Origin of the sequence: Streptomyces poriticola, from assembly GCF_036689765.1 — a bacterium.
Classification (GTDB): domain Bacteria; phylum Actinomycetota; class Actinomycetes; order Streptomycetales; family Streptomycetaceae; genus Streptomyces; species Streptomyces poriticola.
The window spans coordinates 114,064-171,734 of the sequence record NZ_JBAGKH010000009.1 but is presented as its reverse complement, the minus strand read 5'-3'; the positions used below and the strand labels follow the sequence as shown (position 1 = coordinate 171,734).

Annotated in this window: 49 protein-coding genes and 1 riboswitch (2 of these 50 only partly in view); of the genes, 40 read left to right on the top strand and 9 right to left on the bottom strand. The window is 72.2% G+C overall.

All coding sequences use genetic code 11. The features are described 5' to 3' along the window. Positions 1-37, bottom strand: a riboswitch (glycine riboswitch) (it extends 59 nt beyond the left edge of the window). 180 nt (positions 38-217) lie between these two features. The 10 genes from V5O46_RS16025 (at position 218) to V5O46_RS15980 (ending at position 10,568) form a co-directional block, all read left to right on the top strand. Next, positions 218-886 carry an AAA family ATPase gene (locus tag V5O46_RS16025; RefSeq protein WP_332885271.1) on the top strand — a complete coding sequence of 223 codons (669 nt, stop codon included), beginning with the start codon at positions 218-220 and terminating at the stop codon, positions 884-886. Between the two features lie 78 nt (positions 887-964). Continuing rightward, positions 965-1,768 carry an enhanced serine sensitivity protein SseB gene (locus V5O46_RS16020; RefSeq protein WP_332885270.1) on the top strand — a complete coding sequence of 268 codons (804 nt, stop codon included), beginning with the start codon at positions 965-967 and terminating at the stop codon, positions 1,766-1,768. A gap of 132 nt (positions 1,769-1,900) precedes the next feature. Then, a complete protein-coding gene (locus V5O46_RS16015; RefSeq protein WP_332885269.1) occupies positions 1,901-2,716 on the top strand; it encodes an enhanced serine sensitivity protein SseB C-terminal domain-containing protein in 816 nt (271 codons plus the stop codon). A 224-nt stretch (positions 2,717-2,940) separates the two neighbouring features. Continuing rightward, on the top strand, positions 2,941-4,608 hold the full coding sequence (locus V5O46_RS16010) for an ABC transporter substrate-binding protein (protein WP_332885268.1): 1,668 nt from the start codon (positions 2,941-2,943) through the stop codon (positions 4,606-4,608). Between the two features lie 142 nt (positions 4,609-4,750). After that, a complete protein-coding gene (locus V5O46_RS16005) occupies positions 4,751-5,755 on the top strand; it encodes an ABC transporter permease (protein ID WP_332885267.1) in 1,005 nt (334 codons plus the stop codon). A gap of 1 nt (position 5,756) precedes the next feature. Continuing rightward, positions 5,757-6,713: an ABC transporter permease gene (locus V5O46_RS16000; RefSeq protein ID WP_332885266.1), complete on the top strand. Its 957-nt coding sequence runs from the start codon at positions 5,757-5,759 to the stop codon at positions 6,711-6,713. A gap of 3 nt (positions 6,714-6,716) precedes the next feature. Next, positions 6,717-7,718 (top strand): ABC transporter ATP-binding protein, encoded by a 1,002-nt coding sequence (locus tag V5O46_RS15995; RefSeq protein WP_332885265.1) that lies wholly within the window; start codon positions 6,717-6,719, stop codon positions 7,716-7,718. Further along, on the top strand, positions 7,715-8,902 hold the full coding sequence (locus tag V5O46_RS15990; protein WP_332885264.1) for an ABC transporter ATP-binding protein: 1,188 nt from the start codon (positions 7,715-7,717) through the stop codon (positions 8,900-8,902). Before V5O46_RS15995 ends, V5O46_RS15990 begins: the two co-directional genes overlap by 4 nt. 76 nt (positions 8,903-8,978) lie before the next feature. Then, the gene (locus tag V5O46_RS15985) at positions 8,979-9,638 is read left to right on the top strand and encodes a trimeric intracellular cation channel family protein (protein WP_332885263.1); all 660 of its coding nucleotides are present in this window, start codon (positions 8,979-8,981) and stop codon (positions 9,636-9,638) included. Between the two features lie 69 nt (positions 9,639-9,707). Next, the gene (locus V5O46_RS15980) at positions 9,708-10,568 is read left to right on the top strand and encodes a thioesterase family protein (RefSeq protein ID WP_332885262.1); all 861 of its coding nucleotides are present in this window, start codon (positions 9,708-9,710) and stop codon (positions 10,566-10,568) included. A gap of 320 nt (positions 10,569-10,888) precedes the next feature. Here the strand turns inward: V5O46_RS15980 and V5O46_RS15975 are convergent, their stop codons facing one another. Then, positions 10,889-11,515: a TetR family transcriptional regulator gene (locus V5O46_RS15975; protein ID WP_332885261.1), complete on the bottom strand. Its 627-nt coding sequence runs from the start codon at positions 11,513-11,515 to the stop codon at positions 10,889-10,891. A 115-nt stretch (positions 11,516-11,630) separates the two neighbouring features. On the opposite strand from V5O46_RS15975, the gene V5O46_RS15970 reads away from it, so the two are divergent. The 3 genes from V5O46_RS15970 to V5O46_RS15960 all read left to right on the top strand — a co-directional run bounded on the left by V5O46_RS15970 (position 11,631) and on the right by V5O46_RS15960 (position 13,414). Next, positions 11,631-11,798, top strand: coding sequence for a hypothetical protein (locus V5O46_RS15970; RefSeq protein ID WP_332885260.1), 168 nt, complete (start codon positions 11,631-11,633; stop codon positions 11,796-11,798). Positions 11,799-11,843: 45 nt separating this feature from the next. After that, positions 11,844-12,110: a DUF4190 domain-containing protein gene (locus V5O46_RS15965; RefSeq protein WP_332885259.1), complete on the top strand. Its 267-nt coding sequence runs from the start codon at positions 11,844-11,846 to the stop codon at positions 12,108-12,110. A gap of 134 nt (positions 12,111-12,244) precedes the next feature. Continuing rightward, positions 12,245-13,414, top strand: a complete 1,170-nt coding sequence (locus V5O46_RS15960; RefSeq protein ID WP_332885258.1) for a cysteine desulfurase family protein — start codon at positions 12,245-12,247, stop codon at positions 13,412-13,414. A gap of 43 nt (positions 13,415-13,457) precedes the next feature. Here the strand turns inward: V5O46_RS15960 and V5O46_RS15955 are convergent, their stop codons facing one another. Beyond that, positions 13,458-14,165, bottom strand: coding sequence for an N-acetylmuramoyl-L-alanine amidase (locus tag V5O46_RS15955; RefSeq protein WP_332885257.1), 708 nt, complete (start codon positions 14,163-14,165; stop codon positions 13,458-13,460). Positions 14,166-14,224: 59 nt separating this feature from the next. Between V5O46_RS15955 and mnmA the strand changes: the two genes are divergently transcribed. After that, entirely contained in the window at positions 14,225-15,355 is a 1,131-nt protein-coding gene (gene mnmA, locus V5O46_RS15950; RefSeq protein WP_332885256.1) for a tRNA 2-thiouridine(34) synthase MnmA, read from the top strand. A 55-nt stretch (positions 15,356-15,410) separates the two neighbouring features. Here mnmA and V5O46_RS15945 read toward each other — a convergent pair whose 3' ends face one another. Together V5O46_RS15945 and V5O46_RS15940 are read right to left on the bottom strand one after the other, a co-directional pair. Next, the gene (locus V5O46_RS15945; protein ID WP_332885255.1) at positions 15,411-16,190 is read right to left on the bottom strand and encodes an alpha/beta fold hydrolase; all 780 of its coding nucleotides are present in this window, start codon (positions 16,188-16,190) and stop codon (positions 15,411-15,413) included. A 37-nt stretch (positions 16,191-16,227) separates the two neighbouring features. Then, positions 16,228-16,551, bottom strand: coding sequence for a DUF427 domain-containing protein (locus tag V5O46_RS15940; RefSeq protein ID WP_332885254.1), 324 nt, complete (start codon positions 16,549-16,551; stop codon positions 16,228-16,230). 110 nt (positions 16,552-16,661) lie between these two features. Between V5O46_RS15940 and V5O46_RS15935 the strand changes: the two genes are divergently transcribed. From V5O46_RS15935 to V5O46_RS15865, 15 genes are all read left to right on the top strand, one after another. After that, complete coding sequence (locus tag V5O46_RS15935; protein WP_332885253.1) at positions 16,662-17,468, top strand: class I SAM-dependent methyltransferase; 807 nt, start codon at positions 16,662-16,664, stop codon at positions 17,466-17,468. Next, complete coding sequence (locus V5O46_RS15930; RefSeq protein ID WP_332885252.1) at positions 17,465-18,004, top strand: LOG family protein; 540 nt, start codon at positions 17,465-17,467, stop codon at positions 18,002-18,004. The genes V5O46_RS15935 and V5O46_RS15930 overlap by 4 nt, the downstream gene beginning before the upstream one ends. Before the next feature lie 27 nt (positions 18,005-18,031). Then, positions 18,032-18,721 (top strand): SDR family oxidoreductase, encoded by a 690-nt coding sequence (locus V5O46_RS15925; RefSeq protein WP_332885251.1) that lies wholly within the window; start codon positions 18,032-18,034, stop codon positions 18,719-18,721. Between the two features lie 347 nt (positions 18,722-19,068). Next, positions 19,069-20,070 (top strand): methionine synthase, encoded by a 1,002-nt coding sequence (locus tag V5O46_RS15920; protein WP_332885250.1) that lies wholly within the window; start codon positions 19,069-19,071, stop codon positions 20,068-20,070. A 15-nt stretch (positions 20,071-20,085) separates the two neighbouring features. Further along, complete coding sequence (ligA, locus tag V5O46_RS15915; protein ID WP_332885249.1) at positions 20,086-22,281, top strand: NAD-dependent DNA ligase LigA; 2,196 nt, start codon at positions 20,086-20,088, stop codon at positions 22,279-22,281. A 263-nt stretch (positions 22,282-22,544) separates the two neighbouring features. After that, a complete protein-coding gene (locus tag V5O46_RS15910; protein ID WP_332885248.1) occupies positions 22,545-24,869 on the top strand; it encodes a putative bifunctional diguanylate cyclase/phosphodiesterase in 2,325 nt (774 codons plus the stop codon). Positions 24,870-25,096: 227 nt separating this feature from the next. Then, complete coding sequence (gene gatC / locus V5O46_RS15905) at positions 25,097-25,393, top strand: Asp-tRNA(Asn)/Glu-tRNA(Gln) amidotransferase subunit GatC (protein WP_004925108.1); 297 nt, start codon at positions 25,097-25,099, stop codon at positions 25,391-25,393. 5 nt (positions 25,394-25,398) lie between these two features. Further along, on the top strand, positions 25,399-26,895 hold the full coding sequence (gatA, locus tag V5O46_RS15900; protein ID WP_332885247.1) for an Asp-tRNA(Asn)/Glu-tRNA(Gln) amidotransferase subunit GatA: 1,497 nt from the start codon (positions 25,399-25,401) through the stop codon (positions 26,893-26,895). Further along, on the top strand, positions 26,892-27,131 hold the full coding sequence (locus V5O46_RS15895; RefSeq protein WP_332885246.1) for a hypothetical protein: 240 nt from the start codon (positions 26,892-26,894) through the stop codon (positions 27,129-27,131). Before gatA ends, V5O46_RS15895 begins: the two co-directional genes overlap by 4 nt. A gap of 14 nt (positions 27,132-27,145) precedes the next feature. Further along, complete coding sequence (gatB, locus tag V5O46_RS15890) at positions 27,146-28,660, top strand: Asp-tRNA(Asn)/Glu-tRNA(Gln) amidotransferase subunit GatB (RefSeq protein WP_332885245.1); 1,515 nt, start codon at positions 27,146-27,148, stop codon at positions 28,658-28,660. Positions 28,661-28,975: 315 nt separating this feature from the next. Continuing rightward, on the top strand, positions 28,976-31,225 hold the full coding sequence (locus V5O46_RS15885; protein ID WP_332885244.1) for an MMPL family transporter: 2,250 nt from the start codon (positions 28,976-28,978) through the stop codon (positions 31,223-31,225). Beyond that, the gene (locus V5O46_RS15880; RefSeq protein WP_332885243.1) at positions 31,203-31,778 is read left to right on the top strand and encodes a GNAT family N-acetyltransferase; all 576 of its coding nucleotides are present in this window, start codon (positions 31,203-31,205) and stop codon (positions 31,776-31,778) included. The genes V5O46_RS15885 and V5O46_RS15880 overlap by 23 nt, the downstream gene beginning before the upstream one ends. 35 nt (positions 31,779-31,813) lie before the next feature. After that, on the top strand, positions 31,814-32,470 hold the full coding sequence (locus tag V5O46_RS15875) for a hypothetical protein (protein WP_332885242.1): 657 nt from the start codon (positions 31,814-31,816) through the stop codon (positions 32,468-32,470). Positions 32,471-32,702: 232 nt separating this feature from the next. After that, entirely contained in the window at positions 32,703-32,897 is a 195-nt protein-coding gene (locus tag V5O46_RS15870; protein WP_332885241.1) for a hypothetical protein, read from the top strand. A gap of 74 nt (positions 32,898-32,971) precedes the next feature. After that, positions 32,972-36,010, top strand: coding sequence for a helix-turn-helix transcriptional regulator (locus V5O46_RS15865; protein WP_332885279.1), 3,039 nt, complete (start codon positions 32,972-32,974; stop codon positions 36,008-36,010). Between the two features lie 142 nt (positions 36,011-36,152). Here the strand turns inward: V5O46_RS15865 and rox are convergent, their stop codons facing one another. Further along, the gene (gene rox, locus V5O46_RS15860; protein ID WP_332885240.1) at positions 36,153-37,580 is read right to left on the bottom strand and encodes a rifampin monooxygenase; all 1,428 of its coding nucleotides are present in this window, start codon (positions 37,578-37,580) and stop codon (positions 36,153-36,155) included. 176 nt (positions 37,581-37,756) lie between these two features. Between rox and V5O46_RS15855 the strand changes: the two genes are divergently transcribed. After that, positions 37,757-37,948, top strand: a complete 192-nt coding sequence (locus V5O46_RS15855; protein WP_332885239.1) for a DUF6191 domain-containing protein — start codon at positions 37,757-37,759, stop codon at positions 37,946-37,948. 58 nt (positions 37,949-38,006) lie between these two features. Here the strand turns inward: V5O46_RS15855 and V5O46_RS15850 are convergent, their stop codons facing one another. Next, the gene (locus V5O46_RS15850) at positions 38,007-39,179 is read right to left on the bottom strand and encodes a PQQ-dependent sugar dehydrogenase (RefSeq protein WP_332885238.1); all 1,173 of its coding nucleotides are present in this window, start codon (positions 39,177-39,179) and stop codon (positions 38,007-38,009) included. A 115-nt stretch (positions 39,180-39,294) separates the two neighbouring features. Next, positions 39,295-40,293, bottom strand: a complete 999-nt coding sequence (locus tag V5O46_RS15845) for an aldo/keto reductase (protein ID WP_332885237.1) — start codon at positions 40,291-40,293, stop codon at positions 39,295-39,297. 95 nt (positions 40,294-40,388) lie between these two features. On the opposite strand from V5O46_RS15845, the gene V5O46_RS15840 reads away from it, so the two are divergent. The 6 genes from V5O46_RS15840 to serA all read left to right on the top strand — a co-directional run bounded on the left by V5O46_RS15840 (position 40,389) and on the right by serA (position 50,544). Further along, a complete protein-coding gene (locus tag V5O46_RS15840; RefSeq protein WP_332885236.1) occupies positions 40,389-41,351 on the top strand; it encodes a 2-hydroxyacid dehydrogenase in 963 nt (320 codons plus the stop codon). 496 nt (positions 41,352-41,847) lie between these two features. Further along, positions 41,848-44,931, top strand: a complete 3,084-nt coding sequence (locus V5O46_RS15835; RefSeq protein WP_332885235.1) for a putative bifunctional diguanylate cyclase/phosphodiesterase — start codon at positions 41,848-41,850, stop codon at positions 44,929-44,931. Positions 44,932-45,176: 245 nt separating this feature from the next. Further along, positions 45,177-47,027: an acetolactate synthase large subunit gene (locus V5O46_RS15830; protein WP_332885234.1), complete on the top strand. Its 1,851-nt coding sequence runs from the start codon at positions 45,177-45,179 to the stop codon at positions 47,025-47,027. Between the two features lie 25 nt (positions 47,028-47,052). Further along, a complete protein-coding gene (gene ilvN, locus V5O46_RS15825) occupies positions 47,053-47,577 on the top strand; it encodes an acetolactate synthase small subunit (protein WP_332885233.1) in 525 nt (174 codons plus the stop codon). Positions 47,578-47,688: 111 nt separating this feature from the next. Then, on the top strand, positions 47,689-48,687 hold the full coding sequence (gene ilvC / locus V5O46_RS15820; protein WP_332885232.1) for a ketol-acid reductoisomerase: 999 nt from the start codon (positions 47,689-47,691) through the stop codon (positions 48,685-48,687). A gap of 267 nt (positions 48,688-48,954) precedes the next feature. Beyond that, on the top strand, positions 48,955-50,544 hold the full coding sequence (serA, locus tag V5O46_RS15815) for a phosphoglycerate dehydrogenase (protein ID WP_332885231.1): 1,590 nt from the start codon (positions 48,955-48,957) through the stop codon (positions 50,542-50,544). A gap of 171 nt (positions 50,545-50,715) precedes the next feature. On the opposite strand, the gene V5O46_RS15810 is transcribed toward serA, so the two are convergent. Together V5O46_RS15810 and V5O46_RS15805 are read right to left on the bottom strand one after the other, a co-directional pair. After that, positions 50,716-52,263: an RICIN domain-containing protein gene (locus V5O46_RS15810; protein ID WP_332885230.1), complete on the bottom strand. Its 1,548-nt coding sequence runs from the start codon at positions 52,261-52,263 to the stop codon at positions 50,716-50,718. A 387-nt stretch (positions 52,264-52,650) separates the two neighbouring features. Further along, positions 52,651-53,895 carry a PucR family transcriptional regulator gene (locus V5O46_RS15805; protein ID WP_332885229.1) on the bottom strand — a complete coding sequence of 415 codons (1,245 nt, stop codon included), beginning with the start codon at positions 53,893-53,895 and terminating at the stop codon, positions 52,651-52,653. Between the two features lie 164 nt (positions 53,896-54,059). Here V5O46_RS15805 and V5O46_RS15800 point away from each other — a divergent pair, with 164 nt between their 5' ends. The 4 genes from V5O46_RS15800 to V5O46_RS15785 form a co-directional block, all read left to right on the top strand. Further along, complete coding sequence (locus V5O46_RS15800; protein ID WP_332885228.1) at positions 54,060-54,986, top strand: proline dehydrogenase family protein; 927 nt, start codon at positions 54,060-54,062, stop codon at positions 54,984-54,986. Positions 54,987-55,037: 51 nt separating this feature from the next. Next, positions 55,038-56,678, top strand: coding sequence for an L-glutamate gamma-semialdehyde dehydrogenase (pruA, locus tag V5O46_RS15795; RefSeq protein WP_332885227.1), 1,641 nt, complete (start codon positions 55,038-55,040; stop codon positions 56,676-56,678). Between the two features lie 309 nt (positions 56,679-56,987). Next, complete coding sequence (locus tag V5O46_RS15790) at positions 56,988-57,119, top strand: hypothetical protein (RefSeq protein WP_332885226.1); 132 nt, start codon at positions 56,988-56,990, stop codon at positions 57,117-57,119. Positions 57,120-57,212: 93 nt separating this feature from the next. After that, a protein-coding gene (locus tag V5O46_RS15785; protein ID WP_332885225.1) for a 3-isopropylmalate dehydrogenase crosses the window boundary here: on the top strand, positions 57,213-57,671 show its beginning. 585 nt of this gene lie beyond the right edge of the window; only the first 459 of its 1,044 coding nucleotides appear in the window; the start codon lies at positions 57,213-57,215; the stop codon falls past the right edge of the window.

Below are 57,671 nucleotides of genomic sequence, written 5' to 3'. Positions count from 1 at the left end.
CCCAGCCGAGGGCTGGGAACTCTCCCGCGCGGGTTCGAACGGCCGGTATGCAGTTGGCGCGCACATCATTGCACGCATCGCCGCGTCATGGCAGGGCGCAATCTGTAACCGGGCTGTGGCAGTACGCACACGAAATCACAAGGCACCGCCTATTGCCTTCTCTTTAGACTCGACGGGGACGGGAACTCGTGAACCGCCCCAGGGGAGGACGATCACGGTGAACAGGACCACGGCGTACGCCACCACCTCGGGCCTCGCGCTGCCCGAGCAGCCCGCCGCCCCGGCCCGGGAGGCGTGTGCCGCACAGCCCGCACCCGTCGTCCGCGATCTGCGGGACCGGGCCGGCCGCAGCCCCCGCGCGCTGCTCTTCGGGCCGCGCGACCTCGTCGTCGTCACCGGTCTGCCCGGCAGCGGCAAGTCGACGCTGATGGAGCGCACGGTGCCCGGGGTGCGCATCGACTCCCAGGACACCCGCGACCGGTGGGACCGCCGCATGCCGCGCTTCCTGCCCTACGCGGTCTACCGGCCCCTGGTCCGGCTCGCCCACTACGCCGGGCTGTACCGCGCGCTGCGCTCTGAGGCCGGCGTCGTGGTGCACGACTGCGGCACCCAGGCCTGGGTGCGGGCCTGGCTGGCCCGCGAGGCCCGGCGCCGCGGCACCGCGCTGCACCTGCTGCTGCTCGACGTCAGCGCCGACGCCGCCCTCGCCGGGCAGCGCCGGCGCGGCCGGGGAGTCTCCCGCTACGCGTTCCGCCGCCACCGCGCGGCCACCGCCCGGCTGCTGCGCGCCGCCGCCGGGGGCACCCTGCCGGCCGGCTGCGCCTCGGCCGTCCTCCTCGACCGGTCGGCCGCGGACACCCTGCGCCGCATCGGCTTCACCGGCTGAACACCGGAAGGCGGCGCGCGGGCCCGCACGCGCTAGCCTTTCAGCCACACCAGCGGTTCGAGCAGGCGGTAGGCACAGATGGACTTCCCAGCGGGCTCCGCGGCGGACTTCTCCGGGGACCTCCCGGCCCGGCCGCACCCTCATCCGCACGGCGGTTGGCCGGGCAACGAGCTGGAGGAGGTGCTGTCCGCCTCCCTCGGGGTGCCGTCCGCGGGCGGCCGGATACTCGAGGTGCTGGGCCGCAGCTTCGTCTGGGTCCCGCTGCCGGCCGGCGGCGGCCCGCAGAGCGGGCCCCTGGACCTGCCCACGCTGGAGATCGAGGGCCAGGCCTATGTGCCGGTGTTCAGCTCCGAGGAGCAGTTCCGCCAGGTCGCCGGTGCGCACATGGCGTACACCGTCGCCCCCGCCGTGGAGTTCGCCCGCGGCCTGCCCCCGCAGGTCGGCGTCATGGTCAACCCCGAGGGCGTGGTGGGGATACCGCTGCCCCCGCCCGCCGTCGCAGAGCTGTGCCGGACCGGCCGCACCCCGCTGGACGGGCCCGCCGGCGGCGGCCGGGTCACGCTGTCCGAACCCGACTGGCAGGACGACCCGGTGGACTTCCTCGCCGCGGCCTCCGCAGAGTTCGACGCCGTCGGCGTGGTGCGCACCGCCCGCCGCTGCCTCGCCGCGATCGAGACCGCCGACCCGGTGCTGTTCGTCGGCGTGGAGCTGTCCCACTGGGAGGACGACGCCCGTGCCCTGCCCCTGCAGGCCCTCGGCCGCGCCCTCACCACGGCCCCGCCCCCGTGGCCGGTCAACCTGGTCCTCCTGGAGGCCGCGCAGGACCCGGTCTGCGAATGGATGACGGGCCGGGTACGCCCTTTCTACGAGCGGGACCTGTAGATCGCCCCGGACGAGCACGACGAACCCGCATCCGCGCACGGGTGAGTGGACCCGAGTTCGAAGGCGCCGCCTGTCCGCGGAGCCGCATAAGCTGGTTTCATAACCGGCGAACTTCCAGAAGGGGCGATACACGTGAGCGCCAGCGGCACCGCGGCCGGGCAGGTCGAGCACATGCTGCGCCAGGTGACGCCCGGGCGTTACGACGCCTACGAGGCGCTGCTGCGCGCCCTCGCGACCCCCGCGTCCGGCCAGGTCTGGATGCTGCTGTGGCACGGCCAGGCCGGCTCACCGGACGCCCAGTACGGGACCATGGACGTCGACGGTTTCCGCTACGCCCCCTGCGTCACCTCGGCCCAGGAGCTCTCGGCCAGCGGCTGGAACCGCTCGTACGAAGTGGTCGACGGCCTGGAAGTGGCCCGCGCCCTGTACCCCGACCGGTACGGCCTGTGGCTCAACCCGCACGCCCCGGGCGGCGGCGTCGGCATCCCGTGGCTCGATCTGCGCCGGATCGCCGCCGGACTTGACCGCCAGCCCGCAGGACCCCTGCGGCTGTCCGAGCCGGCCATCGAGATCCCCCAGTTCTACGCCCTGCTCACGCAGAACGCCCACCGCACCCCGGCCGTCCGCGCCCTGCGCCGCGCCTGGGTGCAGCCGACCCTGGGGGCGCCGTATCTCGCCATCGGACTGGATGTGTACGACGCCTCCCCGCCGGCCGTCGACGCCGTGCGCGCGATGATGCACCAGTCGATCGGCGCGGTCCCGGACGGGCTGCCGGTGTCGACGGTGGCGATGTCCGACCCGCTCGACCCGGTCGCCATGTGGCTGCGCGCCCACAGCCGTCCGTTCTACGACCGCGAGGCCCACGGCGCCGGCCCGGCAGGCGGCGGATACGGATATCCGCCGGTGCCCGGCCGGCAGTCCGGCGCCGCCGCGCCCCACGCCCACTGATCCGACCGTTTCTCGGCACCCTGACCTGACCTGCGAACTCTCGTATTTCTCAGGCAGGTTAACCGCGCAATTCCCTGATGTACCGGAAGCGTCCGATTTTTCGACTGTTCAGATCTCAGCTAGGTATCACCGCTATCCGGACTGTTCTCCGGCGCCGGTCCCGTCTGTAGTGTTCAGGCGGTCAACAGTGCATTCCCTTCTGCGGAACCCGGAGTGGCCTCCCTATGCGCATACTCAGAGCCCGCGCCGCCAGGGCGATCACGGCCGCGTTGGCGGTCGGTCTGATCGCCACCGGCTGTGCCAGTGAGCGAGACACGGAAGACGGCAACGGCGCCAAGAACACGTTCGTGTTCGGCGCCCCGGGAGACCCCAGCTCGCTGGACCCGGCCCTTGCCAGCGACGGCGAGACCTTCCGGGTCACCCGCCAGGCATTCGAGGCCCTGCTGGAGCACGAGCCCGGCGGCAGCGAACTGGTCGGCGGCCTGGCCGAGAGCTGGGAGAGCAACGACGCGGGCACGGTGTGGACCTTCAACCTCCGCAAGGGCGTGAAGTTCCACGACGGCGAGGCCTTCAACGCCGCGGCCGTGTGCGCCAACTACGACCACTGGTTCAACTGGACGGGCACCTACCAGTCCAGCGCGGTCTCCTACTACTGGCAGACCATCATGGGCGGCTTCGCGAAGAACGAGGACCCCGAGACCCCCGAGGCGAACTACAAGTCCTGCACCGCCAAGGACGAGAACACCGCCGTCATCGAGGTCAAGAAGCCCTCCGCCAACCTGCCCGGCGGCTTCTCCCTCAACGCGCTGGCCATCCACTCGCCGAAGGCCATCGAGGCGTACGAGAAGCAGGAGGCGTCCGCCAAGGGCGACGCCATCACGTACCCCAAGTACAGCCAGGAGGCCGGCACGGTCGCCGGTACCGGCCCGTACAAGATCGCCAAGTGGAACAAGGGCAACAAGGAAGTCACCCTCGAGCGTTTCGAGGACTACTGGGGCGACAAGGCCAAGGTGAAGAGCCTGGTCATCCGCACCATCGACACCGAGGAAGCGCGCCGCCAGGCGCTGCAGGCCGGTGACATCGACGGCTACGACCTGGTCGCGCCCGCCGACGTCAAGACCCTGGAGGGCGAAGGCTTCCAGGTCCCGACCCGCGGAGTCTTCAACATCTTCTACCTCGGCATGACCCAGGAGAAGAACCCGGCGCTGCAGAAGAAGGAAGTGCGCCAGGCGATCGCGCACGCCATCGACCGCGAGAACCTGGTGAAGACGCAGCTGCCCGAGGGCGGCAAGGTGGCCACGCAGTTCATGCCGGACACCATCGACGGCTACTCGGACAAGGTCACGACCTACGCCTACGACACGGCGAAGGCCAAGCAGCTGCTGAGCGACGCCGGAGAGAGCGGCCTGGAGGTCGAGTTCTGCTACCCGACCGAGGTCACCCGCCCGTACATGCCCGCACCGCAGGACCTCTTCGAGCTGATGAAGGCCGACCTGGAGAAGGCCGGCATCAAGGTCACCCCGAAGCCCATGAAGTGGGCCCCGGACTACCTGGACGCCACCGAGTCCGGCGGCTGCGCCCTGCACATGCTGGGCTGGACCGGTGACTTCAACGACGGCTACAACTTCATCGGCACCTGGTTCGCCGAGTACGACAAGCAGTGGGGCTTCAAGAACGAGGAGCTCTTCGACGCGGTGACGGCCGGTTCCAAGGAGGCCGACCCCGCGCAGCGCGTGGCGGCCTACGAGCGGGCCAACGAGGCCATCATGGAGTTCCTGCCGGGCGTCCCGATCTCCTCCTCCCCGCCGGCCATCGCGTTCGGCAAGAACGTCAACCCGCCGAAGGTCTCCCCGCTCACCCAGGAGAACTTCGCGGAAGTCTCCTTCAAGTAGGCGGCTTCACGTAGGCGATGCCTCTGTCATGTAGGCGAGACACACATGGCACACGGGTCCGTCCGGCTGCTGCACTCGGCGGCCGGGCGGACCCGTTCCTGAAGGCACACACGTAGGAACTCGTAAGAAAGGGGCATGCGGGGTGCTGCGTCTCGTCGTACGAAGACTGCTCCAACTCATTCCCACCCTGCTCGGCCTGTCGGTTCTGCTCTTCATCTGGCTCAACCGGCTGCCCGGCGGACCCGCCTCAGCGATCCTGGGGGAGAAGGCCACCGAGGCCGAAGTGGCACGCATCAACCGTGCGCTGGGGCTCGATCAGCCCCTCTACATCCAGTACTGGCGCTTCCTGAAGCGCATCGGCGAACTGGACCTGGGCACCTCCGTGCAGACCGGGCAGCCGGTCTGGGACGAGTTCACCCTGCGCTTCCCGGCCACCGTCGAGCTCTCCCTGACCGCGATGCTCATCGCCATCGCCATCGGTGTCCCGCTCGGCTACTTCGCCGCCCGCAAGCGCGGCGGCTGGCTGGACGTCACCGCGGTCTCCGGTTCGCTCTTCGGGATCTGTGTCCCGGTCTTCTTCCTCGGGCTCATCCTCAAGGACGTCTTCGCCGTCGGCCTGGGCCTGTTCCCCACCTACGGCCGCCAGGACTCCGGGATCAACGCCACCGACGTGACGGGCTTCGCCGTTCTGGACGGCATCCTCACCGGGGAGTTCGACGCGTCCCTCGACGCGCTGCACCATCTCGTCCTCCCCGCGATCACGCTCGCCTCCATCCCGCTCGCCGTCATCGTGCGCATGACCAGGGCCAGCGTCCTGGAGGTGCTGGGCGAGGACTACGTCCGCACCGCCGAGTCCAAGGGGCTGCGCCGCAGCGTCGTGCGCGGCCGGCACATCCTGCGCAACGCCATGCTCCCCGTCGTCACCGCGGTCGGCCTGCTCACCGGCGCTCTGCTGTCCGGGGCCGTGCTGACCGAGTCGGTGTTCTCCTTCGGCGGCATCGGCTCCTTCATCCGGACCGCGATCGACGGCCGCGACTACCCGGTGCTCGTCGGCTTCATCATGTTCATCGCGATCACGTACGTCCTGATCAACCTGCTGGTGGACGTGGCGTACAGCCTCATCGACCCGAGAGTGCGGGTACACTGACGTGAGCACCACCAAGACCGAGAAGATCCAGCGCCTCGCGGAGCTCACCGCACACAACGAGTCCACGACCGGCGCCAGCCTCTGGCGGGAGGCCTTCCGCCGGCTGAAGTCCAGCAAGATGGCGATCATCGGAGCCGGCATCGTCGCCGCCTTCGTGGTGCTCGCCGTCATCGGCCCCTGGGTCGCCCCGTACACGCCCACCGCGCAGACCTGGCGCGGCGAGGTCCTGGTCAACCAGGGCCAGTTCGTCGGACCGCGCGGCGGGAACTGGTTCGGACTCGACCACCTCGGCCGGGACATGTTCTCCCGGATGCTGGTCGGCGCCCGGCAGACGCTCCTCGTCGGTGTCGTGGCCACCGTCATCGGACTCACCGTGGGCTTCCTCATCGGCGGCCTCTCGGGTGCCGCCGCAACGCTGGGCGGTGAGGCCGGCAAGCGCCTCGACTCCGTCGTCATGCGGTTCGTCGACATGATGCTGGCGCTGCCGTCGCTGCTGCTCGCCGTGTCGGTCGCCGCCGTCATGGGCCAGTCCCTGACCACCGTGATGATCGCCGTCGGTGTGGTGCAGGTGCCGATCTTCGCGCGGCTGCTGCGCGGTTCGATGCTCGCCCAGGGCGGCACCGACTACGTCCTGGCCGCCCGCGCCCTCGGCGTCCGCAGAAAGCGCATCGTCGTCACCCAGATCCTGCCCAACTCGCTCAGCCCGGTGATCGTCCAGGCGACCCTCTCCCTGGCCACCGCGATCATCGAGGCGGCCGCCCTGTCCTACCTCGGCCTCGGCAACCCCGACCCGTCGGTCCCCGAGTGGGGCGTCATGCTGGCCCAGGCACAGCGCTTCTTCGACAACGCGCCGATGATGGCGGTCTATCCGGCCGTCGGCATCATCATCACCGCCCTCGGCTTCACCCTGCTCGGCGAGGCCATGCGGGAAGCCCTCGACCCGAAGCTGCGAGGCTGAACCATGCCACTTCTCACAGTCGACGAACTGACCGTCACCTTCGGCGGACAGGGCCGCAAGGAGTCCCGCGCGGTCGACGGGGTCTCGTTCTCGGTCGACCAGGGCCAGGTCGTGGGGCTGGTCGGCGAATCCGGCTGCGGCAAGTCCGTCACCTCCCTGGCGCTGATGGGACTGCTGCCGAGCAAGGGCGTCCGGGTCGGCGGGCGCGCCGACTTCGACGGCTCCGACCTGCTCACCATGGGCCGCAGCGCGCTGCGCGACCTGCGGGGCAGCCGGATCGCCATGATCTTCCAGGACCCGCTGTCCTCACTGAACCCGGTCGTCCCCATCGGCGTCCAGGTCACCGAGATCCTCGAACGCCACCGCAGACTCAAGGGCGAGGCCGCCCGCAAGGAGGCCGCGCATCTGCTGGACCGGGTCGGCATCCCCGACCCCACCCGGCGGCTCAAGGAGTACCCGCACCAGATGTCCGGTGGCATGCGCCAGCGCGCGCTGATCGCCATGGCCGTGGCCTGCGCGCCCTCCCTGCTCATCGCGGACGAACCGACCACGGCCCTCGATGTCACCATCCAGGCGCAGATCCTGGAGCTGCTCAGGGAGCTGGTGGACGAGGAGGGCACCGCGCTGCTGATGATCACCCACGACCTGGGTGTCGTCGCCGGACTCTGCGACCAGGTCAATGTCCTGTACGCGGGCAAGGTCGTCGAGTCCGCCGACCGCAGGGCGCTGTTCGACGACCCGACCCACCCGTACGCGCACGGACTGCTGGGCTCCATCCCACGCCTGGACGCACCGCGCGGCGAACCGCTCACCCCGGTGCGCGGCTCGATCAACGACCGCATCGCCTGGGCGGACGGCTGCGCCTTCGCCCCGCGCTGCGACCGCTACGAGCTGGACTGCCTCGGCGGCACGCCAGAGCTCACCGAACCTCGCACGGCCGGTCACCAGGTGCGTTGCGTCAACCCCGTAGCCGTAGCCGCCCGGGCCGAGGAGGTCCCCGCATGAGCCTGCTCGAACTGGACGGAGTCAAAGTCCACTTCCCGGTGAAGAAGGGCATCCTCTTCGACCGCACGGTCGGCCATGTGCACGCGGTCGACGGTGTCTCCCTCAAGGTCGAGGCTGGCCAGACCTACGGCCTGGTCGGCGAGTCCGGCTGCGGCAAGACCACCCTCGGCCGGGCCGTGCTGCGCCTGGTGGACATCACCGAGGGTGAGGTCGTCCTCGACGGCACGGACCTGGCGAAGCTGCCCGTGGAGGAGATGCGCCGCTTCCGGCGGCGCCTGCAGATGGTCTTCCAGGACCCGCTGGGCTCCCTCAACCCCCGCCAGAACATCGAGTCGATCCTCACCGAGGGCATGCTCGCCCACGACATCGGCGCCACCCAGGAGGAGCGCCGGGAGAAGATCAAGAAGATCCTGGCCCGGGTCGGGCTGCCCGGCAACGCCCTGTCGCGCTACCCGCACGAGTTCTCCGGCGGCCAGCGCCAGCGCATCGGCATCGCCCGCGCGCTGGTGCTGGAACCCGACGTGATCATCTGTGACGAGCCGGTCTCGGCGCTGGACGTGTCCATCCAGGCACAGGTGATCAACCTGCTGGAGGAGCTCCAGGAGGAACTGGGCCTGACCTATGTGGTGATCGCCCACGACCTCGCCGTGGTCCGGCACATCTCCGACGTGATCGGCGTGATGTACCTGGGCGCGCTGGTGGAGGAGGCGCCGAGCGACGCGCTGTACGCCGAGCCCCGGCACCCCTACACCAGGGCGCTGATGTCGGCGGTGCCGGTGCCCGACCCGGAGGTCGAGGACCAGCGGGAGCGGATCCTGCTCGCCGGCGACCTGCCGTCGCCGGCGAACCCGCCCACCGGGTGCCGCTTCCACACCCGCTGCCCGTGGGTGCAGGACACGCTGTGCGCGACCGACCGGCCCGCGCTCGCCGACATCGGCGGCGGTCACCGGGTGGCCTGTCACTACGCCGCCGAGATAGCCGACGGGACGCTGCAGCGCACCTCGGGCGCGGTGGTGCCGGCGGTGCCGGAGCAGTCGACGGGCGTCGAGAAGAGCGAGCGGCCGGAGAAGGCGCCCGAGAACGCGGAGAAGACGGAGAAGGTCCCCGATAATTCCGAGAAGTCTGAGAAGTCCGGGACGGCCGAGAAGCCCGAGAAGGCCGAGAAGCCCGAGAAGGCTCTCTAGCCGTGCGTCCGTGAGGGTGGCCCGCGCCTCAGGGTGAACCGGAGGCGCGGGCCCACCGGCAGGTGAGAATGTCGGGGTGCTCCAGCAACTGTTCACCGAGTCCGTCCAGCACACGCTCGACCTGGTCGGCATCTTCGTCTTCGCGATCTCCGGCGCGCTGCTGGCCGTCCGCAAGAACTTCGACGTGTTCGGCATCGCCGTCCTCGCCGAGGCCACCGCCCTCGGCGGCGGGCTCTTCCGCGACCTGGTGATCGGCGCCGTACCGCCCGCGGCCTTCACGGACCTGGGGTACTTCATCACGCCGCTGCTCGCCGCGCTCCTGGTGATCTTCCTGCATCCGCAGGTGGAGCGGATCCAGACCGGGGTGAACGTCTTCGACGCGGCCGGCCTCGGCCTGTTCTGCGTCGCCGGGACCACCAAGGCGTACGAGTACGGGCTCGGCCTGACCGCGTCGGCCTGCCTGGGCCTGGTGACCGCGGTGGGCGGTGGCGTGGTCCGGGACGTGCTGGCCAACGAGGTGCCGTCGCTGCTGCGCTGGGACCGCGATCTGTACGCCGTCCCGGCGATCGTGGGCGCCGCCCTGGTCGCCCTGTGCATCGGCTACGAGGTGCTCAACCCCTTCACCAGCGCCCTCGCCGCGGCGACCGCGTTCGCGCTGCGGCTGCTCGCGCTGCGGTTCCGCTGGCGGGCGCCCCGGGCGTGGAACCGGCGCTCGACAGTCGTGGAGGGGGAGTGAGCACGCTCCGGTGTACTCGGTCACCTCTAAAAGCTACCGCTTAGTAGTTTGTTGTTGTACTGTTCAGTCATGCCAGAAGCAGCCTCCGCCCCGGCCGTGCGGGCCACGATCGGCGACAGCGAGTTCGACCGTGACACCGCCCCGACCCGGCGCGCGCCCGGCGTCTACGACATCGACCTGTCGGCCGGCTGGACCATCATCAGCGCCGTCAACGGCGGCTATCTGCTGGCCGTCCTGGGCCGTGCCCTGGCGGACGCGCTCCCGCACTCCGACCCGTTCACCATCTCGGCGCACTACCTGACGGCTTCCCAGCCGGGCCCCGCCGTCGTCCGCACCGAGCAGGTCCGTACCGGCCGCACCCTCTCCACCGGCCAGGCCTCCCTCTTCCAGTACGACGAGCAGGGTGCCGAGGTCGAGCGGATCCGCGTCCTCGCCTCCTACGGCGACCTGGACGCCCTCCCGGACGACGTCCGCACCACCGCGAAGCCCCCCGCCATCCCGCCGGTCGAGCAGTGCTTCGGCCCCGAGGACGGGCCCGCCCCGGTCCCCGGCAGCTCCGCTATCACCGACCGGCTGTGGCTGAAGCTGGACCCGGCCACGCTCGGCTGGGCGCTCGGGCAGCCGTCGGGCAGGGGGGAGATGCGGGCCTGGTTCGGGCTCGCCGACGGCCGTGACGCCGACCCGTTCTCGCTGCTGCTGGCGGTGGACGCGCTGCCGCCGACCGCCTTCGAGCTCGGCCTGACGGGCTGGGTGCCGACGGTCGAGCTGACCGCGCATGTGCGCTGCCGCCCGGCGCCCGGGCCGCTGCGGGTGTCGATCGCCACCCGGAACCTGGCCGGCGGCTTCCTGGAGGAGGACGCCGAGATCTGGGACAGCGCCGACCGGCTGGTGGCCCAGTCGCGACAGCTGGCCCGCGTGCGGCTGGCCTGACTGTCCGTCCGGGAACCCGGGGCTCCGCTCCCACAGCCGCCGGGCCGCCGTACCGGACCCGCCGGTTCCCGTCCGCCGTACGGCCGCGCGCCCGGTGGTCGTCCGGCCGGGCGGCTTCCGCCGTCCCGGCCCCGTGTCCGGCGTCCGGCGGTTGCCCGGCCGCGCGGCCTCCGGGTTCCTGACCGGCCGCCGCGTGCCTGGTGGTCGTCGCGCGCCCGGTGGTGGTCCGTCCGGGCGGCTCGGCCGTCCCGGCCCCGCCGCGCGGCGTACGGCTTCCCGACGGCCGCGGGGAAGCCGAGTGGCGGACGGGCCCGGCCCGGTCAGTCCTGCCAGTGCCGGCGTCCGATGCTGATCAGCCGCAGCCGCCGGACGGCCTGTTCGGCGGTGCGGCGCCGCTCGGCCGCGGGAGCCGGAAGCACCTCCAGGAAGGCCGACGCGGCACTGAGCATCTGGTCGACGTAGAGCCTCGCCAGCATCGCGAGATCCTCCTCGCGCCACCCGGCGGACACCGGGTCCTTGGCCAGCTCCGTCCGCACCTCGTCCGCGAACAGGTCCAGTTGGGACCGGATCGCCTCCCGCACCGGCTGCACCCCACCGTGCCGCTCGCGCGCGATGAAGCGGATGTGCGCGGGGTGCGCCGCCACGTGCGACGCGATCAACTCCACCGCGCGGTCGATCCGTTCGTCGTCGTCGCCCGCCGTGGCCACGATCGTCCGGATCGTCGGATGCAGACTGCCCAGCGCCTCCTCGACCAGCGCCACGCCGAGGTCGGCCGTGGAGCGGAAGTGCCGGTAGAAAGCGGTCGGGGCGACGCCGACGGTCCGGGTGACCTCGCGCAGACCCAGACTGCTCAGGCTCTGCTCCTCAAGCAGCCCCAGCGCCGCGTCCAGGAGTGCCTGACGGGTGCGCTGCTTCTGGGCCTGCCGGACGCCGAGGGTGTGACTCATGCCATGCAGTTAACAACTGTTCTCTGGAATTGCAAAGCCCTGCGGGGTACTAGACTCCAAAGTCAGTGAACAAGTGTTACTACAACCGTTCACCGAATCTTGGGGGATTGGCTCCATGCTGTTTCTCGTCGCCGCGCTCCTGCTCCTCGGCGTCATGCTGGGCACCGTCGCCCACGCACCGCTGAGTCTCTCCGTCGCCCTCGGTGCCGTCATCGCCGTCTGGCTCGGCATCTTCGCCCTCCGTGAGCGGCACGGACGCCGGAGCGGCACCTCCGCCCGCTGACCCCGACCGCAGACCGCCGGGAGATCAGGAGATCAGGAGATCGTCATGCAGCTCACCGCACCGGCCGACCACCGGACCGGCATCCGCGACGCCGACGGCATGGCCGTCGCATCCTTCGTCCTGGGCCTGCTCGGCCTGCTCGTCCTCAACGTGTTCCTCGGGCCGGTCGCCATCGTGCTGGCGGCGCTCGCCCTGCGGCGGCGCACCGCCCGCCGCGGGCGTGCCTGGCTCGGCCTCGGCCTGGGTGTCGCCGACCTGCTGGTCCTGGTGGCGTTCATGCAGGCGGACAACACCGTGTCCTGGAGCTTCTGAGCCCGCTCGGAAGCGGCCGCCGATTCTGGGCGAGCAGCGGGGACGGGTGCGGTGGAGCACCCGGGCGGGCCCTGTGGAATGTCCGGGTGGGCCCCGTGGGACGTCCGGGTACGCCCCGTAGAATCGGCCACACCATGGCTTACCTCGACCACGCCGCGACCACCCCGATGCTCCCCGAGGCAGTCGAGGCACTCACCGCCCACCTGGGCGTCACCGGAAACGCCTCCTCCCTGCACGCGGCCGGGCGCCGCGCGCGGCGCACCGTCGAGGAGGCCCGCGAGACCCTCGGCGAGGCGCTGGGCGCCCGTCCCAGCGAGGTGGTGTTCACCGCCGGCGGCACCGAGGCCGACAACCTCGCCGTCAAGGGCCTGTACTGGGCCCGGCGCGACGCCGACCCGGCCCGCACCCGGGTCCTGGCCAGCCCCGTCGAGCACCACGCCGTTCTCGACGCGGTGCACTGGCTCGGCGAGCACGAGGGCGCCACCGTCGAGTACCTGCCCGTCGACGCCCACGGCCGCGTCCGTCCCGGGGCACTGCGCGAAGCCATCGCCCGCAACCCCGACGATGTCGCCCTGGCCACCGTCATGTGGGCCAACAACGAGATCGGCACAGTCCTGCCCGTGCGCGAACTGGCCGGGGCGGCGGCCGAGTTCGGAGTCCCGCTGCACGCCGACGCGGTGCAGGCGGTCGGCCAGCTGCCCGTCGACTTCGGCGCCTCCGGGCTCGCCGCGATGACCGTGTCCGGCCACAAGATCGGCGGGCCCTACGGCATCGGCGCGCTGATCCTCGGGCGTGAGTACACCCCCGTACCCGTGCTGCACGGAGGTGGCCAGGAGCGCCATATCCGCTCCGGCACCCTCGACGTCCCCGCCATCGCCTCCTTCGCCGTCGCAGCAGGGCTCGCCGCCGGACAGCACGAGTGGTTCGCCCGCGAGATCGGCGGGCTGCGCGACGACCTGATCGCGGCGGTCCGCTCGGCCGTCCCGGACGCGATCCTCGGCGGCGACCCGGCACCGGAGGGCCGGCTCCCCGCCAACGCCCACTTCACCTTCCCCGGCTGCGAGGGCGACTCGCTGCTGCTGCTGCTCGACGCCCAGGGCATCGAGTGCTCCACCGGCTCCGCCTGCACCGCCGGAGTGGCCCAGCCCAGCCATGTCCTGCTGGCCACCGGCACCGACCCGGACCTGGCCCGCGGCACCCTGCGCTTCTCCCTCGGGCACACCTCCACCGACGCCGACGTCGAGGCGGTCGCCAAGGCGATCGGCCCGGCGGTGGAACGGGCCCGGGCGGCGGGGCTGTCGTAGGGACCGCCTGCCGGGTGCCACGGGGCGCACACCCCGGGCGGCCTCAGACGCGGGTGCCGCCGGTGGGTTCCCGCGATGGCTCGCCGGTGGCCGCCCGCCGGACCAGCGCCAGGTAGCGGTCCCAGTCCCAGTGCGGACCCGGGTCGGTGTGGTCGGTGCCCGGCACCTCCACGTGACCGATGATGTGCTCCCGGTCGACGGGTATGCCGTACCGCGCGCAGATGCCGGCGGTCAGCCGCGCCGACGCCTCGTACATCGCGTCGGTGAGGTCCTCCGGCCGGTCCACGAAGCCCTCGTGCTCGATGCCGACACTGCGCTCGTTGTAGTCGCGGTTGCCCGCGTGGTACGCCACGTCCAGCTCGCGGATCATCTGGGTGACCCGCCCGTCCTGGCCGACGATGTAGTGCGTGGCCGCCTGGTGCCCCGGGTCCTGGAAGGCCTTCACCGCGCTCGCGAAACTGCCCTGGGTGACATGGACGACCACGATGTCGATGCCGAAGTCGTCGGGCCGGTCGGCACGCCGCCAGTTCGCCTCCGACGCCGCCACCCACCGGGCGCCGGCGTAGTCCACCTCGCCGGGTGTGCGCGGCTTCTCCACGCCGGGCACCCGCCACCACAGGCGGCCCAGCTCGTCCCGCGCCAGCACCGCCGCCCCGGCGGCCGCCGCCGCACCGCCGACGATCAGCGCACGCCGGCCGATGCGCCGGTCACCGTCCCTGGATCCGCTCGCGGATCGGCTTCTTGCCCCCATGTGATCGTGAACGCATACTCGCGGGCCCTGGTTCCCGGCCCCCTTACCCTGGAAGGGTTATGACTGACACCCCGCAGCGCACCCGCCCCCTCCGCGTCCTCGCCGCCATGTCCGGCGGGGTCGACTCCGCCGTCGCCGCCGCCCGCGCCGCCGAGGCGGGACACGACGTCACCGGCGTCCATCTGGCGCTCTCCGCGAACCCCCAGTCCTTCCGCACGGGTGCGCGCGGCTGCTGCACCATCGAGGACTCGCGCGACGCGCGGCGCGCCGCGGACGTCATCGGCATCCCCTTCTACGTGTGGGACCTCGCCGACCGCTTCCGCGAGGACGTGGTGGAGGACTTCGTCGCCGAGTACGAGGCCGGACGGACCCCCAACCCCTGCCTGCGCTGCAACGAGAAGATCAAGTTCGCCGCGCTGCTGGACAAGGCCCTCGCTCTCGGCTTCGACGCGGTCTGCACCGGCCACTACGCCCAGGTGATCACCAGAGCGGACGGCACCCGCGAGCTGCACCGCGCCACCGACATGGCCAAGGACCAGTCCTATGTGCTCGGCGTCCTCGACGACCGGCAGCTCGCGCACGCGATGTTCCCGCTCGGCGACACCGCCACCACCAAGGACGAGATCCGCGCGGAGGCCGAGCGCCGCGGCCTGGCCGTGGCCGAGAAGCCCGACTCGCACGACATCTGCTTCATCGCCGACGGCGACACCCAGGGCTTCCTCGCCGACCGGCTGGGCCGCGCCGAGGGCGACATCGTCGACGAGGCCGGCAACCGGCTCGGCACCCACGAGGGGGCGTACGGCTTCACCATCGGCCAGCGCAAGGGGCTCAGGATCGGCACGCCCGCCCCCGACGGCAAGCCCCGCTACGTCCTGGACATCTCCCCGGTCACCAACACCGTGACGGTGGGCCCGGCCGACGCCCTCGACGTCGGCGCCCTGCGCGCCGTCAGGCCCCGCTGGTGCGGCGCCGCCCCGGCCGGACCCGGTACCTACACCGCCCAGCTGCGCGCCCATGGCGGCGAGACGGAGGTCACCGCCGAACCGGTCGACGGCGCCCTGGAGGTGACCTTCACCGAACCGGTCCGCGGCGTCGCCCCCGGCCAGGCGATCGTGCTGTACGACGGCACACGCGTGGTGGGCTCGGCGACGATCGCCGCCACGGTGCGCGCCACGGCCGGGGTGTCCTGAGCCCACGGGCTCCGCCCGGCCGCCCCCGCCCCGGCCGTTACCGCCCGGTCCCGCCTCAGGCGGCGAAGAACTGCGTCAGCACCGGCCCCAGCACCCCCGGCTCGGCCAGATGGCGCTGGCCCTCCAGCGTGCCGTACACACCGTCCGGGACCGCGTCCGCGACCGCCCGGGCCGCCCGGCGCATCCCGTCCTCGCTCGCCCCGCCGGCCAGCGCCAGGACCGGTACGTCCACCGACGCCAGCAGCCCGTGCGGCACCCGGCCGTCGCCCATCACGGCGTCGTCGTGGGCCAGACTCGGGGCGACCGACTCCATGCTCTGCCACATGGGGGACTGCCGGGCGCCCCGGATCATGTCCTCGCCGAGGCCGGTCAGGCGCAGGAACAGCTCCACCGCCTCCCCGTGCCGGCCCTGCCGCAGCGTCTCGGTCAGCCGCTCGGTGTACTCCTCCCGGGCCGCCGCGCCCGCCTCGTCCATCGCGTACGGCACCTCGTACACGGCGGCCCGGCGCACCGGCAGCCCGCTCGCCGCCGCCCGCAGCACCAGCGCGCCGCCGGAGGAGACGCCGTACAGCGACGCCCGGCCGCCGACCGCGTCGATCAGCGCCGCCAGGTCCTCGACCTCGCGGTCCACCGCGTACGGCGCCGTGTCGCCGCTCTCACCGCGCCCCCGGCGGTCGTACACGACCACCCCGAACCGCCCCGCCAGCTCCGCGGCCAGCGGCGCCATCGTGGCACCCGTCGCCATCGCGCCGCTGACCAGGACGACCACCGGCCCCTGCCCGGTGTGTTCGTACGCCAGGCGCGTGCCGTCGCGCGAAACAGTCTTCTTCTCCATGCCTGTGCAGACTGCCCTACGGCGGGCGATTAATCCGTCACGACACCTCGACCTCGTAGAAGCAGAGGTGGTCCTTGATCTGCTGCACATCCGGCTCGGGGTCGGGGTAGGCCCAGACCAGGTCCGCCGCGCCGGGCACCGACCAGTAGGACGCGGTGCCCTTGAAGGGGCAGTGCGTGTGCGTCTCCGACGGCGTGAGCAGATCCAGCCGTACGTCCTCTGCCGGGATGTAGTAGCGGTCAGGACATCCCGTCTCGTGCAGGACCAGCGCCCCGTCGCTCTCCGCCAGGACCTGCGCGCCGTGCACCACGCGCACGTGCCGACTGCTCCGCTCGATGGTGATCTGGTGTCCTGTGGTCACGATCGCCCTCCCTGGGGTAGCCGATTTGTTGGTTACAGCGCACGCTGAAGCCGAGTTCTTCCCCGCCCGCGCCGCCCGTACCCCCGGCGCGCACCCGCAGGAGGCACCCCGTGGCAGCCACGCCGACCGCCAGGAACCGCAGCAGCATCGTCCACCGGGCGCGCTACGCACTGCGTCATCCCGCGCGCGTGCCCGCCCACGCCCGGCGGGCCGCGCGGGACGCCTGGCTGCGGCTGCGGCACCGCGGCGACCACATCGCCTACTACCGGGCCGTGATGGCCTCCGACGCGGCCCGCAGCGCCGAGGCCGCGGTGGGGCACACCCCCTCGCTGGAGAGCTGGGAGCGCATCGGCCGGATGCAGTTCGACTACCTGGTGGCCCACGGGCTGCAGCCGCACCACCGGATGCTCGACATCGGCTGCGGCAACCTGCGCGCCGGCCGGCTCTTCATCGACCACCTCGAACCCGGCCACTACTACGGCATCGACATCTCGCCGCACATCCTGCTCGCCGCCCAGGACACCCTCGTGCGGGAGGGACTGCAGTCCCGGCTGCCCCACCTGGCCCTCGCCGACGACCTCACCCTCGCCTTCCTGCCCGACGCCCACTTCGACGTCGTGCACGCCCACAGCGTCTTCTCGCACTCGCCCCGGCACGTCATCGAGGAGTGCCTCGCCCACGTCGGCCGGGTGCTCGCCCCCGGCGGCTTCTTCGACTTCACGTTCGACCGCACCGAGGGGCCGGAGCACCAGGTGCTGCGCGAGGACTTCTACTACCGCACGCGCACCCTGGTCGACCTCGCCGCCCGGCACGGACTCACGGCGACGTTCATGGAGGACTGGGAGCGACTGCCGCACCGGCAGTCCAAGATCAGAGTGACCGCGATGCCGGACCCGGCCCGTACCGTGGGGCCATGAACATCTGCGTCTTCCTCTCCGCGGCCGATCTCGACGAGCGCTACACCGGCCCCGCCCGGGACTTCGCGACCCTGCTCGGCAAGGGCGGCCACACCCTGGTGTGGGGCGGCTCCGACGTGGGGCTGATGAAGGTGGTCGCCGACGGGGTGCAGGAGGCCGGGGGGAGACTGCTGGGCGTCTCCGTGGAGTTCCTTTCGGACCGGGCCCGCAAGGGCGTCGAGCACATGGTGGTCGCCCGGGATCTCGCCGAGCGCAAGCGGCTGCTGCTGGAGCACGCCGACGCTGTGGTGATCATGGTCGGTGGCACCGGCACCCTGGACGAGGCGACCGAGATCCTGGAGCTGAAGAAGCACGGCCACACCGACAAGCCCGTGGTGCTGCTCAACACCGCGGGCTTCTACGACGGGCTCAAGGCGCAGTTCCGCCGCATGGAGGACGAGGGATTCCTGCCCCGCCCGCTGTCCGACCTGGTGTTCTTCGCGGAGGAGCCGGTCGGGGCGCTGGCCTTCCTGGAGGAGAGCCGGGGCATCGGGTGAGCCCCCGGTGATGCGAGCATGGCGGGCATGGCTACCCATGTGATCACCGGAGCGGGCTCCGGAATCGGCGCGGCCGTCGCCCGCCGCCTCCACGAGCGCGGCGACGACCTCGTCCTGCACGCGCGCGACGCGGGCCGCGCCAAGGAGCTGGCCGCCGCGTTCCCCGGCGCGCGCACGCTGGTCGGCGACCTCGCGGACCCGGACAGACTGTCCTGGGCCCTCTCCCACCAGACGCTGCCCGACCGCGTCGACTCGCTGCTGCACATCGCGGGCGTCGTCGACCTCGGCCCGGTCGGCGAGCTGACCCCGAAGGCCTGGCGCAATCAGCTCAACGTCAACCTGATCGCCCCCGCCGAGCTGACCCGGCTGCTGCTGCCCCAGCTCCGCGTCGCCCAGGGGCATGTGGTCTTCGTCAACTCCGGCGCCGGGCTGAACGCACACGCCGAGTGGTCCGCCTACGCCGCCTCCAAGCACGGCCTGAAGGCGCTGGCCGACTCCCTGCGCGCGGAGGAGCACGCCGACGGCGTCCGCGTCACGTCCGTCTACCCGGGCCGCACCGCCAGCCCGATGCAGGCCAAGGTGCACCGGCAGGAGGGCAGGGAGTACGACCCGTCGAAGTGGATCGACCCCGAGTCGGTCGCCACCACCATCCTGATGGCCCTGGACCTCCCCAGGGACGCGGAGGTCAACGACCTGACGGTCCGCCCGGGCCGGTGACCCCAGAGGCCCGCCCGGCTCGCGCCGGGGCGCCCGCCCGGCGTTCTGGGTCGCGGCCGACCGGGCCGAAGCGGGCCCGGACCGGAAGGGGGCCCGGACCGGAAGGGGGCCCGGACCGACGGGGGCCCGGACCGACGAGAGTCCGGGGGCTCACCCCCCACGGTCGGGACAGGGAAGGGGCGGCGGGGCGGAACCCTGGCCGGGCCCGGCGACCCGCACCCGGGCGGCACACCGCACCCGCACGGAGTTGTCCCGCACCCGCACGGAGTTGTCCCCCACCCGTACCGCGGGGCACCCCGTACCGCACCGCGAGTTCGCCCGCGTCCGCCCCTGCGTACCCTTCCCCCGTGAACGACAACACTCGCCCCGGCCCCGCCACCGGTGTCGGCTCCCTGCCCGGGACCGACGCCCGCGAGGCCGCGAAGACCGCCACCGGTACCTTCGAGGACTTCCCGTTCCTGCCCGAGCTGCCCGCCCGAGGCCCCGGCGCCGACATGATCGGCCGCGGCGCCGGACTGCTCGTCGAGCTGTACGCGCACGTGGAGCCCAGCGGCTGGCGGCTCGGCGACCGTCCCGGCCGGGACACCCGGCGGGCCCGCTCCTGGCTCGGCGAGGACCTCGACGCCCTGGAGGAGTTCACCCAGGGCTACGAAGGGCCGCTGAAGGTCCAGGCCGTCGGGCCCTGGACGCTGGCGGCCGCCCTGGAGCTGAAGAACGGCGAGGCCGTCCTCTCCGACCCCGGTGCCTGCCGCGACCTCGCCGCCTCCCTCACCGAGGGCCTGCGCGTGCACCTGGAGGAGGTCCGCCGCCGGGTGCCCGGCGCGTGGCTCGTGCTCCAGCTCGACGAGCCGTCCCTCACCGCCGTCCTGCGCGGACAGGTGAAGACCGCCAGTGGCTACCGCACTCACCGGGCCGTCGACCGCCAGCTCGCCGAGGCCACGCTGCGGGAGGTCCTCGGCGTGCACGGCGACGGCCCGGCCGTCGTCCACTCCTGCGCCCCCGACGTGCCGTTCGCCCTGCTGCGCCGGGCCGGCGCCACGGGTGTCTCCTTCGACTTCTCCCTGCTCACCGAGCGTGACGACGAGGCGATCGGCGAGGCGGTGGAGGGCGGTACCCGGCTGTTCGCCGGTGTCGTGCCGTCCACGGACGGCCGATTGTCAGACCCTGCCGGTAGCGTCATGGGTGTCAGGACGCTCTGGCGCAGGCTGGGGCTGTCTCCGGGGCTTCTCGCGGAGGCGGTCACCGTCACGCCGTCGTGCGGGCTCGCGGGCGCGTCCCCCGAGTACGCGCGGCGCGCGCTCGCCCAGTGCGTCCGGGCGGCGAGATCCCTCGCGGACAACCCAGAGTAACGGGAGGACAACACGGTGGCCGGCGACAAGCAAGCGGAGACGACGAGCGTGCCAGCCGAGGCACGGGAGAAGCACGCGCAGCTCGCTGAGCAGATCGAGGAGCACCGTTTCCGGTACTACGTGAAGGACGCCCCCGTCGTCAGCGACGCGGAGTTCGACCGGCTGCTGCGCTCCCTGGAGCAGCTGGAGGAGGAGTACCCGGAGCTGCGCACTCCTCAGTCCCCGACCCAGAAGGTCGCCGGCTCCTACGCCACGGAGTTCACGGCCGTCGAGCACCGCTCCCGCATGCTCTCCCTCGACAACACCTTCAACGACGAGGAGCTGGCCGCCTGGGCCGACCGCATCCACCGCGAGCTGGGCGACCAGGAGTACCACTTCCTGTGCGAGCTGAAGGTCGACGGGCTCGCCGTCAACCTCACCTACGAACACGGCCGCCTGGTCCGCGCGGCGACCCGCGGTGACGGCCGGACGGGTGAGGACATCACGCCGAACGTCCGGACGATCGCCGAGATCCCGCACCGGCTCGAGGGCGACAAGGTCCCCGACCTCGTGGAGATCCGCGGTGAGGTCTACTTCCCGATGGAGAAGTTCGACGAGCTCAACGAGCGGCTGACGGCGGCCGGTGACAAGCCCTTCGCCAACCCGCGCAATGCGGCCGCCGGTTCGCTGCGCCAGAAGGACCCGCGGGTCACCGCCACCCGCCCGCTGCACATGGTGGTCCACGGCATCGGCGCCCTCGAGGGCTTCCAGGGCCTGACCCGGCTCTCCCAGGGCTACGACCTGCTGAAGACCTGGGGCCTGCCCACCTCCCGGCACGCCAAGGTCGTCGAGGACCTCGACGGCATGCGGGAGTTCATCGCCTACTACGGCGAGAACCGTCACTCGGTGGAGCACGAGATCGACGGAGTCGTCGTCAAGCTCGACGAGATCCGCCTCCAGGGCCGGCTCGGCTCCACCGCCCGTGCGCCGCGCTGGGCCATCGCCTACAAGTACGCGCCGGAGGAGGTCAACACCAGGCTCGTCGACATCAAGGTGGGTGTCGGCCGCACCGGCCGGGTCACGCCGTACGCCCAGGTCGAGCCGGTCACCGTGGCGGGCAGCGAGGTGGAGTTCGCCACCCTGCACAACCAGGACGTGGTCAAGGCCAAGGGCGTGCTCATCGGCGACACCGTGGTGCTGCGCAAGGCCGGCGACGTCATCCCGGAGATCCTCGGCCCGGTCGTCGACCTGCGGGACGGCAGCGAGCGGGAGTTCGTGATGCCGGCCGAGTGCCCGGAGTGCGGGACACCGCTGCGCGCCATGAAGGAGGGCGACATCGACCTGCGGTGCCCCAACGCCCGCACCTGCCCTGCCCAGCTCAGAGAGCGCGTGTCCTATCTCGCGGGCCGGGAGTGCCTCGACATCGAGCACTTCGGCGGTGTCGCCGCGGCGGCGCTGACCCGCCCGCTGGGACCCGCCGAGCCACCGCTGGTCGACGAGGGCGACCTGTTCGACCTCACGGTGGAGAAGCTGCTGCCCATCAGGGCCTATGTGCTGGACCCGGACAGCGGGCTGCCCAAGCGCGACCCCAAGACCGGCGAGGAGAAGATCGTCACGGTCTTCGCCAACCAGAAGGGCGAGCCGAAGAAGAACACCCTCGCGCTGCTCAAGAACATCGAGGAGGCCAGGACCCGGCCGCTGGCCCGCTTTCTGAACGGGCTCTCCATCCGGCACGTCGGCCCGGTGGCCGCGCAGGAACTGGCCCGCCAGTTCCGCTCCGTCGACCGCATCGAGCAGGCCTCCGAGGAGGAGCTTGCGGGCACCGACGGTGTCGGACCGATCATCGCCGCCTCCCTCAAGGAATGGTTCGCCGAGGAGTGGCACCGCGAGATCGTGCGCAAGTGGAAGGCCGCCGGGGTGCCGCTGGAGGAGCAGTCCGGCGGCGAGGACGAAGGTCCGCGCCCGCTGGAGGGACTCACCGTCGTCGTCACCGGCACCCTGGAGAGGTTCACGCGGGACGGGGCCAAGGAGGCCCTGCAGAGCCAGGGCGCCAAGGTGACCGGATCGGTGTCGAAGAAGACCTCGTTCGTCGTAGTGGGTGACAACCCCGGTTCGAAATACGACAAGGCGATGCAACTGAAAGTGCCGGTGCTGAACGAGGACGGCTTCGGCATCCTGCTCGAACAGGGACCGGAGGCCGCGGCCGACGCCGCGCTTTCGGCCGAGGAATAGCGGTTGAAGGCCACCCGATCGGCGCATACCAGATGCATACGGGTGGCCGGGGCGCATTCGGGCAACCGTCGACGACCGGTGCCCGTGGAAGCCTTCTGCGGCCTACTGTTGAGGGGTGCGCCTGCCGTGCCCGGCTGCGGTCGGGGGCATCCCCGTGCTCAGCGGAGCAGGGGGAAAGGGGTTTCTGCCAACGCGGAGCCGTTGAAGGTTGTCGGGCAGCGGACCGCGTGGCGTGGGCACCGCCGGCTGTGAGAGGGACGGGAATGGAACCGACCGAGAGCGCCGCCCCGGGCTCGCGGCTGCGCCTGCGTCGTCTGAGGGACGCATGGCGCGCCGGCCGGTGGTCCGGGCGTACCGCGGAGCGCGGCGGTCCCCGAGGGCCCGGCGCCGCACCGCCCACCGCCGCGGCCGCACCGCCCACCGCCGCGGCCCCGACGCGCCCGGCGGTCCCCTCGCACGCCGCGGCGCCGGTCTGCGGCCTCGCACGCGCGGCGGGCGCCGACCGGACCCCGGGCCTGACCGGCGCCGAGACCGAACGGCACCCGACCTGGCCCGCGTTGCCCGCCGCGATCGTCGCCGCAGCCGGATTCGTGCTGGGTGCCGGATTCCTGCGGGCGTTCACCGGCGGCCACGCCCTGTTCCCGTCCGGCACCGTCGGCTGGTCGCTGGCCCTGCTCTCCGGCATCGTCGTCGGACACCTCGTGATGCTCGGCCGCTCCCGCTGGTGGGGCGGCACCGGCTCCGGCGCCGCCCTCACCCTCGCGGTGCTGCTGCTGTACGGCTGGGTGCCGGCCGGGATGGTCAGCCTCACCGTCGTCGTCCTGGTCGGCATGGCCCGCCGGGGCCGCTGGCGCCAGGGCGTGCTGCACGGCGCGGTGGACATCCTCGGCATCGCCGCCGGAGCGGCCATCCTGGGCGCGTTCGGCTCCGTACCGTCGGTCGAGCACCCCTGGGACCCCGACACCTGGACCGTCTACACCGCACCCGAGGTCGTGCTGGTCGCCGTGGCCTATCTGGCCGTCACCCGCAGCCTGCTGTGGTATTTGCACGCCCCGAGCGGTGGCCTGCCCACGGCCGCCCGCACCGCACTGGTCAGACAGGGGCTGGTGGCCGTCGCGCTGCTCGGCATCGCCCCGCTGGTCTGCGTGGTCGCCTTCGCGCACCCGGTGCTGCTGCCGCTGTTCGCCATCCCGCTGATCGCCCTCGACTCCACCCTGTGGATCGCCCGGGCCCGCGCCGAGGAGCAGCTGCGCGACCCGCTGACCGGCCTGCCCAACCGCCAGTGGCTGCTGGAACGCATCTGGACCGCACTCGACGACGCCGAGCGCATCGGCGCCCGCGCCGCCCTGATGCTGATCGACCTCGACCGCTTCCGTTCGGTCAACGACACCCTCGGTCATCTGGCCGGCGACCGGCTGCTGCTGCAGACCGCCGACCGGCTGCGCCAGGCACTGCCGCGCGGGGCGGAGGCCGCTCGGCTCGGCGGTGACGAGTTCGCCGTGTTACTTCCCGTCGCCGATTCCACCACCTCCGCGACCCGCATCGCCCGCCGGCTGGTCACCGCCCTCAGCTCCCCGCTCGACCTGGACGGGCTCACCCTCGTGCTGGAGGCCAGCGCCGGCGTCGCCGTCTTCCCCGACCACGCCCTGGACGCCGAGGGACTGCTGCGCCGCGCGGACGTGGCGATGTACCAGGCCAAGCGGGACCGCACCGGTGTCGAGGTCTACGAGTCCAAGCGGGACTCCAACACCCCCGACCGCCTGGGTCTGCTGGGCGACCTGCGCCGCGCACTGGACGCCCACGAGGTCGAGCTGCACTACCAGCCCAAGGTCCGCTTCGACGGCCAGGTCGCCGGGCTGGAGGCGCTGGTGCGGTGGGTGCACCCGGAGCGGGGCAAGGTGCCGCCGGACGAGTTCATAGCGATCGCCGAGTCCTCCGGGCTGATGCCCCACCTCACCGAGTACGTGCTGGAGACCGCGCTGGGGCAGGTCGCCGAGTGGCGCTCCCAGGGGCTGTTCGTGCCGGTCGCGGTCAATGTCTCGCCGCGCGATGTGCACACGCCCGGCTTCGCCGGCTCGGTCGCCGCCCGGCTGGCCCGGCACGGTGTCCCGGCCGGTGCGCTGCAGCTGGAGATAACCGAGCACGTCCTGCTGGAGGACCCGCAGCGCGCCGCCGACACCCTCGCCGGGCTGACCGGGCACGGCGTGAAGATGTCCCTGGACGACTTCGGCACCGGCTACTCGTCCCTGGTCCACCTGCGCCGCCTCCCGGTCAGCGAGCTGAAGATCGACCGCTCGTTCGTGGCCCGGCTGGCCGTGGACGCGGAGGACGCCGAGATCGTCCGCTGCACTGTCGATCTCGCCCACTCCCTCGGCCTGCTGGTCGTCGCCGAGGGCGTCGAGGACGACGAGACCTGGGAGCGGCTGCGCGACCTGGGCTGCGATGCGGTCCAGGGGTGGCTGGTCGCGGCGGCGATGCCGCCGGAAGAGACCACCGCATGGCTGCGGGCCCGAGGGTCGCGGGGGTGGCAGCGGCCCGCGGCGGCGCTGCCCGCTGCCGCGGGAGACGACCCCGGGAGGGTCGGCTGACCCCCGGTTCGCCGCACCGCCGGGTGCCGCGGGTCGGTCGTCGACCGTCTGCGGCTCCGCCGTCGCCGGTCGGGCCGCGCGGCGGAGCCGCACCGGGATGCCGACCCGCGCTCCCGAGGGCGCGGCCCCCGTCCCGGCGACCGCCGGGGGAAACCGTTTCACAGGCACCCGGCGCCGACCCATAGGATTGGCCCAAAACACTCACTCTCACCCCAGAGGAACGCTGCATGCCTGGCATCACGCGCGAGGAGGTCGCCCACCTCGCCCGGCTGGCGCGTCTGGAGCTGAAGCCCGAAGAGCTCGATCACTTCGCGGGACAGCTGGACGACATCATCGGCGCGGTCGCCCGCGTCAGCGAGGTCGCCGACCAAGACGTACCGCCGACCTCGCACCCGCTCCCGCTGACCAATGTCATGCGCCCGGACGAGGTCCGTCCGTCGCTCACGCCCGAGCAGGCGCTCTCCGGCGCCCCGGCCCAGGAGCAGCAGCGTTTCAAGGTGCCGCAGATCCTGGGGGAGGAGTAGTCGCCATGACGGATCCCATCGTCAAGCTCACCGCGGCCGAGATCGCCGCGCGGATCGCCTCCGGCGAGCTCACCGCCGTCGAGGTCACCGAGGCCCACCTGGCCCGGATCGAGGCCGTCGACGAGAAGGTGCACGCCTTCCTGCACGTGGACCGCGAGGGCGCTCTCGCCCAGGCCCGCGCCGTGGACGGGAAGCGGGCCAGGGGGGAGAAGCTGGGGCCGCTGGCCGGCGTCCCCCTGGCGCTAAAGGACATCTTCACCACCGAGGGCGTGCCCACCACCGTCGGCTCGAAGATCCTCGAGGGCTGGATCCCGCCGTACGACGCGACGGTGACGAAGCGGCTCAAGGCCGCCGACATCGTCATCCTCGGCAAGACCAACATGGACGAGTTCGCCATGGGCTCGTCCACCGAGAACAGCGCCTACGGCCCGACCGGCAACCCCTGGGACCTCACCAAGATCCCCGGCGGCTCCGGCGGCGGCTCCAGCGCCGCCCTCGCCTCCTTCCAGTCACCGCTGGCCATCGGCACCGACACCGGCGGCTCCATCCGCCAGCCCGCGGCCGTCACCGGCACCGTCGGGGTCAAGCCGACCTACGGCGGCGTCTCCCGCTACGGCATGGTCGCCTTCTCCTCCTCCCTGGACCAGGGCGGCCCCTGCGCCCGTACGGTGCTGGACGCGGCGCTGCTGCACGAGGCGATCGCCGGCCACGACCCGATGGACTCCACCTCCGTCGACGCCCCGGTCCCGCCGGTCGTCGAGGCCGCCCGCAACGGCTCGGTCACCGGGATGCGGGTCGGCGTCGTCAAGCAGTTCCGCGGCGAGGGCTACCAGCCCGGCGTCATCCAGCGGTTCGACGAGTCCGTGGAGCTGCTGAGGTCGCTGGGCGCCGAGATCGTCGAACTGGACTGCCCGTCCTTCGACCTGGCGCTGTCGGCGTACTACCTGATCGCGCCCTCCGAGTGCTCCTCCAACCTGGCCCGCTTCGACGGCCTGCGCTACGGCCTGCGCACCGGCGACGACGGCGGCCACTCCGCGGAGGAGGTCACCTCCCTGACCCGCGAGGCCGGCTTCGGCCCCGAGGTCAAGCGCCGCGTCATGCTCGGCACCTACGCCCTGTCGAGCGGCTACTACGACGCCTACTACGGCAGCGCCCAGAAGGTCCGCACCCTCATCACGCGGGACTTCGAGAAGGCGTTCGAGCAGGTCGACGTGATCGTCTCGCCGACGACCCCGACCACCGCCTTCGCGATCGGCGAGCGCGCCGACGACCCGATGGCGATGTACCTCGCCGACCTGTGCACCATCCCCACCAACCTGGCGGGCAACGCGGCCATGTCGCTGCCCTGCGGCCTCGCCCCCGAGGACAACCTGCCGGTGGGTCTGCAGATCATCGCCCCCGCCATGAAGGACGACCGGCTCTACAGGGTCGGCGCCGCCGTCGAGGCCGCCTTCGTGGAAAAGTGGGGTCACCCGCTGCTCGAGGAGGCTCCGTCGCTGTGAGTGCACTGTCCAAGGCCAAGGGCTTCAAGAAGTCCAAGACCGGCACGTACATGTCCATGGCGGCCACCGCGTTCGGCGCGGTCGGCGTCGCCAAGCAGATCAAGAAGGCCCGCGTGGAGAACGACACGCTGCGCCTCGCCGACGCCGTCGTCACCGCCGCCGGCGTCGTCACCGGCCTCGCCCTGCTCTACCGCGAGCTCAAGCGGCTGGGCGACGACGACGTGCTGCTGGGCTGAGAGGGAAGTTCACCGTGACCACCACGACCGACCTGGTGTCGTACGAGGACGCGCTGGCGTCGTACGACCCCGTCATGGGCCTCGAGGTCCATGTCGAACTCGGCACCAAGACCAAGATGTTCTGCGGCTGCTCGACGGCGCTCGGCCAGGGCGCCAACACGCAGACCTGCCCCGTCTGCCTCGGCCTGCCCGGCGCGCTCCCGGTCGTCAACGCGACCGGCGTCGAGTCCGCCGTCAAGATCGGCCTCGCGCTGAACTGCGAGATCGCCGAATGGTGCCGCTTCGCCCGGAAGAACTACTTCTATCCGGACATGCCGAAGAACTTCCAGACCTCCCAGTACGACGAGCCGATCGCCTTCGACGGCTACCTCGACGTACAGCTGGAGGACGGTGCGACCTTCCGCGTGGAGATCGAGCGCGCCCACATGGAGGAGGACACCGGCAAGTCGACCCACATCGGCGGTGCCACCGGCCGTATCCACGGCGCCTCCCACTCGCTGCTGGACTACAACCGCGCCGGCATCCCGCTCATCGAGATCGTCACCAAGCCGATCACCGGCGCGGGCGAGCGGGCCCCCGAGGTCGCCCGGGCCTACGTCCGCGAGCTGCGTGAGCTCATCCGGGCGCTCGGCGTGTCCGAGGCCCGGATGGAGATGGGCCAGATGCGCTGCGACGTCAACCTGTCGCTGCGCCCGAACGGCACCGAGAAGTTCGGCACCCGCAGCGAGACGAAGAACGTCAACTCGCTGCGCTCGGTGGAGCGCGCGGCCCGCTTCGAGATCCAGCGGCACGCCGCGGTGCTCTCCTCCGGCGGCACGATCGTCCAGGAGACCCGCCACTTCCACGAGGACACCGGGTCCACCACGTCGGGCCGGGTCAAGGAGGAGGCCGAGGACTACCGGTACTTCCCCGAGCCCGACCTCGTCCCCGTGGCCCCGACCCGCGCCTGGGTCGAGGAGCTGCGGGCCGCGCTGCCCGAGCTGCCGCTGGTGCGCCGCAACCGGCTCCGCGAGGAGTGGGGCATCTCGGCCACGGAGATGCAGGCGATCCTCAACGCCGGCGCCCTGGACCCGATCGTCGCCACCATCGACGCCGGGGCCGACGCCGCCTCCGCCCGCAAGTGGTGGATGGGCGAACTGGCCCGCAGCGCCAACGAGTCCGGCAGGGCCCTGGACGAACTGGCCATCACCCCGGCCCAGGTCGCCCGCGTCACCGAGCTGGTGGCCGCCGGTGAGCTGAACGACAAGCTGGCCCGGCAGGTCATCGAGGGCGTCCTGGCCGGTGAGGGCACCCCGGACGAGGTCGTCGACAAGCGCGGCCTGAAGGTCGTCTCCGACGAGGGCGCGCTGACCGCCGCCGTCGAGGAGGCCATCGCCGGCAACCCGGCCGTAGCCGACAAGATCCGCGGCGGCAAGGTGGCCGCGGCCGGCGCCCTGGTCGGTGCCGTCATGAAGGCGACCCGAGGCCAGGCCGACGCGGCCCGCGTCAAGGAGCTCATCCTGCAGAAGCTGGGCGTCTCCGAGGGCTGACCCCTCCCCGGGCCGCCGAGCCGCCCGCCACCGCCCGACCCGTGGGGGCTGCACCCGATCCGGTGCAGCCCCCACGGCGTCGCGAGGCCCGCGTGCGCTGCCGCTGGACACCGTTCACCGGTCCGTCGTGCGACCTCCCTCCCAGCGTTGTGAATAAGCCCACTAACTCCGCAAAGGATCAGCTCCGGCTGCAAGAGTGACCAATGCACTGCTCAAGTGGCACTGCGTTGCTCATGCGTTCTTTGCTGGCATTCAGTTCACGGACTGCTTCTCCCGGTCAAAGATGCACAATCAGTCACTCTGGGGAGCACGTTCGTGGCAGCTCTCGCACGCTGGTGTGTCCAACGCCGCCTCGTCACCGTCCTGCTCTGGCTGCTCGCCTTCGGCGGGGTCGCCGCGGGTGCCGCCGTGACCGGCACGGCCTACTCGAACGACTACCAGGTGCCCGGCACCGAGTCCGACCGCGCCTCCCGGCTCCTCCGGTCCGGCTTCCCCGGCCAGAGCGGCGACAGCGACACGGTCGTCTGGCACACCGCGTCCGGCACCGTCCGCGCCGCCGCCGTCGAGCAGACGATGACCCGCACCCTGGACCGCATCGAGCAGCTGCCCGGGGTGGCCTCCGTCACCAACCCCTACGACGACCCCGACGCGGACCGGGTCAGCCCCGACGCCCGCACCGCGTACGCCGTCGTCACGTTCGAACAGCAGGCCGGGGACGTCTCCGAGGACGAGGCGCAGGCCGTCGTCGACACCGCGCGGTCGGCCGAGGCCGACGGACTCCGGGTGGAACTGGGCGGGAGCGCCGTCGGCGCCACCGGGTCGTCCGGCGGGCACCTGGCGGAGGCGGTCGGCGTCGCCGTCGCCGCCGTGGTGCTGTTCCTCGCCTTCGGCTCGCTCGCCGCCTCCCTGCTGCCCATCGCCACCGCACTCGTCGGTGTCGGCACCGCGTACGCCGGGACCGTGCTGCTCGGCCACGCCATGACCGTCGCCGACTTCGCCCCCATGCTCGGCATGCTGATCGGGCTCGGCGTCGGTATCGACTACGCGCTGTTCATCGTCACCCGGCACCGTCGGGGACTTAAACGCGGGCTGACCGTCACCGAGGCCGCCGTGAACGCCGTCGCCACCACCGGACGCGCGGTCGTCTTCGCGGGTGCGACCGTGTGCATCGCCCTGCTGGGCATGCTGATCCTCCGGCTCGGCTTCCTCAACGGCGTCGCCGTAGCCGCATCGCTGACCGTGGTCCTGACGGTCGCCGCCTCCGTGACCCTGCTGCCCGCTCTGCTGTCGTTCATCGGCCCGCGGGCCCTGAGCCGCCGCGAACGCCGCCGACTGGCCGAGCACGGGCCGGAACCCGAGCTGCCCACCGGGTTCGCGGCCCGCTGGTCGGCCTTCGTCGAACGCCGGCCCCGGCTGCTCGGCGCCCTCGCCCTGACCGTCGTCACCCTCCTCGCGCTGCCCACCCTGGGCCTGCGCCTGGGCACCTCCGACGCCGGCAACGACCCGCAGGGCAGCACCACCCGCCAGGCCTACGACCTGCTCGCCGCCGGCTTCGGCCCCGGGGTGAACGGCCCGCTCACCCTGGTCACCGAGGTCGGCGGCGCCGAGGACCGGCTCGCCCTGGACAACCTCGACACCGCCCTGCAGGGCACCGAGGGCGTGGCCGCGGTGACCCCGGTCACCTACGACAGCGGCGGCGACACCGCGTACCTCACCGTCGTCCCCGACTCCGCCCCGCAGTCCCGGGCCACCAGCGACCTCGTCGACCGGCTCCGCGGGGAGGTGCTGCCGCGCGCCGAGAACGGCACCGGGCTCGACGTCCACGTCGGTGGCGTCACGGCCGGGTACGACGACTTCGCCGATGTCATCGTCGGCAAGCTGCCGCTGTTCGTCGGCGTCGTCGTGGGCCTGGGCTGTCTGCTGCTCCTGCTGGCCTTCCGGTCCGTCGGCATCCCGCTCAAGGCCGCCGCGATGAACGTCGCCGCCGTGGCCGGCGCCTCCGGTGTCGTCGTCGCGGTCTTCCAGTGGGGCTGGGGAAGCGAACTCCTCGGTCTCGGCAGCGCCGGCCCGATCGAACCCTTCCTGCCCGTGATCATGGTGTCGGTCCTGTTCGGCCTCTCCATGGACTACCAGGTCTTCCTGGTCAGCCGGATGTACGAGGAGTGGCTGGAGACCGGCGACAACCGGCGGGCGGTCCGGGTGGGCCTCGCCGAGACCAGCCGGGTGATCAACTCCGCCGCGGTCATCATGATCTCGGTCTTCCTCGCCTTCGTGCTCAGCGGCGACCGGGTGATCGCCATGTTCGGCATCGCCCTCGCCGCCGCCGTCGCCCTGGACGCCTTCGTCCTGCGCACCCTTCTGGTGCCGGCGCTGATGCACATGCTGGGCCGGGCCAACTGGTGGCTGCCCCGGTGGCTCGACGCCCGGCTGCCCCGTATCAGCATCGAACCGCCCGAGTGCCGCGCCGCCCATGAGAGGCTGGCCGCTGCGACGGACGCCGAGGTGGCGGACGTCCTGGCACAGGAGGAGGGGCGGCAGCGGGATGTACGCGATACCACTGGGTGACGACGGAGCGGAACTGCGCCCCCTGGAGCCCTGGCACGCCGAGGAGTTCCTCGCCCACCTCGACCGGGGCCGGGAGTTCATCACCCGGCACATCCCCTTCGGGGTGAACGCCACCGACATCGGCTCGGCCCGCGCCCTGCTCCAGTCCTACGCCGACCGGCACGCCGCCGACAGCGGCTTCCTGCACGGGCTGTGGCTCGACGGCAAGCTGGTCGGCGGCCTGCTCTTCCGGGTCTTCGACGCCGCCACCGGGGTGTGCGAGATCGGCTGCTGGCTGGAACCGTCCGGCACCGGTCGCGGCCTGGTCACGCGCGGCGCGCGGGTACTGATCGACTGGGCGTTCGACGAGCGGGGCATGCACCGCGTGGAGTGGCACGCGTCGACCGCCAACACCCCCAGCGTCGACGCCGCACGGCGACTCGGCATGATGCGGGAGGGCGTTCTGCGCGAGAGCTTCCCCTACCGGGGAGTCCGCCAGGACATGGAGGTGTGGGCCGTGCTCGCACCCGAGTGGCGTGCGGCACGCGCGCGTGCCGCCCACAAGGATCATTAAGGGACCTCTCAGACAGCGTCCGTACGGTGCGAGACATGGGAACGAAGACAGTGGACGAGACCGGTGTGAAGACGGATGAGACCAAGGCCGGGCGGGCCGGCGAGGCGGACGAGGCGACCGTGACCGCCGTGACCGCCGACCCCGCCGGGAGGTCCGAAGGCGGCGCCGCCGGGTCGACCGGCCAGGACGGGGCGGACGACCCGGCCGCCGCGGACGCCGCGGACGACGCGGACGTCATGGACGACGCCGACGACCCGGCCGGGGCGGCCGAGTCCGGCGCCGGCGGGCAGCAGAGCCCCACCGGCGTGGGCCAGGGCGCGGGCGCCGTCGTCGCCGCTGCACTCGGCCTCGTCTCGCTGACCGGCAGCTGGATCGGCACCGTGGCCTCCGCCCGCCAGTCGCTCATCGGCCAGCTGGAGAGCACCTCGTCCTCCGACTTCGCCCAGATGATCGAGAAGGGCTACGGCGACGCCTGGCAGGCCACCGCGCTGTGGGGCGGCCTGTTCGCGCTGACCGCCCTGATCGTCGGCGTCGCGGTGCTCGCCCGGCCCGCGTTCGGCGTGCCCGGCCCGCCGCAGGCCCCGTGGATCAAGTCCGTCGCCTGGGCGGGTGTCGCCCTCGGCGTCGTGGGACTGCTCCTGGCGGTCCTGAAGTACACCGGCATCCTGCTGGGACTGCCCTCCACCGGCTGACCCGACCGGACCTCCCGCAAGGGGCCTCGGGGCCCGCGCGCCGGCCCGGCGCGCCCGCCCTGAGGCCCCTTACGCGTATCCGAGCCCTCGTGCGCACCCTCGTGCGCGCGTCTGAGGCCCCTGCCCCCGCCGAAGATGCGGCACCTGCCCGATGCGGCCGGCCCGCTCCGCGGACGAAGGTGGAGACGTCGCAGCACAGCGACACCACGACCGACCGCACAGGAGACCAGCCATGGACGACACGTACGCACTCCGGCTCCACCGCGTCCGCACCGCCGAACTGATCCGCCGGGCCGAGCAGGAGCGGCTGGCCCGCGAGGCCGTCCGCGTCCGCCGCGCCGCCCGCCGCGAAGCGGCACGGCGCACCGCCGAGGCCGAGCACCATACCCGGCGGGACCGCCGGGAGCGGTTCGCCCGGGCCGTATGAGCACGGGCGTGCGGGAGGACGGCCGGGTCGCCGTCCTCCCGAATCCCGTTGCGGCACGGCCGGACCGGCGTGCGATGCTCGGTCCCGTGGAGACCACGTCAGTCAGCCCCGTGTTCGTCGGCCGTATCGAGGAACTGGGCATCCTGCACGAGGCGCTCGCCCGCGCCGCCGGATCGGAACCGCAGGCGCTGCTCCTCGGCGGTGAGGCGGGCGTCGGCAAGACCCGTCTCGTCGAGGAGTTCGCCGCCGCCGCCCGCAGACGCGGTGCCGTCGTCGCCGTCGGCGGCTGCGTCGAGATCGGCGCCGACGGGCTGCCGTTCGCCCCGTTCTCCACCGCCCTGCGCGCCCTGCGCCGCGCCCTGCCCGACGAACTGGCCGCCGCCGCCGAGGGCCAGGAGGAGGAACTCGCCCGGCTGCTGCCCGAACTGGCCGACGCCCCGGTCGCCGCCACCGGCCACGGCCGGCCCGACGAGGAGGGCCTGGCCCGCCTCTTCGAACTGACCACCCGCCTGCTGGAACGGACCGCCGCCCGCCGCCCGGTGGTCCTCGTCCTGGAGGATCTGCACTGGTCCGACACCTCCACCCGGCACCTGCTCGCCTACCTGCTGCGCACCCTGCGCACCGGCCGCCTCGTCGTGCTCGCGACCTACCGCTCCGACGACATCCACCGCCGCCACCCGCTGCGCCCCCTCCTCGCCGAGCTGGACCGGCTGCGCACCGTCCGCCGTATCGAACTCGACCGCTTCACCCGCGACGAGGTGGCCCGCCAGATAGCCGGCATCCTCGCCCGCGAGCCCGAGCGGATCCAGGTCGACGACATCTTCGAACGGTCCGACGGCAACGCCTTCTTCGTCGAGGAACTCGCCGTCGCCGCACACCAGGGCTGCCGTTGCGGCCTCACCGAATCCCTGCGCGACCTGCTCCTGGTCCGTCTCGAGGCGCTCCCCGAGACCGCGCAGCGGGTCGCCCGGATCGTCGCCGAGGGCGGCACCACGGTCGAGTACCGGCTGCTCGCCGCGGTCGCCGGGCTCGCCGAGGACGACCTCATCGAGGCCCTGCGCGCCGCCGTGAACGCCAACCTCCTGCTGCCCGCCCCCGAAGGCGACGGCTACCGCTTCCGGCACTCCCTGGTCCGTGAGGCCGTCGCCGACGACCTGCTGCCCGGCGAACGCTCCCGCCTCAACCGCCGCTGCGCCGAGGCCCTCGACGCCGATCCGACACTGGTCCCGGAGGCCGAGCGCGTCATGCGGCTGGCGAGCTACTGGTACCACGCCCACGACCCCGCCCGGGCCCTGCCGGCCGTGCTGGACGCCGCCGTCGAGGCCCGCCGCCGCCATGCCCACGCCGAGCAACTGCGGCTGCTGGAACGGGCGATGGAGCTGTGGGACTCCGTGCCCGGGGAGCTGCGGACGCAGCTGCGGCGCACGGACTGCCCCGAGGCCTACCCGGTCGTCAGCCGCCGGACCGGCCCGCTGCGCTGTCTGGACCTGATGGCCCAGGCCGTCTTCGCCGGGCGGCTGAGCGGGGAGCGGGAGCGCGCCCTGCGGATCACCCGGCGGGCGCTGGACCTGCTGGAGGAGGACCCGGATCCGCTGTGTGCCGCCTGGTTCTGGACCCAGCGCTCGGTACTGGCCGAGGCCCAGGCCCGCGGCGACGGCCGGCGGGAGCTGGACCGGGCCCAGGAGCTGGTCCGCGGCCTGCCGCCGTCCGAGGTGCACGCGGAGGTGCTGGCGATCGCCGCGGGCTGGGCGATGCTGCACAACCCCGGCCCCGAGGCCGTCACCGCCGCCGAACGGGCCGTGGAGTTCGCCCGTATGGTCGGCGCCGCCGACATCGAGCTCGACGCACGGCTCACCCTCGGCGGCCTGATGGTGGACGCGGGCCACATCGAGGCCGGGGTCGCCGAGATGTACGAGGTCAAGGAGTTGGCGCTGGCACAGGGCCGGTCCACCGTGGCCGCCCGCAGCCATGTCAATCTGCCCTCGGTGCTCGAGGGCATCGGCCGTTCCGAGGAAGCGGTCGGCATCCTGCGCGAGGGCCTCGACCACACGCGGCGGACGGGGCTGCGCGAGTCCGAGGCCTGGGTGTGGGGCAACCTCGCCGAGTCGCTGATCTCCCTGGGCCGCTGGGACGAGGCGCTCCAGGCCGCCGACCGCGCCGGCACGAGCCGCGCCGCCCAGTCCCGCAGCGGCGCCTGCGCCAAGAGCACCTGGATCGCGCTGGGCCGCGGCGATGTCTCCGAGGCCGCCCGGCAACTGGCCGAGGCCCGCGCCGTTCACGGGCCCCACGACCCCATGCCCCAGTACCGCGTCCCGCTCGCCGCCCTCACCCTCTCCATCGCCGCCGCCGAGGGCCGCCTGGACGACGCCCGCGCGGAGCTGGGCCGCGCCCTGGACGCCGGCTTCCCGCCGGGCACCCAGCGCTATGCCTGGCCGCTGCTGGTGGCCGCCGCCGAGACCGAGGCCGACGCGCTCGGCCGGCCCGGCGCCGAGCAGGGCCGCGCCGAGGTGCTCGACCGGCTGCGCGAGGCCGCGCACTCCCTCACCACGGGCGTCCCGCTCTGGCTCGCCCACGACAGATGGGTCCGCGCCGAGCTGCGGCGCGCCGAGGGGCGGGACACCCCGGAGCTCTGGTCGGAGGCGGTGACGGCCTTCGAGGCCCTGGAGCGGCCGTACGAGCTCGCGCGGGTGCGGTTCCGGCTGGCCGCGTCGCTGCTCGCGGCGGGCGCCGAGCAGGACCGGGACCGGGCCACGGAACTGCTCCGGCTCGCCCACGCCGTCGCCGGGCACCTCGGTGCCCGCCCGCTCGCCACCGCGGCCACCCGGCTCGCCCAGCGCGCCCGGCTCCCCCTCCACACCGGCCCCGCGCCCACCGCCGCACCCGCCGATCCGGCCGAGGCGCTCGGCCTGACCGGCCGGGAGCGGGACGTGCTGCGGCTGGTCGCCGACGGCCACACCAACCGGCGCATCGCCGAGGAGCTGTTCATCTCCCCGAAGACGGCCAGCGTCCATGTCTCCAACATCCTGGCCAAGCTCGGCGTCGCCGGTCGCGGCGAGGCGGCGGCGATGGCGCACCGCATGGGGCTGTTCCGGGTGGGGGCGGCCGACGGATGAGCCGCGCACTCGGTCTGCCGGCGTGCCTGGGGCCGGCCGGGCGGGTCGTGTGTCGGGTCGGTGGGTGTGCCGGGGGCGGGCCGGAGCCGGGCGCGCGCCCGGCTCGTCGGCGTGCCCGGTATCGGCCGGCCCGGGCGCGTGCTCAGCCCGCCGCGGCGCCGAACCAGCGCGGCAGCCGGCCGAGCAGCTCCTGCTGGTCGTCGCCGGCCCACGCCACATGCCCGTCGGGCCGCAGCAGCACGGCGGGTACGTCCAGCTCCTCGCTGACGTCCACCACGTGGTCGACCCGGTCCGCCCAGCCCGCCGCCGACAGCCGCCCGGTCTGGTCCAGCAGCAGGCCGCGACCGCGGTGCATCAGCTCGTACAGCCGCCCTCGCTCGAGCTGCACGTCCCGCAGCCGCCGGCCGAGCAACTCGTGCCCCTCGCCGAAGTCGTAGCGCACCGCGATCGCAGTGATCTTCTCGATCAGGTACCGGTTCACCTCCTCGAACTCCATCAGCTCGGCCACCAGCCGGCGCACCGCCTGCGCCCCCGGCTCGGTCGACAGCAGCTCCATCTGCGCGCGGGTGTTGTCCAGCACGGCGGCAGCCACCGGATGCCGCTCGGTGTGGTAGCTGTCCAGCAGTCCCGCCGGGGCCCGGCCGCCCACCTCGGCGGCGAGCTTCCAGCCCAGGTTGAACGCGTCCTGGAGGCCCAGGTTGAGGCCCTGGCCGCCGGTCGGCGGATGGATGTGCGCCGCGTCGCCGGCCAGCAGCACCCGGCCGGTCCGGTAGCGCTCCGCGAGCCGGGTGGCGTCGCCGAAGCGGGACAGCCGGCGCGGAGAGTGCACACCGAAGTCCGTGCCCGCGACGGCCCGCAGCCGCCGCTTGAAGTCCTCCAGGGTCGGCGGCACCGCCCGGTCCTCGGCCACCCCCTCGGCGGGCACGATGACCCGGAACATCCCGTCCCCGAGCGGCATGGCGCCGAACCGCTTCTGGGTCCTGCGGACCTCGGTGATCACCGCGGCCATCTCCTCCTGCGGCGCGGTCACCGCCATCTCGCCCAGCAGCGTCTCGACCCGGGTGGGCTCGCCGGGGAACCCGACGCCCAGCAGCCGGCGCACCGTGCTGCGCCCGCCGTCGCAGCCGACGAGATAGCGCGAGCGCCACCGCGTGCCGTCGGCCAGTTCGGCCGTCACCCCCGCCTCGTCCTGGCTCAGCCCGACCAGTGCGCAGCCGCGCCGGATCTCGGCACCGAGCTCCTCGGCGTGCTCGGTCAGCAGCCGCTCGGTCTCCGTCTGCGGGATGGCGAGGACGTACGAGTGCGCGGTGTCCAGCCGGTCCGGCCAGGTGCCGCCGATGCCGGCGAAGAAGCCGCCGGTCGCGAACTTCTGGCCGACGGCGAGGAAGCGGTCCAGCAGTCCGCGCTGGTCCATCAGCTCGACGCTGCGTGCGTGCAGACCGAGCGCACGGGACTGTCCGGTGGGCCGGGCCAGCTGTTCCAGTACGACGGTCCGCACCCCGGCCAGCCGCAGCTCTGCGGCGAGCATCATGCCGGTCGGTCCACCGCCGACGATCACCACGTCGATCATCACAGCCCCGTTTCTGCAGGTTATGGCTTCGGCGGGCGATTCTGGGGCATACCCGGGGCCTTGCCGCAAGGCCCCCCATGCGCTATATCTTGAGAGTGGCAAGGAACAGATGACGTCCTTGCCCTTTTTCTTTTTTGCGGTTTTCTTCTGCGGCTGATCGGACGGACACCTCTGACATGTTCAACGCCCTCGAAGAACTCTTCGCCCCCGGCCGCAAGCACACCCGCGACGAGCAGAAGCGGCTGGAGCTGACCCGTGTGGACATAGGCGACGGCGACCCCGGACGCGGGCCGATAGACCTCACGTCCGGGAAGGTCGTCGTCCGCCGCACCCCGAAGCCGCACCCGCAGGAACCCGGCGACGGCTGAGCCTGATCCGCGACGGCTGATCCGGGACGCCCGATCCGGGACGGCTGAGCGGCACCGGCTAGCGCACCCTCAGCTCCAGGATCCTGTCGTCGCCCTCCCGCGGGTCACCGCGGCCGTCGCTGTTGCTGGTCACCAGCCACAGCCGGTCCTCGCCCGCCGCCACCACTGTGCGCAGCCGGCCGTACTCGCCCGTCAGGAAGGCCTGCGGCTCCGCCGCCGCCTCGGTGCCGTCCAGCGGGACGCGCCACAGCCGTGCGCCGCGCAGGCCCGCCATCCAGACGGAGCCCTCGGCGTAGGCGATGCCGCTGGGGGACGCCACGTCGGTGCCCCACTGCTCGACCGGGTCGTGGAACGCGCCGTCGTCGGACCGGCCCTCCGCCTCGGGCCAGCCGTAGTTGTCCCCCGGCTTGATCGCGTTCAGCTCGTCCCAGGTGTTCTGGCCGAACTCCGAGGCGAACAGCCGCTGCCGGGAGTCCCAGGCCAGACCCTGCACATTGCGGTGGCCGTAGGAGTACACGGGGGAGTCCGGGAACGGGTTGCCGGGCGCCGGCTCGCCGTCCGGGGTGAGCCGGAGGATCTTGCCGCCCGTGGAGTCCCGGTCCTGGGACAGCCCGGTGTCCCCGCTCTCGCCCGTGCCGACGTACAGCATCCCGTCCGGGCCGAAGGCGATCCGGCCGCCGTTGTGGATGACGCCCTTGGGGATGCCCCGGAAGACCGTGTCCGGCGCGCCCAGTTGCTCACCGGCGGGCTCGTCGGCGTCGTACAGCATCCGGACGATGCGGTTGTCCGAGGCCGAGGTGAAGTAGGCGTAGACCATCCGGTCCGAGGCGTGGTCCGGCGAGAGCGCGAGCCCCATCAGGCCGCCCTCCCCGGCCGGCGCCACCCCGGGCACCTCGCCCAGGACGGTCTTCTCGCCGTTCTCCCCGTCGATCCGGGTGATCGTCGCCCGGTCCCGGGAGGAGACGAGGAGATCGCCCTCGGGCAGCGGCGCCAGACCCCAGGGGCTTTCCAGACCCGTGGCGACCGTCCGGACCACCTCCACCGAGCCCGTCGCGGGCGGCGTCTCCTCGGCACCGGGTCGCGACGGCGACGACTGAGCGGCCGTACGGCCGGGTGAGGCACCGGCGTCCTCGCCGGCCGCTCCGCCTCCGTCGTCGGAGGAGCAGCCGGCCGTCAGCACCAGCACGGCGGCGGCCAACACGGCCGTCACGGCTCGACGTTGCACGATCATGGTCCCTTCGACGCGGCGGCCTTCGCTGTCACCAGTTCCTACTCCGCCGGCGCCCCACAAGTTCCCGGTACGCCGACACCGAACCGTCGCACCGCCCCCGACCGGTCCCCGGCCCTCAGTCCCAGGAGCCCAGCGCCGCAGGCAGCGCGCCCACCTCGGCCAGATCCCGCTCGGTCAGCCGCAGCGCGGCCGCCCCGGCGTTCTCCGCCACCCAGCGCTCCCGCTTCGCGCCCGGCACCGGCACCACCTGGCCGCCCTGCGCCAGCACCCACGCCAGCGCCACCTGCGCCGGGGTGACCCCGTCACCGTGCCGGGCGGCGATCCGGCGCAGGCCCGCGACGACGGGCTGGTTCGCGGCCATCATCTCGGCAGTGAAGCGCGGGTGCCGCGCGCGCGGATCGTCCGGTTCGAAGCCCTCGCCGGGCGTCAGCGTGCCGGTCAGAAAGCCGTTTCCGAGCGGCATCGCGGCCAGGAACCCGACACCGCGCGTCGCGCACCACGGCAGCAGCGCCCGCAGCGCCTCCGGCGACCACACCGACAGCTCGGCCTGCACCGCGCTCACCGGGAAGACCTGCTGCACCCGCTCCAGCTGCCGGATCGTCGCGTCGTGCAGCCGCGCCCCGGTCCGCCGCCCCGCCCGCGCCCCCACCGCGGACAGCCCGAGCGCCCGCACCTTCCCGGCGCGGACCAGCTCCGCCATCGCGCCCCAGGTCTCCTCCACCGGCACCTCGGGGTCGGCCCGGTGCAGCTGATAGAGGTCGATGACATCCGTCTGCAGCCGGCGCAGCGACGCGTCGCAGGCCCTGCGCACATACCCGGGGCGGCCGTTCGCCACGATGTGCTGCTCCCCGACCAGCAGACCCACCTTCGTCGACACGAAGGCATCGCCGCGCCGCTCCTTCAGCACCCGCCCCACCAGCAGCTCGTTCTTGAACGGGCCGTACATGTCGGCCGTGTCCAGCAGGGAGCAGCCCAGGTCGAGCGCCCGGTGCACCGCCCGGAGCGACTCGTCGCCCCGCTGCCGCGACGTGCTGTACGCCCAGCTCATGGGCATGCACCCCAGTCCCACGGCCCCCACCGCGAGCGCCGCCGCGCCGATCGTCCTGCGCTCCACCTGCTCGTGACCCTCCCTCGCCAGGCCGTGTCCGGGCCTGCGGCCCGCCCCAACCTAACCTCTGCCGTTCCACGACCCTGACATAGCCTCCTGGCATGACTGCTGACGTGTGGCTGCCCATCCCGCCGGAGGAGATCGAGGGGCTTCCGGACGGGCTCGAGTACCGGTTCTGGGACGGGGGCGAGGACGGGGAGCAGGAGTTCCCCGGCGACCCCGCCGACTGCGCTTTCTACGTCGTGCCCTACATGAAGCGTTACCCGGTAAAGGTCAGACCCCTGGCGCAGCTGCGCAACGTGCGGGTGATCCAGACGCTCACGGCCGGTGTAGACGACGTCATGGGGCAGCTGCCGGCGGTGCCGCCGGGCGTGCGGCTGTGCAACGCGCGCGGGGTGCACGAGTCCAGCACGGCCGAGTTCGCGCTCGCTCTCATCCTCGCCTCGCTGCGCGGGATACCCGGGTTCGTCCGCGCCCAGCAGGAGGAGCGCTGGCGGAGCGCATTCCATCCGGCGCTGGCCGACCGGTCGGTGCTGATCGTCGGCTACGGGGCGATCGGCTCGGCGATCGAGGACCGGCTCACCCCCTTCGAGGTCGCGCGGGTGGCGCGCGTCGCGCGCTCTGCGCGCACCACGGCGCGCGGGCCGGTGCATCCGCTCACCGATCTGCCCGGTCTGCTGCCCGAGGCGGACGTCGTCGTCCTCTCCACCCCGCTCACGGACGCCACCCGCGGACTGGTGGACGCCGAGTTCCTGGGCCGCATGAAGGACGGCGCACTGCTCGTGAACGTCGCCCGGGGACCGGTCGTCGACACCAAGGCGCTGCTCGCCGAGCTGGAGAGCGGACGCATCACCGCGGCCCTGGACGTCACCGATCCCGAGCCGCTGCCCCCGGCCCATCCGCTGTGGCGGGCGCCCGGCCTGCTGATCAGCCCTCATGTGGGCGGCCCCTCGTCGGCCTTCCTGCCGCGTGCCAAGCGGCTGCTGACCGATCAGTTGCGGCGATTCGTGAACCGGGAGCCGCTGCGCAACGTGGTCCTCACGACGGGTGCGTCCGACGCCTGAGCCGCCCCGCCCCCGGTCCCGGGACCCAGGGACCGGGGCCCGGCGGGTGGCCGGAGCCTCCGGCGCACGGGGCCGCGGCCGGGTGCGCGCGGGCGCACCCGTCGCACCGGCGAAATCCGCTTCCGGCACCCTCCGCAGTCCTGCAAAAGCGGTGGGTACCGGCATACTCCCTGGTCGTCACGGAGAGTAGAGAACCTATGTCCCTGAGTGACGAGACTGGTGTATCGTCCCGACAGGGGCTGCGCCGCGCACCGTTCGGCGCCGGGGACGGACATCTGAGACTGCGAGGGGGGCGACGGGCGATGCACGGCCTATGGACGAACGATCCGACGCGGCGGAGCCGCCGACGGCGGCCCTGGCGCACGGCCGCGCGCAGGCGCGGCCACCACGACCACCACAGCCATCACCAGCGGAGGCGGAGCAGCCGCCGGGGGCATGCCCACCCAGCGCACCGGGACCGGCCGGACCGGGGGCCGACGCGGACCGGGGGGACCCGGTGACGCCGCCTTCCGTACCCACACTCGACGCGGCGCTGCGCGCCCGGCCGGCACCGGGGCCGCTGACACCCGGCCCGGCGGCAGGTCCCGGGGGTCCGAGCCTGGCCCGCCCGCTGCTGCTGGCCCTGGTCTGCGCGGCGTACGCCGTCGGCTCCGCGCTGGGCTGGGGCTCGGCGGAGCTCGCGATGGTCATGGGGGACTTCGGGCTGGCCGCCGCCGCGGGGGCCGCCGCGGTGTCCTGCTTCCTCTACGCCCGCCGCCGCCGTGCCCGTTTCCGGCCCGCCTGGCTGCTGTTCGCGCTCTCCTCGGCCATGGCGGCCCTGGGCAACGCGGTCTGGGGGTGGTACGAGGTCGTCCTGGACCGCCCCGTGCCCAGCCCCAGCTACGCGGACCTGTTCTTCCTGTGCTTCGCGCCACCTGCCATCGTCGGGCTGCTGGTCTTCGCCAAACGGCCCGTGACCAAGGCCGGTTGGGTCTGCCTCGGCCTGGACGCCTGGCTGATCGGCGGCTCGCTGCTGACGCTGGCCTGGAGCCTGGCACTGGCCCAGGCCGCCCGCGCCGACGGGCCCGGAGTGGCCCACACCGCGCTGTCACTGGCGTATCCGCTGCTCGACATCGCTCTGGTCAGCATGGTGCTCGCACTGCACTTCCGGCGCACACCCGTGTGCCGGTCCGCGGTGAACACCGCGATCGGCGGGCTCGCTCTGACGGTGATGTGCGACGCCCTGTTCACCTCGCCGCTGCTGAACAGCAGCTACAGCTCCGGCCAGCTGCTGGACGCGGGCTGGTTCGCCGGCTCGCTGCTGCTGGCCTACGCCCCCTGGGCCGCGCCCCGCCGCCACGGGCAGGCCCGGGCGGAGGCGACGGGCGGGCACACCCGCGTGGTGCACGAGCATGTGCCCGGACTGCGCAGCGGGCCCCGGCCCCCCGCGCCCCCGCCCGGCGGCGCGGAGCACAGCCGCTACCCGGCCGCCCGCCCCATCGCCGGGTCGCTGGCCGCGCTCACGCCCTACCTCGCCGCCGCGGTCTGCACCCTGGGGATCCTCTACAACGTCCTGAACGGCCGCAGCGTCGACCGCGTGGTGCTGCTGACCGGCGGCACCGTGGTGCTCGCACTCGTCGTCCGCCAGGGCATCATGCTGCTCGACAACATCACCCTCACCCAGGAACTGGCCCAGAAGGAGAACCACTTCCGCTCCCTGGTGCAGGGCTCCAGCGACGTCATCATGATCGCCGCGCCCAGCGGGGTGCTGCGTTACGTCTCCCCGGCCGCCGCCGGGGTCTACGGCCGCCCGGCCGAGGAGCTCGTGGGCAGTGAACTGGCCGGGCTCATCCACCCGGAGGACCTCGGCTGCGTGGTCCACGAGGTGCGCCGCTTCCTCGCCGCCGACCCGGTCGAGGAGCCGACCACCCGTATCGAGTGCCGCTTCCGCTCCGGCGAGGGAGGCTGGCTCAACGTCGAGTCCACAGTCAACCGCCACCACGGCGGCCTCATCTTCAACAGCCGCGACGTCACCGAGCGCGTCCGCCTCCAGGCGCAGCTCCAGCACAACGCCGAGCACGACCCGCTCACCGACCTGCCCAACCGGGCCCTGTTCACCAAGCGGGTCCAGCAGGCCCTGTCCGGGCGCCGCGCCTCGGACCGGGGAGCCGCCCTGCGGGGCACCGCGGTCCTCTTCATCGACCTCGACGGCTTCAAGGCCGTCAACGACACCATCGGGCACCAGGCCGGGGACGAGCTGCTGGTCCAGGCCGCCCGCAGACTCCAGGAGGCGGTCCGGAAGGGCGACACCGCCGCCCGGCTGGGCGGCGACGAATTCGCCGCACTGATCGCCGGGGACGGCGCCCGGGACCGGGCCGCCCGCGAGCGGCACATCCTGGAGCTCGCCGACCGCCTCAGAGTGGCGCTGTCACAGCCGTACCTCATCGACGGCAACGATGTCCGGGTCAACGCCTCCATCGGCGTCGCCTTCGCCGAGCCGGGCCTCGGTGCGGGCGAGCTGCTGCGCAACGCCGACCTGGCGATGTACCGCGCCAAGGCGGGCGGCAAGGGCCGCGTGGAGCTGTACCGGCCGCAGATGCAGCAGGACGTGGTCCGCAAGGCCGAGCTGGCCACCCGGCTGCGGGCCGCGCTGCACGACGGCGAGTTCGCCCTGCTCCACCAGCCGGTGGTGTGCCTGGAGGACGGCCGGATCACCTCCGTCTGCGCCCAGGCGCGCTGGCGCTCCTCGCAGGGCGTGCTGTTCACCCCCGCCGAGTTCCTGCGGGTGGCCGACGACAGCGACCGGACCGCCGAGCTCGACCGGTGGATTCTCCACGAGGCGGTCGAGCAGGCCGCCGAACGGACCGCGAGCGGCCTCACCGTGCCCGTGGCCGTCCGTATGCGCGCCCGCCGGCTGCTGGACCGCTCGATGCCGCTGGGCTCGGTGGAGGCCCTGCTCACCCGGCACGGGCTGCCGACCGGCGCCCTGGTGATCGAGCTGTCGGACACCGACCCCCGGCTCGGCCTGGACGAGCTGGAGCGCCGGCTGAACGCGCTCAAGCGGGTGGGCGTACGGATCGCGCTGGACGGCTTCGGCAGCGGCCATGCGGCGATCACGGCGCTGCGGCGGCTCCCGGTCGACGTGCTGAAGCTGGACCGCAGCCTGGTCGAGGGCGTCGTCGAGTCGGCACGCCTGCACAAGATCACCAGCGGTCTGCTGCGCATCGCCACCGATCTCGGGCTGGCCTCCGTGGCCGACGGGGTGGACCGGCCCGAGCAGGTCGTCGCCCTGCGTGCGATGGGCTGCACCCACGGGCAGGGCATGGCCTTCTCCGGGCCGCTGGACGAGTACCGGCTGCGCCGGTCCCTGGGCTCCGGCCGTTTCCCGGTGCCGCACGGCCCGGCCGAACCGGCGTTCGCCGCCGGCGCCGCAGCCGCCGGCACCACCTCCGGCGGTGTGTACGCCGGAGGGGTGACCAACGGGGTGCCGAACGGTGTGTCCAAAGGGGTGACCAGCGGTGTCGCCAGTGGAGTTCCGGCCGTTCTCGGAGGTGGCACGGTACTGCGCTCACATAATGAGACTCCCGTCCCACCCACTTGACAGTGGGTGCGTGCCGGGGGGAGGGTCAGTGCCATGCGCACCCGAATTCTCGTACTTGGACAGCGCGTCGGCTGAAGCTGGTGACATCCGGACCGACCCGGAAGCCCAGCGACCCCCACCCGGCGCGCTCCCCTCGCTTGCCTGACGGCAAGGAGGGGTTTTTTGTTGCACAGGCACCTGCCGAACCGCGGTCACCCGCCCGCACATACCTCGCAAAAACCCTCAGCATCGAGAAGAGAATGCCGATGACCGAGCAGGCCACCGGGGCCCATCACCCGCAGCCGCGGCCCCGATCCGGAGGACAGCAGTCCGCCCCCGTCGAGCACGTCACGGGCGCGCAGTCCCTCATCCGCTCGCTCGAGGAGGTCGGGGCCGACACGGTATTCGGCATTCCCGGCGGTGCGATCCTTCCCGCGTACGACCCGCTGATGGACTCCGGCAAGGTCCGGCACGTCCTGGTCCGCCACGAGCAGGGCGCCGGCCACGCGGCCACCGGCTATGCGCAGGCCACCGGCAAGGTCGGCGTCTGCATGGCCACCTCAGGGCCGGGCGCCACCAACCTGGTCACCCCGATCGCGGACGCCCACATGGACTCCGTGCCGCTGGTCGCGATCACCGGCCAGGTCGCCTCCAAGGCGATCGGCACCGACGCCTTCCAGGAGGCGGACATCGTCGGCATCACCATGCCGATCACCAAGCACAACTTCCTGGTCACCAGGGCCGAGGACGTCCCCCGGGTGATCGCACAGGCGTTCCACGTCGCCGCCACCGGCCGCCCCGGCCCGGTCCTGGTCGACATCGCCAAGGACGCCCTGCAGGCGAAGACCACGTTCTCCTGGCCGCCCGTGATGGACCTGCCCGGCTACCGCCCGGTGACCAAGCCGCACGCCAAGCAGATCCGCGAGGCCGCCAAGCTGATCACCGCCGCCCGGCGGCCCGTCCTCTACGTCGGCGGCGGCGTCATCAAGGCCGGCGCCACCGCCGAGCTGAAGGTCCTCGCCGAACTCACCGGAGCGCCCGTCACCACCACCCTGATGGCGCTCGGCGCATTCCCCGACAGCCACCCGCTGCACGTGGGGATGCCGGGCATGCACGGTGCGGTCACCGCCGTCACCGCGCTGCAGAAGGCCGACCTGATCGTCGCCCTCGGCGCCCGCTTCGACGACCGCGTCACCGGCAAGCTGGACAGCTTCGCCCCCTACGCCAAGATCGTCCACGCCGACATCGACCCGGCCGAGATCGGCAAGAACCGCGCCGCCGACGTGCCGATCGTCGGTGACGCCCGCGAGGTCGTCGCCGATCTGATCCAGGCGGTGCAGAAGGAGCACGGCGAGGGCAACCAGGGCGACTACAGCGCCTGGTGGAAGGACCTGACCCGCTGGCGGGAGACCTACCCGCTCGGCTACGACCAGCCCGAGGACGGCTCGCTCTCCCCGCAGCAGGTCATCGAGCGCATCGGTCAGCTCGCCCCCGAGGGCAGTATCTTCGCGGCGGGCGTCGGCCAGCACCAGATGTGGGCCGCCCACTTCATCCAGTACGACAAGCCCGCCACCTGGCTGAACTCCGGTGGCGCCGGAACCATGGGCTACGCCGTGCCGGCCGCCATGGGCGCCAAGGCCGGCGCGCCCGGCAAGGCGGTCTGGGCGATCGACGGCGACGGCTGCTTCCAGATGACCAACCAGGAGCTGACCACCTGCGCCCTGAACAACATCCCGATCAAGGTCGCCGTGATCAACAACGGCGCCCTCGGGATGGTCCGCCAGTGGCAGACCCTGTTCTACAACCAGCGGTACTCCAACACCGTGCTGCACTCCGGCCCGGACGACGTCAACCCCGAGGCCCGCGGCACCCGCGTCCCGGACTTCGTGAAGCTGTCGGAGGCCATGGGCTGCCACGCCATCCGCTGCGAGGACCCGGCCGACCTCGACAAGGTGATCGAGGAGGCGAACTCCATCAACGACCGCCCGGTCGTCATCGACTTCATCGTCCACGAGGACGCGATGGTCTGGCCGATGGTCGCCGCCGGCACCTCCAACGACGAGATCATGGCCGCCCGGGACGTCCGCCCCGACTTCGGCGACAACGAAGACGACTGAGAGCCGCAGGTAAAGGAAGCAGACCATGTCCAAGCACACGCTCTCCGTCCTGGTGGAGAACACGCCGGGCATCCTGGCCCGGATCGCGGCGCTGTTCTCCCGCCGCGGCTTCAACATCGACTCCCTCGCCGTCGGCGTCACGGAGCACCCCGACATCTCCCGCATCACCATCGTGGTGAACGTCGAGGACCTGCCGCTGGAGCAGGTGACCAAGCAGCTCAACAAGCTGGTCAACGTGCTCAAGATCGTCGAGCTGGAGCCGTCGCAGGCCGTGCAGCGCGAACTCGTCCTGGTGAAGGTGCGCGCCGACAACGAGACGCGCTCCCAGATCGTCGAGATCGTCCAGCTGTTCCGCGCCAAGACCGTCGACGTCTCCCCGGAGGCCGTCACCGTCGAGGCCACCGGAAGCAGCGACAAGCTGTCCGCGATGCTCAAGATGCTGGAGCCGTACGGCATCAAGGAGCTCGTCCAGTCCGGCACCATCGCCATCGGCCGCGGCGCCCGCTCCATCACCGACCGCTCGCTGCGCGCCCTCGACCGCAGCGCCTGACGACGGAACACGGGCGGCACCGGCCGCCCGTATTCCGAGACCCTCAGCCTTCCCCTCCCCCCACCGGCATACGGTGGGACGCAACACCTGCACCCAAGGAGAGAACCCAAAGTGGCCGAGCTGTTCTACGACGCCGACGCCGACCTGTCCATCATCCAGGGCCGCAAGGTCGCGGTCATCGGTTACGGCAGCCAGGGCCACGCCCACGCCCTGTCGCTGCGCGACTCCGGCGTCGACGTGCGCGTCGGTCTGCACGAGGGCTCCAAGTCCAAGGCCAGGGCCGAGGAGCAGGGCCTGCGCGTGGTGACCCCGTCGGAGGCCGCCGCCGAGGCCGACGTCATCATGATCCTGGTCCCGGACCCGATCCAGGCCCAGGTCTACGAGGAGACCATCGCCCCCCACCTGAAGGACGGCGACGCGCTGTTCTTCGGCCACGGTCTGAACATCCGCTACGGCTTCATCAAGCCGCCGGCCGGCGTCGACGTCTGCATGGTCGCCCCGAAGGGCCCGGGCCACCTGGTGCGCCGCCAGTACGAGGAGGGCCGCGGCGTCCCCTGCATCGCCGCGGTCGAGCAGGACGCCTCCGGCGACGCCTTCGCGCTGGCGCTGTCCTACGCCAAGGGCATCGGCGGCACCCGGGCCGGCGTCATCAAGACGACGTTCACCGAGGAGACCGAGACCGACCTGTTCGGTGAGCAGGCCGTGCTCTGCGGCGGCACCGCCGCGCTGGTCAAGGCGGGCTTCGAGACCCTCGTCGAGGCCGGCTACCAGCCGGAGATCGCCTACTTCGAGTGCCTCCACGAGCTGAAGCTGATCGTCGACCTGATGTACGAGGGCGGCCTGGAGAAGATGCGCTGGTCGGTCTCCGAGACCGCCGAGTGGGGCGACTACGTCACCGGCCCGCGGATCATCACCGACGCCACCAAGGCCGAGATGAAGCAGGTCCTCGCCGAGATCCAGGACGGCACCTTCGCCAGGAACTGGATGGACGAGTACCACGGCGGTCTGAAGAAGTACAACGAGTACAAGAAGCAGGACTCCGAGCACCTGCTGGAGACCACCGGCAAGGAGCTGCGCAAGCTCATGAGCTGGGTCGACGAAGAGGCGTAGGCCTCACCGCCGGGGGCCGGGGCGAGGATGCCCCGGCCCCTTCGGCGAACCCGGGGTAACGTCGGACGTGTGCGGCGTTGTCCATCCCGTCCAGCCACGGACGGGTGATCCTTCCGCAGAGGCGCAGGACGACCGGCGCCACGCCACTAGACTGCTGCACAACAAACGCGTCAGGCCCACAGCGTCGTGCGTCTTCCACGCGGCTAGCCCCCTCCACCGCCAGCGGCCGTCGGGACGGCCGTCCGCATTGGACATGTGAGGACTCACGTGAGCTCGAAACCAGTCGTACTCATTGCTGAAGAGCTGTCGCCCGCCACCGTCGACGCGCTTGGCCCGGACTTCGAGATCCGGCGCTGCAACGGAGCGGACCGTTCCGAACTGCTCCCCGCCATCGCCGACGTGGACGCGATCCTCATCCGCTCGGCCACCAAGGTCGACGCCGAGGCGATCGCCGCCGCGCGCAAGCTGAAGGTCGTCGCCCGCGCCGGCGTCGGGCTGGACAACGTGGACGTCTCCGCCTCCACCAAGGCCGGCGTGATGGTCGTCAACGCCCCCACCTCCAACATCGTGACCGCCGCCGAGCTCGCCTGTGGTCTGCTGCTGGCCACCGCCCGCAACATCCCGCAGGCCAACGCCGCGCTGAAGAACGGCGAGTGGAAGCGCAGCAAGTACACCGGCGTAGAGCTGGCCGAGAAGACCCTCGGCGTGGTGGGCCTGGGCCGGATCGGCGCCCTCGTCGCCCAGCGCATGTCCGCGTTCGGCATGAAGGTCGTCGCCTACGACCCCTATGTGCAGCCGGCACGCGCAGCCCAGATGGGCGTCAAGGTGCTGTCGCTGGACGAGCTGCTCGAGGTCTCCGACTTCATCACCGTCCATCTGCCCAAGACCCCCGAGACCCTCGGCCTGATCGGCGACGAGGCGCTGCGCAAGGTCAAGCCGAGCGTCCGGATCGTCAACGCCGCGCGCGGTGGCATCGTCGACGAGGAGGCGCTGTACTCGGCGCTGAAGGAGGGCCGGGTCGCCGGCGCCGGCCTGGACGTCTACGCCAAGGAGCCGTGCACCGACTCGCCGCTGTTCGAGTTCGACCAGGTGGTCAGCACCCCGCACCTCGGCGCCTCCACCGACGAGGCCCAGGAGAAGGCCGGTATCGCCGTCGCCCGCTCGGTGCGCCTGGCGCTCGCCGGTGAGCTGGTCCCCGACGCGGTCAACGTCCAGGGCGGTGTCATCGCCGAGGACGTCAAGCCGGGCCTGCCGCTCGCCGAGCGCCTCGGCCGGATCTTCACCGCGCTCGCCGGCGAGGTCGCCGTCCGTCTGGACGTCGAGGTGTACGGCGAGATCACCCAGCACGACGTCAAGGTGCTGGAGCTGTCCGCGCTCAAGGGCGTCTTCGAGGACGTCGTCGACGAGACGGTGTCCTACGTCAACGCCCCGCTGTTCGCCCAGGAGCGCGGCGTCGAGGTTCGCCTGACCACCAGCTCGGAGTCGGCCGACCACCGCAACGTGGTCACCGTCCGCGGCACCCTCGGCGACGGCCAGGAGGTGTCGGTCTCCGGCACCCTGGCCGGCCCCAAGCACGTCCAGAAGATCGTCGCCGTCGGCGAGTACGACGTCGACCTCGCCCTCGCCGACCACATGGTCGTCCTGCGCTACGAGGACCGTCCCGGTGTCGTCGGCACCGTCGGCCGCATCCTCGGCGAGGCGGGCATCAACATCGCCGGCATGCAGGTCGCCCGCGCCACGGTGGGCGGCGAGGCGCTCGCCGTGCTCACCGTCGACGACACGGTCAGCGCGGCGGTGCTGGGCGAGCTGGCCGCGGAGATCGGGGCGACGTCGGCACGGTCGGTCAACCTGGCCTGAGGCGGGCGCAGCCGCGGGCTGCGCCCCCCCGTTCGCCCTGAACGGGCTGCTGCTCGCACGCCGGACGGGCTGGGAGAACCAGCCCGTCCGGCGTTCTGCGTGTCCGCTCCCTCTCCCGAGCACCCCCGCCGAGATCGCCCCGGCAACCGGTCGGGCGACCGCGTCAGCGGGTCAGGGCTTCGCGCCGCAGTCGACGAATCCGTTGACGGCACCGACGACCGTGCCGAGGAAGGCGCCTCCCACCACGCCCGCGCCTGCTCCCGGGATGCCCATGATGGCGCCGCCGAGCATCCCCTTGACCATGTTCTTGTTCATGCACCTGCCCCACTCGCCCTTCTTGTCGTCGGCGCTGAACAGGGCGATCGGTGAGGCCGAGAGGGCAGCGGGCGCGTCGGCGGCGAGAGAGATGACCGGCGGGGTCATGGTGCCCTCGACGGTCCCGCCGGCGGGCACTCCCTCGATGGTCTGGGTGATCTCGTTGCCGCTGACCGACACGCTGATCCGGTGGGCTGTGCCGTCCGTGTCCTCCACCACTCCGGGCAGGATGGTGGCCAGGGTCCTTCCCTCGTCGTCGGTGAACTTCACGCCGCCGCCGTGGGCGGCGAGCCGGGTACCGGCCGGCGGTGCGAACGTGTGGCTTGCGGTGGCCGCGAAGGTGCTGGTCTCGGCTTCCGGATCACTGGCCGGCGGGGTCGCGCCGGGCGGGGTCGGACCGGTATGGGCGATGTACATCGTCGAGCCGGCCGGGGAGTCGACGACGGGGACCGTGATGGTGCCCTCCGACTTCCAGGGGAAGCCCCCGAGGTCGAAGGTCCAGGTACCGGTGACCTTCTTGGCGACCGCCGCGAAGTCGACCCAGCCGTAGTTCTTCGGCGGGACGGTGACGAGCAGGCCGTTGATCTCCGTCTCGTCCGACTGGTACGTGATGGTCGACTGCAGCTGTGAGCTGATCATGGCCTGCATCGGGGCGGAGACGCCCACAGAGGTGGAGACACCCGCCGAGAAGCTCTGCGACCAGCCGCTGCGGTAGATCGTCGTGAAGATCTGGGCCACCTTCTCGGAGGTGTCGTTGTACCAGACCGAGGACGCCTTCTCGCGCGGGAGAGCCTCGGCCGGGCCTTCCGACGTCTGCTTCCAGGAGCAGGTGGAGGTGTCGGTGGAGCACAGGTGCGAGTAGTAGTCGGTGGCGAGCCTCCTGGCCTCGGACGTCTTGCCGGCCGGGACGGTCCACTGCTGCGCCGAGCTGCCGTTGCAGCCGTAGGTCTGGGTCCAGGCGTCCGAGTGCTGGGCGTTCATGACGATGTCGAGGCAGCGGCTGTTGCCCCTGCGGACCAGGGTGAACGTGTCCGGCTTGCCGGCGACAGGCCGGAAGTGCCACTCCTGGCCGCTCTTGCCGCACGACTGCTGGCGCAGCGGAAAGGCGTCGGACAGACACTTGCCCGTGACGGTGTTCGCGACCTGGAACTCACCGGCGCCGAGCGGGATCAGGCGCCAGTTCTGGTGATGGCCGGGAGTGTTGTTGGCGACGATGTACACGCCGTCGTGGGAGTTGCCGTTCTGGACGTCGAGCCGGCGGCCGTTGGCGGCGGAGAACGTCCAGGTGTCACCTTCGGCCGCTTCGGCCGCCTGGGCCGGGGTGACGCCGCCGGTGGCGAGCACGAGCAGGGCGACGAACGGTGCCGCCATGAAGCGCAGGGCACGTCTGAGGTGTCGTTGCATGGTGTCCTTCTGTGAGTGATCCGTGGGTCGTGGCACGCCGGGGCAGGGCCGGTGGGCCGTACTCGCGGCGGCGGACGGAGAGTCGGGGGCGGACAGCCCGTGCACAGTACTAGAGGCATTTTCTAGAAACTAGCTACAGTTTTAGCCCGCCGAACGGACTGAGCCACGTTGCCGGTGAGCGATCAGGGGTGGATTCGTCCCGATCGCGGCACGGGACGGGACGGCTCCGGGCGAGACCCGAAGCCGTGGCGCCAAGGCGAGCCGGGCGCGGCAGCGCTACGTCGCCGGCAGAGGGTGGCGTGAAAGTGATCCCGGGCGCCCCGCGCATCCTGTCCTGAATGCGGCTCTCCGCGGCCGCCGTCGAACCCGACCGGAAGGGCGGCGGGTCTAGAGCCGGGCCCCCTTCAGGGCCATGTGCAGCAGCAGCCGGTCCTCGCCGTCGTCCAGGTCCAGGCCGGTGAGCTGCTCCACCCGGGACAGCCGGTAATACAGCGTCTGGCGGTGGATGCCCAGTTCCGCGGCGGTGCGGCCGGCCTGGCCCGCACAGTCGAGGTACACCTCCGCGGTGCGGGCCAGCTCCCGGTGGGCGGGGGAGAGCAGGGACCGTACGACGGGGTCCTGGGCCGTCTCCGGGGGCAGGGCCGTGAGCAGGCGGAACGGGCCGATCGACGCCCACTCGGCGACCGGGCCGAACCGCCGCTCCGCCAGCGCCGCGCGGGCCGCCGCCGACGCCTCCCGCCAGGCCGCCGCCAGCTCCGTCAGCCCGGTACGCGCAGCGGCCACCCCGGCGGCCGGTTCCCCGCCCGGACCGACCGGACCGGCCGGCCCGCCCGGAGGGACCGCAGCGCCGCCCGGACCCCGCGCCCGCTCCAGCAGCCGGCCCGCCGCCGACATCGCCGGGGTCGGGACATCCGCCGAGCGCAGCCGGATCAGCACGGCGAGGCACTGGGCCGTGCTGCCCCACGGCAGCGTGCACAGGGCTGTCGCCCCCGGCACCGTACGCACCGAGGGCGCGTCGTCCGGGTCGGCGGACGGCCACGGGGCCACGCACACCAGCGTGTGCACCGCCTCCGCCCGCGAGCCCAGGGCGGTGCCCAGCTCGGCCACGGCCATGTCCCGCTGCCAGCCGCGCTCGGCGGTGAGCACCGCGCGCAGCTCCCGGCTGAGGTCCGCGCCGTGCTGCGCCTCGTCCGCGAGCAGCGCCCCGATCCGCGCCGTGACCTCCATCGCCTCCGTGAGCTGCCGGTCGGTCGGGCCGGGGTCGGTGTCCAGCAGCCAGACATAGCCGAGGACGACCCCCCGATGACGTACCGGAAGGCAGATCCGGCCCCGGTGGACGCCCGCCTCCGGGGTCCGCGGGATACGGACCGGGCCGGTGGCACGGGTGATCCCGAAGCCCTCGAACCAGGAGCGGACCGCCGCCGTCGAGCGCCGGGTCAGGATCGAGCGGGTGCGCACCGGGTCCAGGGCGGAAGGGTCGAGATCGCCCTCGCTGTCGTAGGCGCCGAACGCGATCAGCTCGAAGTCCCGGCTCTCCAGCGTCGCGGGCGCGCCCAGCAGCTCCGAGAGCTCGTCCACCAGCTCCTGATAGTCACCCGTGAAATCCGACGTCACCCGGGCATTCTGCCGCATAGTCGTGCGGCTTTCTTACATCTGTCTGAGATCTGCCGCACGGATGCGTGACAGCTGTCGATGGCCGCAGGGCGGAGGGATCCTTAGGTTTCACGGTGGTTCTCCGTGCCGTTCCCGAATCGTCGGGTATCGGCCCTGTATTGGTTGGTATGTGGAGGTGCCCCGTGCTGGGTCCCGTGATTCTCGCCGCGTCGCGCAGCGACCGGATGCGCCGCCTGGTCTCGGCGGCCCCCGTGACCAAGCCGGTGGTGGACCGCTTCATCCCCGGTGAGACCGTCGACGAGATCCTGCCGGTCATCCGGGAGCTGACTGGCAGGGGCCTGGAGCTGACGATGGACGTCGTCGGCGAGGACATCACCCGCCCCGAGCACGCCGAGGCCGCCCGCGACGCCTATCTGGCACTGATCGACCGGCTCGGGCCGCTGGAGCTCGGCACGCGCGCGGAGATGTCCGTCAAGCTGTCGATGTTCGGCCAGGCGCTGGACGGCGGCCACGAGCTGGCGCTGAAGAACGTCCGCCCGGTCGTCGAGGCGGCGGCCCGGATCGGCACCACGGTCACCCTGGACGCCGAGGACCACACCACCCTCGACTCGATGTTCGCCATCCACGACGAGCTGCGCAAAGACGTCCCGCAGACCGGCTGCGTGATCCAGTCCTACCTGTTCCGCACCGAGGCCGACGCGCGCCGCCTCGCCGCGAACGGCAGTCGCGTACGGTTGGTGAAGGGGGCGTACAAGGAGCCCGCCGAGGTCGCCTACCAGCAGAAGCACGAGATCGACAAGGCGTACGTACGCATCCTGCGGACGCTGATGGAGGGCGAGGGGTACCCGATGATCGGGTCCCACGACCCGCGCCTGATCACCATCGCCCAGGAGCTCGCGCGGCGCGCCGGGCGAAAGCTCGACGAGTACGAGTTCCAGATGCTGTACGGCATCCGCAGCGACGAGCATCTGCGGCTCGCCGCCGAGGGCCACCGGATGCGCGTCTATACGGCCTACGGCACCGACTGGTACGGCTACTTCATGCGCCGTCTGGCGGAGAAGCCGGCGAACCTGCAGTTCTTCGTCCGCTCGATGGTCACCAAGGGCTGAGCGCCCGCACCACGCTCGCACGACCGCTCAACTCAAGGAGTAACGGATCCCATGGACGCTGTGACCCAGGTCCCCACCCCCGTCAACGAGCCGGTGCACGGCTACGCCCCCGGCTCGCCCGAGCGCGCACGGCTGGAGGTCAAGCTCCGCGAGCTGGCCGACAACCCGATCGACCTGCCCTGCACCATCGGCGGCGAGAAGCGGATGGGCGGCGGCGACCGCTTCGACGTGGTGCAGCCGCACAACCACAAGGCCCGCCTGGGTACTTACGCCAACGCCACCCAGCAGGACGCCCAGGACGCCGTCGACGCCGCCCTGGCCGCCGCCCCGGCCTGGCGCGCGATGTCCTTCGACGACCGCGCCGCGATCATCCTGCGCGCCGCCGAGCTGCTGTCCGGCCCGTGGCGCGAGACGCTGGCCGCCTCCACCATGCTGGGCCAGTCCAAGACCGCCCAGCAGGCCGAGATCGACACTCCCTGCGAGCTGATCGACTTCTGGCGGTTCAACGTCTCCTACGCCCGCAGGATCCTGGCCGAGCAGCCGCCGGCCAACTCCAAGGGCGTCTGGAACCGGCTGGACCACCGCCCGCTGGAGGGCTTCGTCTACGCCATCACCCCGTTCAACTTCAGCGCCATCGCGGGCAACCTGCCCACTGCCCCCGCGCTGATGGGCAACGTCGTGGTGTGGAAGCCGTCCCCGACCCAGACCCACGCCGCGGTGCTGCTGATGCAGCTGCTGGAGGAGGCCGGGCTGCCCAAGGGCGTCATCAACCTCGTCACCGGCGACGGCGTCGAGGTCTCCAAGGTCGCCCTCGAGCACCGCGACCTCGCGGGCATCCACTTCACCGGCTCGACCCGGACCTTCCAGTACCTGTGGAAGACGGTCGGCAACAACATCGAGAAGTACCGCACCTACCCGCGCCTGGTCGGCGAGACCGGCGGCAAGGACTTCCTGGTCGCCCACCCGAGCGCCGACCGTGCGATCCTCAAGACCGCGCTGACCCGCGGTGCCTTCGAGTACCAGGGCCAGAAGTGCAGCGCCACCTCGCGCGCCTACGTCCCGGCGTCCATCTGGAACTCCGGTTTCAAGGAGGAGTTCGCCGCCGAGGTCGACTACCTCACCATGGGTGACGTCACCGACCTGTCGAACTTCGTCGGCGCCGTGATCGACGAGCGCGCCTTCGCGAAGAACAAGGCCGCGATCGACCGGGCCAAGGAGGACGAGGCCTGCACCATCGTCGCGGGCGGCACCTACGACGACTCGGTCGGCTACTTCGTCCGCCCGACCGTCATCGAGTGCACCGACCCGGAGAACGAGGTGTTCCGCACCGAGTACTTCGGCCCGGTCCTCGCCGTGCACGTCTACGACGACAGCACCCCCGGGGCGTACGACGCGATGCTGACCCAGATGGAGTCGGTCTCCGACTACGCCCTCACCGGATCGGTCATCTCCGGCGACCGCGCGGCGGCGGCGTACACGATGGAGAAGCTGCGCTACGCGGCCGGCAACTTCTACATCAACGACAAGTCGACCGGCGCCGTCGTCGGCCAGCAGCCCTTCGGCGGTGGCCGCGCCTCCGGCACCAACGACAAGGCCGGTGCCCCGCAGAACCTGATGCGCTGGACCCTGACCCGCGCCATCAAGGAGACGCTGGTCCCGCCGACCGACTACACCTACCCGCACATGGGCTGACGCCCACCCCGTTCCCGGACGGCCCAGGTCACCCACCCCCCGACCTGGGCCGTCCGGCCGTTTGTGCAGGTCGGGACGGTGCGACCGGGGAGGCCGTCTCAGATGGTAGGAAGTCCGAGTAATTGTGGAGACAGACGCGCGGTCCTGCCTTAGTTTTGTAGCAGCCGAACGTCTCGCTCGATCAAGCGAATGGCGGTCGTGAGCCGGGCCCCGTGCAGGCAACCCCTGCGGCTTCCGTGCTCCCCGCCCCTTCCGGCGTCTCGCAACCCCTCCGGCACTCCGCGCTGCTTCTCGAAGGAGTCGATTCCCATGGCCGAGACGACCGTCCGCCGCCGCGCCCGTCACCTGACCCGGACGAGCGACGCCGACCGCAAGAACGCCGCGGCCGCGCTTCAGCGCGCCCTCGACCGCCGTGACAACGGCGGCGCCACCGGCCACTGAGCCGACCCGGTCCACGCCGGTCACCCCGACCCGCGGCTGTCCGCATGCCGGACGCCGCATGTCATCCCCTGGGACGAGGAGTAGGGTGCGGCCATGTCTCGCAGCATCGATCTCGCAGTCATTCCGGGCGACGGCATCGGCCGGGAAGTCGTGGCCGAAGGCCTGAAGGTCCTCTCCGCCGTCCTTCCGCAGGATGTGAAGCTGGAGACCAAGGAGTACGACTTCGGCGCCCGGCGCTACCACGCCACCGGTGAGACCCTCACCGACGCCGACCTCGAGGCCCTGAAGCAGCACGACGCCATCCTGCTCGGCGCCATCGGCGACCCGTCCGTGCCCTCCGGAGTCCTGGAGCGCGGCTTCCTGCTCAAGCTCCGCTTCGCCTTCGACCACCACGTCAACCTGCGGCCCAGCAAACTGCTGCCGGGTGTCGCCACCCCGCTCGCCGGCCAGCCCGAGATCGACTTCGTGGTCGTCCGCGAGGGCACCGAGGGCCCGTACACCGGCAACGGCGGCACCATCCGCAAGGGCACCCCGCACGAGGTCGCCACCGAG

Excerpts from the sequence above, each read along its gene's own strand:
- V5O46_RS16020 (WP_332885270.1), top strand. The coding sequence starts at position 965 with ATGGACTTCCCAGCGGGCTCCGCGGCGGACTTCTCCGGGGACCTCCCG.
- V5O46_RS16010 (WP_332885268.1), top strand. The coding sequence starts at position 2,941 with ATGCGCATACTCAGAGCCCGCGCCGCCAGGGCGATCACGGCCGCGTTG.
- V5O46_RS15995 (WP_332885265.1), top strand. The coding sequence starts at position 6,717 with ATGCCACTTCTCACAGTCGACGAACTGACCGTCACCTTCGGCGGACAG.
- V5O46_RS15990 (WP_332885264.1), top strand. The coding sequence starts at position 7,715 with ATGAGCCTGCTCGAACTGGACGGAGTCAAAGTCCACTTCCCGGTGAAG.
- V5O46_RS15980 (WP_332885262.1), top strand. The coding sequence starts at position 9,708 with ATGCCAGAAGCAGCCTCCGCCCCGGCCGTGCGGGCCACGATCGGCGAC.
- V5O46_RS15975 (WP_332885261.1), bottom strand. The coding sequence starts at position 11,515 with ATGAGTCACACCCTCGGCGTCCGGCAGGCCCAGAAGCAGCGCACCCGT.
- V5O46_RS15970 (WP_332885260.1), top strand. The coding sequence starts at position 11,631 with ATGCTGTTTCTCGTCGCCGCGCTCCTGCTCCTCGGCGTCATGCTGGGC.
- V5O46_RS15965 (WP_332885259.1), top strand. The coding sequence starts at position 11,844 with ATGCAGCTCACCGCACCGGCCGACCACCGGACCGGCATCCGCGACGCC.
- V5O46_RS15960 (WP_332885258.1), top strand. The coding sequence starts at position 12,245 with ATGGCTTACCTCGACCACGCCGCGACCACCCCGATGCTCCCCGAGGCA.
- V5O46_RS15955 (WP_332885257.1), bottom strand. The coding sequence starts at position 14,165 with ATGGGGGCAAGAAGCCGATCCGCGAGCGGATCCAGGGACGGTGACCGG.
- mnmA (WP_332885256.1), top strand. The coding sequence starts at position 14,225 with ATGACTGACACCCCGCAGCGCACCCGCCCCCTCCGCGTCCTCGCCGCC.
- V5O46_RS15945 (WP_332885255.1), bottom strand. The coding sequence starts at position 16,190 with ATGGAGAAGAAGACTGTTTCGCGCGACGGCACGCGCCTGGCGTACGAA.
- V5O46_RS15930 (WP_332885252.1), top strand. The coding sequence starts at position 17,465 with ATGAACATCTGCGTCTTCCTCTCCGCGGCCGATCTCGACGAGCGCTAC.
- V5O46_RS15925 (WP_332885251.1), top strand. The coding sequence starts at position 18,032 with ATGGCTACCCATGTGATCACCGGAGCGGGCTCCGGAATCGGCGCGGCC.
- V5O46_RS15910 (WP_332885248.1), top strand. The coding sequence starts at position 22,545 with ATGGAACCGACCGAGAGCGCCGCCCCGGGCTCGCGGCTGCGCCTGCGT.
- gatC (WP_004925108.1), top strand. The coding sequence starts at position 25,097 with ATGCCTGGCATCACGCGCGAGGAGGTCGCCCACCTCGCCCGGCTGGCG.
- gatA (WP_332885247.1), top strand. The coding sequence starts at position 25,399 with ATGACGGATCCCATCGTCAAGCTCACCGCGGCCGAGATCGCCGCGCGG.
- V5O46_RS15880 (WP_332885243.1), top strand. The coding sequence starts at position 31,203 with ATGTACGCGATACCACTGGGTGACGACGGAGCGGAACTGCGCCCCCTG.
- V5O46_RS15875 (WP_332885242.1), top strand. The coding sequence starts at position 31,814 with ATGGGAACGAAGACAGTGGACGAGACCGGTGTGAAGACGGATGAGACC.
- V5O46_RS15870 (WP_332885241.1), top strand. The coding sequence starts at position 32,703 with ATGGACGACACGTACGCACTCCGGCTCCACCGCGTCCGCACCGCCGAA.
- V5O46_RS15865 (WP_332885279.1), top strand. The coding sequence starts at position 32,972 with ATGCTCGGTCCCGTGGAGACCACGTCAGTCAGCCCCGTGTTCGTCGGC.
- rox (WP_332885240.1), bottom strand. The coding sequence starts at position 37,580 with ATGATCGACGTGGTGATCGTCGGCGGTGGACCGACCGGCATGATGCTC.
- V5O46_RS15855 (WP_332885239.1), top strand. The coding sequence starts at position 37,757 with ATGTTCAACGCCCTCGAAGAACTCTTCGCCCCCGGCCGCAAGCACACC.
- V5O46_RS15850 (WP_332885238.1), bottom strand. The coding sequence starts at position 39,179 with ATGATCGTGCAACGTCGAGCCGTGACGGCCGTGTTGGCCGCCGCCGTG.
- V5O46_RS15840 (WP_332885236.1), top strand. The coding sequence starts at position 40,389 with ATGACTGCTGACGTGTGGCTGCCCATCCCGCCGGAGGAGATCGAGGGG.
- V5O46_RS15830 (WP_332885234.1), top strand. The coding sequence starts at position 45,177 with ATGACCGAGCAGGCCACCGGGGCCCATCACCCGCAGCCGCGGCCCCGA.
- ilvN (WP_332885233.1), top strand. The coding sequence starts at position 47,053 with ATGTCCAAGCACACGCTCTCCGTCCTGGTGGAGAACACGCCGGGCATC.
- V5O46_RS15810 (WP_332885230.1), bottom strand. The coding sequence starts at position 52,263 with ATGCAACGACACCTCAGACGTGCCCTGCGCTTCATGGCGGCACCGTTC.
- V5O46_RS15805 (WP_332885229.1), bottom strand. The coding sequence starts at position 53,895 with ATGCGGCAGAATGCCCGGGTGACGTCGGATTTCACGGGTGACTATCAG.
- pruA (WP_332885227.1), top strand. The coding sequence starts at position 55,038 with ATGGACGCTGTGACCCAGGTCCCCACCCCCGTCAACGAGCCGGTGCAC.
- V5O46_RS15790 (WP_332885226.1), top strand. The coding sequence starts at position 56,988 with ATGGCCGAGACGACCGTCCGCCGCCGCGCCCGTCACCTGACCCGGACG.